The sequence below is a fragment of the Rhodoferax sp. genome (genome assembly GCF_037143375.1).
Classification (GTDB): Bacteria; Pseudomonadota; Gammaproteobacteria; order Burkholderiales; family Burkholderiaceae_C; genus Rhodoferax.
In genome coordinates this window covers 1-54,690 of sequence record NZ_JBAWYV010000006.1, presented here as the reverse complement: position 1 = coordinate 54,690, position 54,690 = coordinate 1, and the positions used below count along the sequence as shown (strand labels likewise).

Annotated in this window: 62 protein-coding genes (1 of these 62 only partly in view); 26 read left to right on the top strand and 36 right to left on the bottom strand. The window is 58.2% G+C overall.

Annotation, left to right across the window (positions count from 1 at the left end; genetic code table 11):
* A protein-coding gene (gene waaC / locus WCG50_RS02130) for a lipopolysaccharide heptosyltransferase I (RefSeq protein WP_336897911.1) crosses the window boundary here: on the top strand, positions 1-25 show its 3' end. The gene continues 1,010 nt to the left of window position 1, outside the view; the window shows 25 of its 1,035 coding nt (coding positions 1,011-1,035); the start codon falls outside the window, past its left edge; it ends in the stop codon at positions 23-25.
* Complete coding sequence (locus WCG50_RS02125; protein WP_336897910.1) at positions 22-1,404, top strand: 3-deoxy-D-manno-octulosonic acid transferase; 1,383 nt, start codon at positions 22-24, stop codon at positions 1,402-1,404. The genes waaC and WCG50_RS02125 overlap by 4 nt, the downstream gene beginning before the upstream one ends.
* A 5-nt stretch (positions 1,405-1,409) precedes the next feature.
* On the opposite strand, the gene WCG50_RS02120 is transcribed toward WCG50_RS02125, so the two are convergent.
* From WCG50_RS02120 to WCG50_RS02105, 4 genes are all read right to left on the bottom strand, one after another.
* Positions 1,410-2,732: a TolC family outer membrane protein gene (locus WCG50_RS02120; protein ID WP_336897909.1), complete on the bottom strand. Its 1,323-nt coding sequence runs from the start codon at positions 2,730-2,732 to the stop codon at positions 1,410-1,412.
* Positions 2,733-2,798: 66 nt separating this feature from the next.
* On the bottom strand, positions 2,799-3,140 hold the full coding sequence (locus WCG50_RS02115; protein WP_336897908.1) for a rhodanese-like domain-containing protein: 342 nt from the start codon (positions 3,138-3,140) through the stop codon (positions 2,799-2,801).
* A gap of 5 nt (positions 3,141-3,145) precedes the next feature.
* Positions 3,146-3,799 (bottom strand): protein-L-isoaspartate O-methyltransferase, encoded by a 654-nt coding sequence (locus tag WCG50_RS02110; protein WP_336897907.1) that lies wholly within the window; start codon positions 3,797-3,799, stop codon positions 3,146-3,148.
* 41 nt (positions 3,800-3,840) lie between these two features.
* On the bottom strand, positions 3,841-4,530 hold the full coding sequence (locus WCG50_RS02105) for a TetR/AcrR family transcriptional regulator (protein WP_336897906.1): 690 nt from the start codon (positions 4,528-4,530) through the stop codon (positions 3,841-3,843).
* Positions 4,531-4,730: 200 nt separating this feature from the next.
* On the opposite strand from WCG50_RS02105, the gene msrA reads away from it, so the two are divergent.
* On the top strand, positions 4,731-5,273 hold the full coding sequence (msrA, locus tag WCG50_RS02100) for a peptide-methionine (S)-S-oxide reductase MsrA (RefSeq protein WP_336897905.1): 543 nt from the start codon (positions 4,731-4,733) through the stop codon (positions 5,271-5,273).
* An 11-nt stretch (positions 5,274-5,284) separates the two neighbouring features.
* Here msrA and WCG50_RS02095 read toward each other — a convergent pair whose 3' ends face one another.
* Positions 5,285-5,923, bottom strand: a complete 639-nt coding sequence (locus WCG50_RS02095; protein WP_336897904.1) for an ATP-binding cassette domain-containing protein — start codon at positions 5,921-5,923, stop codon at positions 5,285-5,287.
* Positions 5,924-5,969: 46 nt separating this feature from the next.
* Positions 5,970-6,857 carry an EamA family transporter gene (locus WCG50_RS02090; protein WP_336897923.1) on the bottom strand — a complete coding sequence of 296 codons (888 nt, stop codon included), beginning with the start codon at positions 6,855-6,857 and terminating at the stop codon, positions 5,970-5,972.
* A gap of 141 nt (positions 6,858-6,998) precedes the next feature.
* Between WCG50_RS02090 and WCG50_RS02085 the strand changes: the two genes are divergently transcribed.
* The gene (locus WCG50_RS02085; protein ID WP_336897903.1) at positions 6,999-7,454 is read left to right on the top strand and encodes a cytochrome c; all 456 of its coding nucleotides are present in this window, start codon (positions 6,999-7,001) and stop codon (positions 7,452-7,454) included.
* An 18-nt stretch (positions 7,455-7,472) separates the two neighbouring features.
* Positions 7,473-8,174 carry a cytochrome b/b6 domain-containing protein gene (locus WCG50_RS02080; protein WP_336897902.1) on the top strand — a complete coding sequence of 234 codons (702 nt, stop codon included), beginning with the start codon at positions 7,473-7,475 and terminating at the stop codon, positions 8,172-8,174.
* Positions 8,175-8,303: 129 nt separating this feature from the next.
* Here WCG50_RS02080 and WCG50_RS02075 read toward each other — a convergent pair whose 3' ends face one another.
* Genes WCG50_RS02075 through WCG50_RS02060 form a run of 4 tightly spaced genes read right to left on the bottom strand, consistent with a single transcriptional unit; the run spans position 8,304 to position 11,063 of the window.
* Positions 8,304-9,179 carry a zinc ABC transporter substrate-binding protein gene (locus WCG50_RS02075; protein WP_336897901.1) on the bottom strand — a complete coding sequence of 292 codons (876 nt, stop codon included), beginning with the start codon at positions 9,177-9,179 and terminating at the stop codon, positions 8,304-8,306.
* A gap of 45 nt (positions 9,180-9,224) precedes the next feature.
* Positions 9,225-10,118 (bottom strand): metal ABC transporter permease, encoded by an 894-nt coding sequence (locus WCG50_RS02070; RefSeq protein ID WP_336897900.1) that lies wholly within the window; start codon positions 10,116-10,118, stop codon positions 9,225-9,227.
* Positions 10,119-10,128: 10 nt separating this feature from the next.
* Positions 10,129-10,920, bottom strand: coding sequence for a metal ABC transporter ATP-binding protein (locus tag WCG50_RS02065; protein ID WP_336897899.1), 792 nt, complete (start codon positions 10,918-10,920; stop codon positions 10,129-10,131).
* On the bottom strand, positions 10,917-11,063 hold the full coding sequence (locus WCG50_RS02060; protein ID WP_336897898.1) for a hypothetical protein: 147 nt from the start codon (positions 11,061-11,063) through the stop codon (positions 10,917-10,919). Before WCG50_RS02060 ends, WCG50_RS02065 begins: the two co-directional genes overlap by 4 nt.
* A gap of 134 nt (positions 11,064-11,197) precedes the next feature.
* Between WCG50_RS02060 and WCG50_RS02055 the strand changes: the two genes are divergently transcribed.
* The 6 genes from WCG50_RS02055 (at position 11,198) to WCG50_RS02030 (ending at position 14,720) form a co-directional block, all read left to right on the top strand.
* Complete coding sequence (locus tag WCG50_RS02055) at positions 11,198-11,737, top strand: Fur family transcriptional regulator (protein ID WP_336897897.1); 540 nt, start codon at positions 11,198-11,200, stop codon at positions 11,735-11,737.
* Entirely contained in the window at positions 11,734-12,417 is a 684-nt protein-coding gene (locus WCG50_RS02050; RefSeq protein ID WP_336897896.1) for an ATP-binding cassette domain-containing protein, read from the top strand. Before WCG50_RS02055 ends, WCG50_RS02050 begins: the two co-directional genes overlap by 4 nt.
* A complete protein-coding gene (locus WCG50_RS02045; RefSeq protein WP_336897895.1) occupies positions 12,414-13,616 on the top strand; it encodes an FtsX-like permease family protein in 1,203 nt (400 codons plus the stop codon). The genes WCG50_RS02050 and WCG50_RS02045 overlap by 4 nt, the downstream gene beginning before the upstream one ends.
* Before the next feature lie 4 nt (positions 13,617-13,620).
* Positions 13,621-13,848 carry a hypothetical protein gene (locus WCG50_RS02040; protein WP_336897894.1) on the top strand — a complete coding sequence of 76 codons (228 nt, stop codon included), beginning with the start codon at positions 13,621-13,623 and terminating at the stop codon, positions 13,846-13,848.
* Positions 13,849-13,893: 45 nt separating this feature from the next.
* Positions 13,894-14,418 (top strand): DUF3299 domain-containing protein, encoded by a 525-nt coding sequence (locus tag WCG50_RS02035; protein ID WP_336897893.1) that lies wholly within the window; start codon positions 13,894-13,896, stop codon positions 14,416-14,418.
* 155 nt (positions 14,419-14,573) lie between these two features.
* Positions 14,574-14,720, top strand: coding sequence for a DUF3149 domain-containing protein (locus tag WCG50_RS02030; protein ID WP_336897892.1), 147 nt, complete (start codon positions 14,574-14,576; stop codon positions 14,718-14,720).
* An 85-nt stretch (positions 14,721-14,805) separates the two neighbouring features.
* Here WCG50_RS02030 and pdxH read toward each other — a convergent pair whose 3' ends face one another.
* Both pdxH and WCG50_RS02020 read right to left on the bottom strand, forming a co-directional pair.
* Positions 14,806-15,468, bottom strand: a complete 663-nt coding sequence (gene pdxH / locus WCG50_RS02025; RefSeq protein ID WP_336897891.1) for a pyridoxamine 5'-phosphate oxidase — start codon at positions 15,466-15,468, stop codon at positions 14,806-14,808.
* Between the two features lie 52 nt (positions 15,469-15,520).
* Complete coding sequence (locus WCG50_RS02020) at positions 15,521-16,036, bottom strand: superoxide dismutase family protein (RefSeq protein ID WP_336897890.1); 516 nt, start codon at positions 16,034-16,036, stop codon at positions 15,521-15,523.
* Positions 16,037-16,226: 190 nt separating this feature from the next.
* Between WCG50_RS02020 and edd the strand changes: the two genes are divergently transcribed.
* Both edd and eda read left to right on the top strand, forming a co-directional pair.
* Positions 16,227-18,050 carry a phosphogluconate dehydratase gene (gene edd / locus WCG50_RS02015; RefSeq protein WP_336897889.1) on the top strand — a complete coding sequence of 608 codons (1,824 nt, stop codon included), beginning with the start codon at positions 16,227-16,229 and terminating at the stop codon, positions 18,048-18,050.
* A 28-nt stretch (positions 18,051-18,078) separates the two neighbouring features.
* On the top strand, positions 18,079-18,729 hold the full coding sequence (eda, locus tag WCG50_RS02010; RefSeq protein WP_336897888.1) for a bifunctional 4-hydroxy-2-oxoglutarate aldolase/2-dehydro-3-deoxy-phosphogluconate aldolase: 651 nt from the start codon (positions 18,079-18,081) through the stop codon (positions 18,727-18,729).
* 57 nt (positions 18,730-18,786) lie between these two features.
* On the opposite strand, the gene gloA is transcribed toward eda, so the two are convergent.
* From gloA to WCG50_RS01980, 6 genes are all read right to left on the bottom strand, one after another.
* The gene (gene gloA / locus WCG50_RS02005) at positions 18,787-19,197 is read right to left on the bottom strand and encodes a lactoylglutathione lyase (RefSeq protein WP_336897887.1); all 411 of its coding nucleotides are present in this window, start codon (positions 19,195-19,197) and stop codon (positions 18,787-18,789) included.
* Between the two features lie 154 nt (positions 19,198-19,351).
* Positions 19,352-19,534, bottom strand: a complete 183-nt coding sequence (locus WCG50_RS02000) for a hypothetical protein (RefSeq protein WP_336897886.1) — start codon at positions 19,532-19,534, stop codon at positions 19,352-19,354.
* Between the two features lie 65 nt (positions 19,535-19,599).
* Positions 19,600-20,526 (bottom strand): lytic murein transglycosylase B, encoded by a 927-nt coding sequence (gene mltB / locus WCG50_RS01995; protein WP_336897922.1) that lies wholly within the window; start codon positions 20,524-20,526, stop codon positions 19,600-19,602.
* 185 nt (positions 20,527-20,711) lie between these two features.
* Positions 20,712-22,736 carry a DUF3488 and transglutaminase-like domain-containing protein gene (locus tag WCG50_RS01990; RefSeq protein WP_336897921.1) on the bottom strand — a complete coding sequence of 675 codons (2,025 nt, stop codon included), beginning with the start codon at positions 22,734-22,736 and terminating at the stop codon, positions 20,712-20,714.
* A 16-nt stretch (positions 22,737-22,752) separates the two neighbouring features.
* Entirely contained in the window at positions 22,753-23,703 is a 951-nt protein-coding gene (locus tag WCG50_RS01985) for a DUF58 domain-containing protein (protein ID WP_336897885.1), read from the bottom strand.
* Positions 23,700-24,620: a MoxR family ATPase gene (locus WCG50_RS01980; protein ID WP_336897884.1), complete on the bottom strand. Its 921-nt coding sequence runs from the start codon at positions 24,618-24,620 to the stop codon at positions 23,700-23,702. The genes WCG50_RS01985 and WCG50_RS01980 overlap by 4 nt, the downstream gene beginning before the upstream one ends.
* 42 nt (positions 24,621-24,662) lie before the next feature.
* On the opposite strand from WCG50_RS01980, the gene WCG50_RS01975 reads away from it, so the two are divergent.
* The 5 genes from WCG50_RS01975 to WCG50_RS01955 all read left to right on the top strand — a co-directional run bounded on the left by WCG50_RS01975 (position 24,663) and on the right by WCG50_RS01955 (position 30,711).
* On the top strand, positions 24,663-25,616 hold the full coding sequence (locus WCG50_RS01975; RefSeq protein WP_336897883.1) for a histone deacetylase family protein: 954 nt from the start codon (positions 24,663-24,665) through the stop codon (positions 25,614-25,616).
* Entirely contained in the window at positions 25,609-26,880 is a 1,272-nt protein-coding gene (locus WCG50_RS01970) for a mechanosensitive ion channel domain-containing protein (protein ID WP_336897882.1), read from the top strand. Before WCG50_RS01975 ends, WCG50_RS01970 begins: the two co-directional genes overlap by 8 nt.
* A gap of 185 nt (positions 26,881-27,065) precedes the next feature.
* A complete protein-coding gene (locus WCG50_RS01965) occupies positions 27,066-27,815 on the top strand; it encodes an electron transfer flavoprotein subunit beta/FixA family protein (RefSeq protein WP_336897881.1) in 750 nt (249 codons plus the stop codon).
* Between the two features lie 82 nt (positions 27,816-27,897).
* A complete protein-coding gene (locus WCG50_RS01960; protein WP_336897880.1) occupies positions 27,898-28,830 on the top strand; it encodes an electron transfer flavoprotein subunit alpha/FixB family protein in 933 nt (310 codons plus the stop codon).
* A 90-nt stretch (positions 28,831-28,920) separates the two neighbouring features.
* On the top strand, positions 28,921-30,711 hold the full coding sequence (locus tag WCG50_RS01955) for an acyl-CoA dehydrogenase (protein ID WP_336897879.1): 1,791 nt from the start codon (positions 28,921-28,923) through the stop codon (positions 30,709-30,711).
* A 110-nt stretch (positions 30,712-30,821) separates the two neighbouring features.
* Here WCG50_RS01955 and WCG50_RS01950 read toward each other — a convergent pair whose 3' ends face one another.
* From WCG50_RS01950 to WCG50_RS01915, 8 genes are all read right to left on the bottom strand, one after another.
* The gene (locus tag WCG50_RS01950) at positions 30,822-31,511 is read right to left on the bottom strand and encodes a glutathione S-transferase (protein ID WP_336897878.1); all 690 of its coding nucleotides are present in this window, start codon (positions 31,509-31,511) and stop codon (positions 30,822-30,824) included.
* 16 nt (positions 31,512-31,527) lie between these two features.
* Positions 31,528-32,472, bottom strand: a complete 945-nt coding sequence (locus WCG50_RS01945) for a rhodanese-related sulfurtransferase (RefSeq protein WP_336897877.1) — start codon at positions 32,470-32,472, stop codon at positions 31,528-31,530.
* A 16-nt stretch (positions 32,473-32,488) separates the two neighbouring features.
* Positions 32,489-33,853 (bottom strand): MBL fold metallo-hydrolase, encoded by a 1,365-nt coding sequence (locus WCG50_RS01940; RefSeq protein WP_336897876.1) that lies wholly within the window; start codon positions 33,851-33,853, stop codon positions 32,489-32,491.
* 118 nt (positions 33,854-33,971) lie between these two features.
* Positions 33,972-35,114, bottom strand: a complete 1,143-nt coding sequence (dnaJ, locus tag WCG50_RS01935) for a molecular chaperone DnaJ (RefSeq protein ID WP_336897875.1) — start codon at positions 35,112-35,114, stop codon at positions 33,972-33,974.
* Positions 35,115-35,217: 103 nt separating this feature from the next.
* Positions 35,218-37,179 carry a molecular chaperone DnaK gene (gene dnaK / locus WCG50_RS01930; protein ID WP_336897874.1) on the bottom strand — a complete coding sequence of 654 codons (1,962 nt, stop codon included), beginning with the start codon at positions 37,177-37,179 and terminating at the stop codon, positions 35,218-35,220.
* A gap of 130 nt (positions 37,180-37,309) precedes the next feature.
* Positions 37,310-37,870, bottom strand: a complete 561-nt coding sequence (gene grpE, locus WCG50_RS01925) for a nucleotide exchange factor GrpE (protein WP_336897873.1) — start codon at positions 37,868-37,870, stop codon at positions 37,310-37,312.
* A gap of 131 nt (positions 37,871-38,001) precedes the next feature.
* Complete coding sequence (locus WCG50_RS01920) at positions 38,002-38,355, bottom strand: FKBP-type peptidyl-prolyl cis-trans isomerase (protein ID WP_336897872.1); 354 nt, start codon at positions 38,353-38,355, stop codon at positions 38,002-38,004.
* A 204-nt stretch (positions 38,356-38,559) separates the two neighbouring features.
* Positions 38,560-38,871, bottom strand: coding sequence for a winged helix-turn-helix transcriptional regulator (locus WCG50_RS01915; RefSeq protein WP_336897871.1), 312 nt, complete (start codon positions 38,869-38,871; stop codon positions 38,560-38,562).
* A 251-nt stretch (positions 38,872-39,122) separates the two neighbouring features.
* Here WCG50_RS01915 and WCG50_RS01910 point away from each other — a divergent pair, with 251 nt between their 5' ends.
* A complete protein-coding gene (locus WCG50_RS01910) occupies positions 39,123-39,410 on the top strand; it encodes a late competence development ComFB family protein (protein ID WP_336897870.1) in 288 nt (95 codons plus the stop codon).
* Positions 39,411-39,486: 76 nt separating this feature from the next.
* On the opposite strand, the gene WCG50_RS01905 is transcribed toward WCG50_RS01910, so the two are convergent.
* A complete protein-coding gene (locus WCG50_RS01905; protein ID WP_336897869.1) occupies positions 39,487-40,764 on the bottom strand; it encodes an aminotransferase class I/II-fold pyridoxal phosphate-dependent enzyme in 1,278 nt (425 codons plus the stop codon).
* Positions 40,765-40,932: 168 nt separating this feature from the next.
* Between WCG50_RS01905 and WCG50_RS01900 the strand changes: the two genes are divergently transcribed.
* Positions 40,933-42,303, top strand: a complete 1,371-nt coding sequence (locus tag WCG50_RS01900; protein WP_336897868.1) for a TrpB-like pyridoxal phosphate-dependent enzyme — start codon at positions 40,933-40,935, stop codon at positions 42,301-42,303.
* 14 nt (positions 42,304-42,317) lie between these two features.
* Here the strand turns inward: WCG50_RS01900 and WCG50_RS01895 are convergent, their stop codons facing one another.
* The 6 genes from WCG50_RS01895 to mfd all read right to left on the bottom strand — a co-directional run bounded on the left by WCG50_RS01895 (position 42,318) and on the right by mfd (position 48,673).
* Positions 42,318-43,358 carry an EamA family transporter gene (locus WCG50_RS01895; protein WP_336897867.1) on the bottom strand — a complete coding sequence of 347 codons (1,041 nt, stop codon included), beginning with the start codon at positions 43,356-43,358 and terminating at the stop codon, positions 42,318-42,320.
* Positions 43,359-43,366: 8 nt separating this feature from the next.
* A complete protein-coding gene (gene serB, locus WCG50_RS01890; RefSeq protein ID WP_336897866.1) occupies positions 43,367-44,083 on the bottom strand; it encodes a phosphoserine phosphatase SerB in 717 nt (238 codons plus the stop codon).
* 73 nt (positions 44,084-44,156) lie between these two features.
* Entirely contained in the window at positions 44,157-44,294 is a 138-nt protein-coding gene (locus WCG50_RS01885) for a hypothetical protein (protein ID WP_336897865.1), read from the bottom strand.
* A 51-nt stretch (positions 44,295-44,345) separates the two neighbouring features.
* Entirely contained in the window at positions 44,346-44,792 is a 447-nt protein-coding gene (locus WCG50_RS01880) for a type II toxin-antitoxin system VapC family toxin (RefSeq protein WP_336897864.1), read from the bottom strand.
* Positions 44,789-45,088: a virulence-associated protein VapB gene (locus tag WCG50_RS01875; protein ID WP_336897863.1), complete on the bottom strand. Its 300-nt coding sequence runs from the start codon at positions 45,086-45,088 to the stop codon at positions 44,789-44,791. Before WCG50_RS01875 ends, WCG50_RS01880 begins: the two co-directional genes overlap by 4 nt.
* 66 nt (positions 45,089-45,154) lie before the next feature.
* Positions 45,155-48,673 carry a transcription-repair coupling factor gene (gene mfd / locus WCG50_RS01870; protein ID WP_336897862.1) on the bottom strand — a complete coding sequence of 1,173 codons (3,519 nt, stop codon included), beginning with the start codon at positions 48,671-48,673 and terminating at the stop codon, positions 45,155-45,157.
* 98 nt (positions 48,674-48,771) lie between these two features.
* Between mfd and ispD the strand changes: the two genes are divergently transcribed.
* From ispD to WCG50_RS01845, 5 genes are all read left to right on the top strand, one after another.
* Positions 48,772-49,497: a 2-C-methyl-D-erythritol 4-phosphate cytidylyltransferase gene (gene ispD, locus WCG50_RS01865; protein ID WP_336897861.1), complete on the top strand. Its 726-nt coding sequence runs from the start codon at positions 48,772-48,774 to the stop codon at positions 49,495-49,497.
* Positions 49,498-49,500: 3 nt separating this feature from the next.
* The gene (ispF, locus tag WCG50_RS01860) at positions 49,501-49,998 is read left to right on the top strand and encodes a 2-C-methyl-D-erythritol 2,4-cyclodiphosphate synthase (protein ID WP_336897860.1); all 498 of its coding nucleotides are present in this window, start codon (positions 49,501-49,503) and stop codon (positions 49,996-49,998) included.
* A gap of 48 nt (positions 49,999-50,046) precedes the next feature.
* Positions 50,047-50,766 carry a class I SAM-dependent methyltransferase gene (locus WCG50_RS01855; protein ID WP_336897859.1) on the top strand — a complete coding sequence of 240 codons (720 nt, stop codon included), beginning with the start codon at positions 50,047-50,049 and terminating at the stop codon, positions 50,764-50,766.
* Between the two features lie 85 nt (positions 50,767-50,851).
* Positions 50,852-51,511 (top strand): GNAT family N-acetyltransferase, encoded by a 660-nt coding sequence (locus WCG50_RS01850; protein ID WP_336897858.1) that lies wholly within the window; start codon positions 50,852-50,854, stop codon positions 51,509-51,511.
* Between the two features lie 11 nt (positions 51,512-51,522).
* Positions 51,523-52,443: a carbon-nitrogen hydrolase family protein gene (locus tag WCG50_RS01845; RefSeq protein WP_336897857.1), complete on the top strand. Its 921-nt coding sequence runs from the start codon at positions 51,523-51,525 to the stop codon at positions 52,441-52,443.
* Positions 52,444-52,466: 23 nt separating this feature from the next.
* Here the strand turns inward: WCG50_RS01845 and WCG50_RS01840 are convergent, their stop codons facing one another.
* From WCG50_RS01840 to WCG50_RS01830, 3 genes are read right to left on the bottom strand one after another with little or no spacing between them, the layout of a single operon-like run.
* Positions 52,467-53,006 carry a lipocalin family protein gene (locus WCG50_RS01840; RefSeq protein ID WP_336897920.1) on the bottom strand — a complete coding sequence of 180 codons (540 nt, stop codon included), beginning with the start codon at positions 53,004-53,006 and terminating at the stop codon, positions 52,467-52,469.
* Positions 53,007-53,021: 15 nt separating this feature from the next.
* Positions 53,022-53,444 (bottom strand): high-potential iron-sulfur protein, encoded by a 423-nt coding sequence (locus WCG50_RS01835; protein WP_336897856.1) that lies wholly within the window; start codon positions 53,442-53,444, stop codon positions 53,022-53,024.
* 59 nt (positions 53,445-53,503) lie between these two features.
* Positions 53,504-53,896: a cupin domain-containing protein gene (locus WCG50_RS01830; RefSeq protein WP_336897855.1), complete on the bottom strand. Its 393-nt coding sequence runs from the start codon at positions 53,894-53,896 to the stop codon at positions 53,504-53,506.
* Between the two features lie 190 nt (positions 53,897-54,086).
* On the opposite strand from WCG50_RS01830, the gene WCG50_RS01825 reads away from it, so the two are divergent.
* Positions 54,087-54,671 carry a class I SAM-dependent methyltransferase gene (locus tag WCG50_RS01825; protein WP_336897854.1) on the top strand — a complete coding sequence of 195 codons (585 nt, stop codon included), beginning with the start codon at positions 54,087-54,089 and terminating at the stop codon, positions 54,669-54,671.
* Positions 54,672-54,690: the final 19 nt, after the last annotated feature.

Below are 54,690 nucleotides of genomic sequence, written 5' to 3'. Positions count from 1 at the left end.
TGCGACCGCGTACCAGCCCTCATGATGCGACTGCTTTATTCGCTGGTGGTCTGGCTGGCACAGCCTTTCTTGCGCCGCAAATTGCTTAAACGCGGCCAGCATGAGCCGGGTTATCTGGCAGCGATCGACGAACGCTTCGGGCATTACCAGGGCGCGCCCCTTCAAACGAGCGAAGGACTGATTTGGGTTCACGCCGTGTCACTCGGCGAAACCCGAACCGCGGCGGTGCTGCTGATGCGCCTGCGCGAACGCCTGCCGGGGATGCGACTTTTGTTAACCCATGGTACCGCCACAGGGCGGGCCGAAGGCGCCAAACTCTTGCGCGAAGGCGACCTGCAAAGCTGGCAACCGTGGGACACGCCGGGTGCGGTGGACCGGTTCTTGACCCATTTCAAACCCCGCATTGGCCTGCTGATGGAAACCGAAGTCTGGCCTAATCTGGTGGCGGCTTGCCAGCGCCACGGAGTGCCGCTGGTGCTGACGAATGCCCGCATGAGCGACAAGTCCATGCGACAAGCCCAGCGATTGGCGGGCTTGTCGCGTCCGGCCTTTGGCGCTTTGAGTGCGGTGTGGGCGCAAACTGAAGCCGATGCCCAGCGCTTGAAGCAACTCGGCGCCACGGTGCAAGGTGTTTTTGGCAACCTCAAGTTTGATGCGGCCCCCAATGCGGCGCAGGTGGCTACGGGACGGGCGTGGCGTCAAAAGGCGGCTCGGCCGGTGATCATGTTCGCCAGTTCCCGCGAAGGCGAAGAGGCAGCATTGCTTCAGATTTTTAAGGAAAATAAGCCTCTAGTCCCCGTATCTATTGCGCAAGCAGCTATAAAATCAATAGCAAATGGCGTCCAATGGCTGATCGTGCCCCGGCATCCGCAGCGCTTTGGCGAGGTGGCCGCATTGATCGAGCGCCATGGTTTTGCCGTCTCGCGGCGCAGTACTTGGGCGGAGGGGCCGCCTGCAGTTGGTCATTCCAGCACCGGTAGCGACCTTGATCCCCGTATGGCCAAGGCGGCGGTTTTGCTCCCCGTGACGGACGCTCGACCCGTGATCTGGCTGGGTGATTCGCTGGGCGACATGGCGCTGTACTACGGTCTGGCTGACGTGGCGCTGCTGGGCGGCAGCTTTGAGCCGCTGGGCGGGCAAAACCTGATTGAAGCCGCTGCCTGTGCCTGCCCGGTGGTGATGGGGCCGCACACCTTTAACTTTGCCGAGGCGGCTGAATTGGCTGAGGTGGCGGGGGCGGCGCAGCGGGTGCCTGATCTGGCGCAGGCCGTTGCGGTGGCGCAAAGTGTGGTCAGCGACCCGGCAGCGCACACCGCCATGGTCAGCGCCGCCACCGAATTTTCAAACGCCCATTGCGGCGCGGTGGATAAAACGGCTAACGCGGTGGTGGAGTTGTTGCGGTAACGGAATTACTTGACCAGCAGGGCGTTGACGCCTTGTAAGTCATCGGCCTTGAGCGTGCCGTTGGCCTGGCGCAAACGCAAGCCACCCACCAACACGTCGTAGCGGGCTTTGGCCAGATCGCGCTTGGTCTGGAATAACTGGCTTTGCGAGTTGAGCACGTCGATGTTGATGCGCACGCCCACTTGGTAGCCCAGCTTGTTGGCGTCCAAGGCACTTTGGCTGGAGGCTTCAGCGGCTTCCAGCGCCTTGACTTGGCCTTGGCCCGATTGAACGCCAAAGAAGGCGGTGCGGGTGGATTGCGCGACGGCACGTTTGGCGCCTTCGAGGTCGTTGCGCGCCTTGTCTTCTAAAGCGATGGTTTCCTTGATGCGGTTCTGAATCGAAAAACCGGCAAACAAGGGCAGGTTAAAGGCCAGACCGATGCTGGCAGAGTTGGTGCGGTAGTCATTTGCCAAGGACGCTGAGCCGTTGTTTTGCGTGATGTTGTAACCAGCCGTCAAATCCAGTGTGGGCTTGTGGCCAGCCTGGGCTTTTTGGGTTTCGAGTTGCGCCACATCCAGCCCGACTTGTGCTTGCTGAATGCTGGGGTGACCGGTTTCAGACTGAAGAACCCAGGTGTTGACATCGTTGGGCAACAGGGCTGGCAGGGCCAGCGGTTGGATTAATCCTTTGGGTTGCGTGTCATTTTTACCGACCAGTTGGTCAAGCGCAATTTGTTTGACCCGAACGTCGTTTTCGGCCGCAATTTCTTGCGCAATCACCAAGTCGTACCGGGCTTGCGCTTCGCGCGTGTCGGTGATAGTGGCAGTGCCGACTTCAAAGTTGCGCTTGGCCGAGGCCAGTTGTTCGGCAACCGCTTCTTTTTGCGCCTTGACAAAGGTCAGGCTGTCTTTGGAAGACAGTACGTCGAAGTAAGCCTGGCTGACGCGAACAATCAAATCCTGATCGGCGCTGCTCAGTTGGGCTTGGGCCAGATCAATCAGTTTTTTGCCCTGCTCATAACTCGCCCAGTTGGCGGGACGGTAAAGCGGTTGCATGGCGCTGAGCGTGGCGGTTTGGGTGCCATAAGTCGGTTTAGGCAGTGCCCCCAAAGTGCTATCCAGGTTGGTGACCGTTGCACCTGCTGCCAGCCCCACCGTTGGCAAAATTGCCGCCTTTGCTTGGTCTGACTTGGCCAGTGTGGCGTCATAGAAAGACCTGGCTGACAGATAAGTCGCATCAAAGCCCCGCGCTGACTCGTACAAGTTCACCAAGCTTTGCGCCTGCACGGGCAGGGCGAGTGACGCGCTGATGGCAATTAACAGGGGTATGAGTCGAAGATTTTTCATGGGGGCCTTATTCAAGAAAGCAACAAAACGTTGCGGCATCAGGGGAGCGCGAGGCAAAAGCTGCGCTCAATACCTGGGAACGGTGGGGTCAAGTTCTGACGACCAGGCGTTGATGCCGCCGGAGATATTGGCCACGTGGGCAAATCCCCGGGCTTTCAAAAATGAGGCGACCTGCATGCTGCGGGCGCCGTGGTGGCAAAGGCAGGCAATCGGTTGCTCGGGGTCAAGTTCGTTCAGGCGGGGCGGAATGACGCCCATGGGAATGGTGATCAACTCAAATCCGTCGGCTTTGATACTGGCGACCCGCAATTCAGAGGGTTCACGCACATCGAGCACAACCGGTGCGCCGTGGGTGCGGGCTGTTTCCAGCCATTCAGACAGTTGTGCGGGACGAATTTGAGAAATCATGGTTTTTAAAAAGTAAAGTTAGAGTGTTCAGGGAAATTTAATAGGCGTGGTGCCACGGTGTCCCAAGGCTTGCTGGTGACGAAATTGGCTTCGCCAGTGCGCTTGATCAGCGTGGCGCACATCGTGGGTTCGTCGCCCACAATGGCGATCAAACGGCCACCAACCTTGAGTTGCGCGAGCAGGATGGGCGGCACTTCGGCCACCGAGCCACTCAGCACGATCACATCAAACGGGCCTTCTTTCGGAGCGACCGTTGCGCCATCGGCCACGCGGACTTCAGCGTTGTGAATGCCAGCTTTTTTCAGGTTGGTACGCGCTAGTGCGGCCAGTTCAGGGTTGATTTCAAGTGTGATCACGCTCTGGGCCCGGTGCGCCAACAGCGCTGCCATGTAACCGGAACCGGTACCAATTTCGAGCACTTTTTCGTGTTTGTGCACAGCGACATCTTGCAGCATGCGGGCTTCAAGCCGGGGTGCGAGCATCATTTGGCCGTGTCCCAGGGGAATTTCCATGTCCACAAAAGCCAGTGCCTTGTGCGCCAGCGGCACAAAATCTTCACGTTTCACCACAGACAGCAGGTGAAGCACGTCAGCATCCAAAACGTTCCAAGGACGAATTTGCTGTTCGATCATGTTGAAGCGGGCTTGTTCAATATTCATTCGGGTACTCCAGGGGGTATGTTAACTGATTATGTAAAATTTTACTCGGCCGCGCCCTTGTCACCGCTGGATTTCGCGCACAGACCACTGAGTAAGGTTTGAATTTGCAGTGCCAGGTAGTCTTCTGGCACCAGTTGCGCTTTGGGATCACAACAAGCGCCCGGCGAGTGTTTCCACATCGCCAGAAACAGCATGGGTGCCAGCACGGTATAAACCCCATATTTCATGTCCATTGGGCGAAATTCGCCCCGGTCCACACCCAGTTGCAAGACGCGCTGAATCAAAGCATGGCCGGGAATGGTCACTTCCTGTTCATAAAAATTTGCCAGTTCCGGAAAGTTGTGCCCCTCGCACAGCATGAGCTTGGTAATGCCTGCGGCCCGGGTTGATCCGATCCGCTGCCACCAGGAGGTCAGGCAGTAACGCAGCATGTCGGCTGAGCTGCCTTCAAAACTTGCGAACTCGGCATTCCACTCGGCAAAACGACCCGAAATATTCTCGCGCACCACGGCTTTGAACAATTCTTCTTTGCTTGAAAAATACAGAAACAAGGTGCCTTTGGAGACGCCCGCCAGTTTGGCCACTTCTTCGACCCGGGTGGCTGCAAAGCCTTTTTCTACAAACAGATTCAAGGCCGCATCCAACAACTCGGCGGGTCGAGCGTCCTTGCGGCGGGCATGCTTTGCAGGGGCTTTTGGCAGTGGCTTGAAAATCGGTGCGGAAGTAGGCATGAAATTAATGACTGGCTGGTTATTAAATGTAGCTTCTGCGAAATTGACTGTCAATTCAAGCGGTTTCTCATTTGTCCTAATCTGGACTGCAATAGCAATGACAGGTCCATTGACATCACAAGCCCCGAGTCAGTTTTCAAAAGGTGCCGCGTAAGATTAAAAGGTCTTAAACGACTTATAAATTTAAAAGGAGATTTTGAATGACAGATTCTCTGCAAACACTCACCCTTGGGGGTGGTTGTTTTTGGTGCACCGAGGCGGTTTATGTACAGGTGCGTGGCGTGGTCGATGTGGAAAGTGGTTACTGCAACGGCCACACGGTGAACCCGAGTTACGAGCAGGTTTGCACCGGCAGCACGGGACACAACGAGGTGGTCAAACTGGTGTTCGATCCGGCTCAGGTCAGCGTGCGCGAGTTGCTCGAGATTTTCTTCGTCATTCATGATTCCACGACGCTGAACCGCCAAGGCAACGACAGCGGCACGCAATACCGCAGCGGCATTTATGTGTCATCGCCCGAGCAAGCGAGCGTGGCGCATGACCTGATTCAGGAAATGACGCAAAGTGGTGTTTACAACCGTCCGATCGTGACCGAAGTGCTGCCATTGACCAACTACTCGGCTGCGGAGCACTACCACCAGGACTTTTTTGCCAACAACCCGGGGCAGGGTTACTGCATGGCGGTGGCGGCGCCTAAAGTCGCCAAATTCAGAAAGACGTTTGCCCGCTTGCAAAAGGCCTGACCACGGATTTTCTAATCGCGGTCGGGCAGTTCAATGTCCAAGGCCAGCGGCACGTGGCCCGGCGCCTCGTAAGCGGCGATCACCCAGGCGCGAGTCGGGTGGGTGCTGGCGTCTTCCAGCAGTTCCAGTAGAAAACGAATTGAGGACTTGTCCAGCGCGGCAAAAGGCTCGTCCAGTAAAGTGACGGCCGCTCCGCTGGCCAAGGCTGCCGCCAACCACACTTTGCGTTTTGACCCGGTGGAGAGCATGAATAGTGGCTTCTCCAGGAACGGCGCCAGAGACAAACCATCAATGAGGTGGTCCAGCAGCACATCATCAAACCCGGTGTAACGAGGGCGCACCGATTCAAAGTAAGCCAGCGCGCTGATTTGCTCAAACGCCTCGGATCGCGGGTCTGCCCAAAATACCTGTTGCTGGTAGGCGAGGGCGGCGTCGGCCAGACGAATACCGTTGATCTGCAATTGTCCGGTAGCGGCTGGCAACTCGCCGGCCAAAAGGCGCAGCAGCGTGGTCTTGCCACAGCCGTCGCCACCCCTAATCAAGGTGACTCCCGGCGAGATGCAGGCACTGAAATCGCTGAAAAGTGCACATTGCGGGTACGAAAAGCGCAGCCCTTGAACCTGCAATACAGGCGCTGGAGATAGAGTCAAAGGTTCGATGGCAGAGTCCTCAAGTCGGTAAAAAAAGCGCGGGGGCTTAGGCCGCTTCAACCCGTACCAGGGCGGAACGCCAGCGTGGCCACACCACAATCACCACCAAGCCACACAGCACCAGCGCCCCGGCGGCCAGTTTCCACAGAGGCAGCGGTTCGCCCAGTGACAGGGCTGAGGCACCCATGCCAAACACCGGCACCAGCAGCGCCATCGGCGTCACGGTGGCGGCCGGGTGGCGGGCCAGCAACCAGTTCCACGCGCCGTAGCCAAACAAGGTGTTGCCGATCGCCTGCCACACCACGCAGGCCCAAACGCTCATACTGGCTTGCTGCACGCTTTCCGCCATCAGCGCCGGGCCTTCCAGCCACCAGGACAAGGCGAACAAGGGCGGCACGGCAAACAGGCTGGTCCAGACCATGAAACCCAGCATATCGACACGCCCCACGGTTTTGACCACCATGTTGGCGCACGCCCAGAAAAAGGCGGCAGACAGCACCAGCGCCAGACCTTTTAACGTAAGGGTGGCGTCCAGATGCGTGGCGATCACTACCAACCCGGCCACCGCCAGCATCAGCCCGGCCATTTGATAGCCCCGCACCCGCTCACCCAGCGTGATGAGTGCCAGCCCGATGGTGAAAAACACCTGCACTTGAATGACCAGCGAAGCCAGCCCGGGAGAAATATCGGCGCGCATGGCCAGAAACAGCAAGGCAAACTGCCCCACGCCCAGCAGCACGCCAAACGCGGCCAGTTTGTGCCAGGGCACGGCGGGCCGCTTGATGAACAGCAGCCAGGGAAGAGCCGAAAAACTGAAGCGCAGCGTGGCAAATAAAAAAGGCGGCAAGCCATCCAGACCCCAGCGAATCACGACAAAGTTGGTGCCCCAGACAAACACCACAGACAGGGCTAGAAAAAGATGCGAGGTGGACAAAAAAGCGGACTCCGGCAGCACGTAAGGAAAATACAGTTTGAGTTTAGTCGGCAGTTCTTGATGGGTTGGATGTCGCACAGACGAAGACCGGCTAACGTCGCTATAGTGGGCGCTTATTTAACATCTTGAAAGTTGTCCTTCATGAAATCAAAAATTATTCTCGCCCTGCTCGCTGTCACGCTGGTTGGCACTGCTTCGGCACAGGTCAAGCCAGAAGATGCCATCAAATGGCGTCAATCCGGTTACGGCTTCATGGCCTGGAACATGGCCCGCATCAAGGCCAGTGTTGAAGGTACTTACAACAAGGACGAAGTCATCAAGGCGGCCAACGCAATTCAGATGGTGGCCACTTCCGGCATGGGTGCACTTTACTTGCCAGGCACTGACAAAGGCACCGGCTGGGAAAAAACCCGCGCCAAGCCTGAAATCTGGACCGAGAAAGAAAAAATCGGCAAGGCAGCCATGAATTTGACCAAGGAAGCCAACGAAATGGTCACTGTGGCCGCTGCGGGTGATGCCGCTGCCACCAAAGTCCAACTCGGCAAATTGGGCAGTACCTGCAAGGGCTGCCATGACGATTTCAAGAGCAAACTTTAAACCGACGATTCAACCCGTATGAGCCGCCCACGTTTTCGCCTTTGGGATCTGCCGACCCGTTTGTTTCACTGGTTGCTGGCGCTTAGCGTCGCAGTCGCCCTCATCAGTGCTCAGTTGGGGGGCAACCTCATGGACTGGCATGGGCGCATTGGACTGGTTATCGTTGGTCTGGTCGTTTTTCGTTTGGTCTGGGGCGTGATGGGTTCGACTTACGCCAGATTCACCCAGTTTTTACCAACGCCGGCCAAAGTCAAAATGTACCTGCGGGGTGAGTGGAGTGGTGTCGGGCACAACCCATTGGGTGCGTTGTCGGTGTTGGGTTTGCTGGGTTTGCTGTCATTTCAACTGGCCAGCGGTTTGTTCGCTAACGACGATATTTCATTTGTTGGCCCCTTGTTCGAGCTGGTCAGCAAGGACAGGAGCAACCTGCTGACCGGCCTGCATCATTGGGCCTCCAATCTCATTTATCTGCTGATTGCTCTGCACCTGGCGGCGATTGCTTATTACGCCTTCGTCAAAAAAGACAATCTGGTCAAGCCCATGGTGACGGGCTGGAAAGAGACGGATAAGGCGGCTCAAGCGACATCGGCCACCGGTGGCGGTTGGGTGGCGTTGATCGTGTCACTTTGTCTGGCCGGTGTGGCGGTCTATGCCGCCAGCGGCGTCTGGTTGCCCGCGCCACCCCCGACGCCAGCAGCCACTGCAACGCCAGCCTGGTAGACGGCTGGCCACTCATTCAGTCACCCACAGCGACCTGCAACTTGGAAGCTTGGGTTTTTTAAGTAAATAGTGGCTCTAGCCCATGTGATACAAGCGTGAGCAGCTACTTTACTTATAGCAAAAGACGTCTCAGTTCAGCCTCATCCCGGTCGCCAGTTGCGTCACGTTGTGGTGCATCATTTTCAGATAGGTCGCGCCTGGCTGGTCAGCGGTTGACAAGGCATCTGAATACAGACTGGCTCCTACTGTGGCACCCGCATCTTGACTAAGTTGGGCCATTAGCTTGGGGTTTTGCATGTTTTCAATGAACACCGCCCTGATTTTTTCGGTCTTGATTTGTCGGATGAGTTGAGCCACCTGCTTGGCGCTGGGCTCGGCCTCGGTGTTCACGCCTTGAGGCGCTAAAAATTTGATTTTGTAGTGCGCTGCGAAGTAGCCAAACGCGTCATGCGAGGTAATCACCTTGCGTTTGTTCAGCGGGATGGCTGCAAACTGCTCGATGGCCCAAGCGTCCATTGATTGCAGTTCTTTCACATAGGCATCGGCGTTGGCCTGGTAAGTAACAGCGCCGCTGGCATCGAGTTGGGTCAGGCTGGCGGCGATGTTGCGCACATAAATCACCACGTTATTCGGGTTTTGCCAGGCATGGGGATCTGAGGCACGCGCTTTCACGCCCTTGGACGTCAGGACGGACGCGCCCTTGTAGCTTGCTGATTTAGCCAGTTTGTCGGCCCATGGTTCGAACCCCAGGCCATTGGTGACCCATAGTTTGGTGTGAAGGATCACCTTGGCATCGGCGGGCTTGGGCTCGAAAGCGTGGGCGTCTTCGTCCGGGCCGACCAGCGTGGTCAACGTCACACGGTCGCCCCCAACCACGCGCACCAGGTCGCCCAAAATGCTGAAGCTGGCGGTGACCGGAATTTTGTCGGCGGCGCAAACGTTGCCATTGGCTAAAAACGCCAGGACGATGCTGCTTGCCAGAATGAGGCGGAGAGTCGGGTGCATGGTGAGACCTTGGTATGTTTAATCGTTAAAAACGTGCGAAGTGACTCAAGCCACCCGGTGCGGGGTACTCCACCATCGCGGTAGCCAGCCTCCGGGTGCGACCAGAAGTGACGTCATGTAAAGCGCACCCGCGCAGCCGATGATGGTGGGGCCCGAGGGGGTATCAAAGTGGTAAGACAGCAGCAGCCCACTCGCGCCAGCGATGGCGGCCTGCCCACTGGCGTTGAGCAATTGCGCGGGCAGCGTGTCGTGCCACAAGCGGGCCGATACGGCGGGGATCATCATCAGTCCTACCGCCATGAGCGTGCCCAGGGTTTGAAAGCCCGCCACTAGGTTCACCACCACCAGCATCAAAAAACCTTGCTGCCACACCCAACTGCCCCAACCGGTGCGGCGGTTGGCGTTCAGAAAAATGGGGTCAAAGGTTTCCAGCACCAGCCCGCGGTACAACAGCGCCAGCAACAGGACGCTGACGGTGGCCACCCCGGTCACCAACAGCAGGCCCGCCTCGTCCACGCCCAAGGCGCTGCCAAACAAAATATGCAGCAAGTCCAACTGGGTGCCGTGGCCGGAAATGAGCGTCACCCCCAGTGCCAGCGCCACCAAATAGATGGCGGCCAGGCTGGCATCTTCCTTGAGCGTGGTGAACTTGCTCACCAAGCCAGCGAGGCCAGCCACCAGCAGACCCGCCATGACACCCCCCAACGCCATGGCCGGTAGCGACAGACCCGCCAACATATAGCCAATGGCGACACCTGGTAGCACCGCATGGCTGAGCGCATCGCCCAGCAAACTCATGCGCCGCAGCGTTAAAAACACGCCCAGCGGTGCCGCGCTGATCGATAACGCCAGGGTCGCCACCAGCGCTCGGCGCATGAAGGCAAACTCGGCAAACGGGCCGACTACCCAGTCCCACCCGGCATAAAAAAGTGCTTCCATCGCTTTGCTTTCAGTGTGCCGAATGGGGCAGATGTGCTGCGTGGGCTGTTACGTTCTGTTGGGACAGGTCGGCGTCGATCTCGCATACCTGTGCCGATTCATCCCAAGCTTCGGCCATGTCGCGGGCGCGTTGCAAGTTGGCCTCGGTCAAGACTTCGGCGGTCAGCCCCCAGCCCACCCGTTCGCGTGCCAGCAGCAGCGTTTGCGGAAAGTATTGGCGCACCTGCGCGTCGTCGTGCAGCACGGCAATCACGGTGCGGCCCTCAAGGTGCCATTGCTGTACCAGCGTCAGCAGGCTCGCGGTGGTTTTGGCGTCCACCGCATTAAAGGGCTCGTCCAGCAAAATGAGTTCTGCATCCTGCACCATGAGACGGGCAAACATCACCCGTTGCAGCTGCCCGGCGGACAGTGTGCCCAAAGCGCGACCCTCAAAACCCTGCAGCCCTACGGCGTGCAGGGCGGCGTCCACGCGCTTCACGAGGGTGTCGCTGACACGGCCAAACGCGCCGGTGCTGTGCCATAAACCAAAAAGTACGCAGTCTCGTACATCAATCGGAAAGCCCCGATCAATCTCGCTGAGCTGCGGCAGGTAAGCCATGCGTTGGGTGTTGACGGTCAGCGCCCCGCTGGTGTGGCCGCCGTCGATGGCCAGAAGTCCGGCGATGCTTTTTAGCAAGGTGCTTTTGCCTGAGCCATTGGCACCCATCACAGCGGTTAACGATCCCGACACAAACTGCCCGCTAATGTGGTGCAGGGCAGGGTGGTGACGGTAGCTCACAGTCAGGTTCTGCAGCTTAATCACAGTGGCGCGCCCTCCACACTCGCCCACCACACTGCCAGCCATAACAGCACCAATACCGGCATCACCACCAGCACGCGCAGCCAAGCTGGCCAGGCCAGCACACTGCGGGCATAAATGGGGGTGTTGGTGGTGTGTCGGCTCATAGGATTTATTGTGTAAAGCGTGTGTGGTCGCGTTTTTTCAAGGTAATAATGCAACTTGATTGCGGTATAGTCTATCGCAACTCGATTGCGTTTCACTTCTAATGCAACTAAATTGCAGTAAATAATAGATTCTTATGGCGTCCTTCAAACCTACAACCCAAGCCACCCACCCGCGGCACGAAGACACCCATGCGGACCCAATTGATGCGCTGCTGTCCGCCCACGGTCTTCGCCGCACCAGTGCCGCTCGGTTGGTGCTGGGCTGGCTGCTGGCCCACCCCGAGACCAGTTACACCCATGCGCAGTTGCAGGCGGCCCTGAGTGGCGACAGCGCCGAAGCGCTTGACCGTGTGACGCTGTACCGCCTGATTGACCGGCTCACGCAAGTTGGCCTTTTGCTGTGCCGGGTGGATGCCAACCGGGTGCGCCGCTACCAGGCCATGCCCGCCAGCGTGCAAGCCATGCCGCACTTTGAATGCCAGAGTTGCCACCGTGACAGCCCATTGAGCAGCGCGCTCAAGGCCAATGCGGTGGACCTTGAGCGCGCCGCGCAAAACGCCATCGAGGCGTTGAAATCCTTGGGCTACCAGGGTATGAGTCTGGACTTCGCCGTGCGTGGGGTGTGCGTGGATTGCGCCAACGGTGCCAGCGCGTCGACGGGTGCCCCAGCGTGATTCGCACCCGCCAACTTAGCTACCACTACCCCAATGGACCAGCCTTAAGTTTTCCGGATGTGGACGTGACCCAAGGTGCTGTGCTGTTACTCAGTGGACCCTCGGGCTGCGGAAAATCGACCTGGCTGGCGCTGATTGCTGGCTTGGTGCTTCCCTCGACAGGTGACTTGACGGTGGCGAATCAAGCGCTTGGTGCTCTGAATAATGTAGCTGCTGACGCATGGCGCGCGGGGGCTATAGGATTTTTACCTCAAAAACTTCACCTGAGCGCCGCACTTACCGTGCAACAGAACCTGGCATTGAGTTTTTGGGCCAGTGGCCAGCCTGAAGACCCGGCACGCATCAAGGCAGCCCTGCAAGCGCTCGGGGTACACGACCTGGCGCTGCGCAAACCGGCGCAGCTATCAGGCGGTCAGGCGCAGCGGGTGGCACTGGCGCGGGCTGTGTTGTTGGCGCCGCGCGTGATTCTGGCGGATGAGCCCACCGCCAGTCTGGACGACGAAGCCGCAGCTGATGCAGTGGGTTTGCTCCTGCGCACGGCAAAGCAACATGGCGCCACCTTGGTCATCGCCACACACGATGCTCGGGTGGCGAAATTAATACCAACAGATGAACAGGGCCAAGCCCGCTTTCATTCCCTGAAACTGGTGCGTCCATCCAACCCATTGAGCGCTTTATGAAGACGATGTCACTTGCCTGGCGCTACCTGTGGTCGCGGCCCTTGGGTGCTGCTTTAAACTTATTGCTGCTGAGCCTGGGTCTGGCCTCCATCACTTTTTTGCTGTTGGTCAGCCATCAACTCAACAAGGCGTTTGAGCGCGACCTGGCGGGTATTGATGTGGTGGTAGGCGCCAAAGGCAGCCCCATGCAACTGATCATGTCGGGCGTGTTTCATATTGATGTGCCACCGGGCAATGTGCCGCTCAAAGCCGTGCGAGAGCTTGAAAAGCACCCGATGGTGGCGAGCGTGATTCCTATCAGCCTAGGGGATAACTTCCGTGGTTTTCGCATCGTCGGCACCTCGCATGACTACCTCACGCACTACCAGGCCACCTTGGCGCAGGGACGTGTGTGGGATGCGCCGATGCAGGTGGTGCTGGGTGCCACGGCCGCCAAAAAACTGGGGCTGGCGCTGGGCAACACGTTTGTGGGTTCGCACGGTCTGGGCGCGGGAGGACATGCGCATGGCGACAGCGTGTACGCAGTCACCGGCATTCTGGCGCCCGGTGGCAGCGTGCTCGACCGACTGATATTGACGGACACCGCCTCGGTCTGGAAGGTGCACGAGGACTACACGGCGCAAGACGCCGAAGACCGTCAGATCATGGAAGACGAGCGCGAGGTCACGATGGCGCTGATCCGCTACAAAACGCCGCTGGCGGCGATGAGTTTTCCGCGCTTCATCAATACCAGCACCGAGTTGCAGGCCGCTGCCCCGGCGCTGGAAATCACCCGGCTCCTGAGCATGCTGGGCATCGGCACTGACGTGCTGCGCGCCTTCGCCGGGGTGTTGTTGTTGACGGCAGGTCTGAGTGTTTTTATTGCGCTTTTGAGTGCGGTGAGGGAACGCCGCGCCGATCTGGCGCTCCTACGCATGCTGGGCGCGCCGCCTTCACGGGTGGCGACCCTGTTGCTGGCCGAAGCGCTGTGGCTGGGCGTTTTGGCAACCCTGTTGGGCTTGGCCGGTGGTCAGGCACTGGCCGCGCTGATCGGCTGGTTGCTGCAACTCGATAACTCCCTGCTGATCGGCGGTGTGGTCTGGCCTGTTGAGTTGTGGGTGGTGCCGTGCCTGGCGCTGGGCGTGTCCCTGGCGGCGGCGGGTTTGCCGACGCTGGGGGCTTACCGAATCTCTGTTTTAGAACTTCTTCAATCAAGGTAAATTTATGAAAAATAGTCTTCTAGCCCTCGTGTCTATTGTGCTGATAGCTACTTTTTCAATAGCATCCGGAGCCCCGCTCGACAAGGCCGCCAATGATGACATCGCCCGCCACCGGGCCATGGCATCGGCCCACGAAGCCGCTGCCAAATGTCTGGAGGCCGGTAAAAAAGACGAGGTTTGCGAGAAAGAATTGCAGCAGTCCTGCAAAGGCTTGGCCATTGGCAAGTTTTGAGGCATGAAACACGAACATTAACAATCACGTTATCAAGGCAATGCTATGAACAGAATTTCTTTTAAATCGCTGGCACTCGGGCTGGCACTGGCCGCTGCTTTGCTGCCCCTGGCTGTATTTGCGCAGTCGGCAGCACCGCTGGGCGGCATTCCGGCGGGTACCGGTGCCGGTGTGCACAGCCCCAACAGCCCGTTCGCCCCTCTGCCTGAGCGCGCCGATGTGCTGCCTTGGTCGATGCTGAGTGATGTCAAGACCAAAGCGGTCAAAAACCGTCTGCTGCCCGCGTTTCCACCGGCGATTCTGGCCTTGAACGACAAGACCCAGCGCATTCAGGGCTTCATGATGCCGCTTGAGCCCGGTGAAAAGCAAAAACACTTCTTGCTTAGTTCTGTGCCTTTGACGTGCTCTTTTTGCACCCCCGGCGGCCCGGAAAGCATGGTGGAGGTCAAGTCAAAAACGCCTGTCAAATACTCCCTGGAGCCGGTGACGGTCGAGGGAAAGTTTGCGGTGCTCAATGACGATTCCTACGGTTTGTACTACCGAATCACCGACGCGGTCAGCGTTAAGTAGCCTCTCAAAAAGTGACGGGGCGATGGTTTCCAACTCAAAAAGTGGTCTTAATTTTAAAATAGTTGATCCATGTCAGTGTAAAAAACTAGCCGATAAGTACATTTGCGCCAAGGGTGGCAGCCAGCCTTCCCGTTAACTTATATAAGGAATTCAACATGAAGGCACTCAGCGATCTTTTTTCTACCGACTACGGCCTGATGAGCGTTGCCGGCATTGTATTTATGATCGGTATGGGTTGGTGGTTTCTGGCATTCTTCAAACGCAAAATTGCAGAAGACGCCAAGGCCGCTGGACTTGAATAAAGTAACGGGCCTGAACGGCCCGTTTGATTTCTAGGCTGAAGGCGCGGTAAGCGCCTTTTTTTTCGTCCCAAAATAGCTTTGAGATTCAGGGCGCCAGGCGCTCTCGAACCCACGCCGATTCGCCGACTGGCGTTGAACTGTCGGTCAAACACAAGGTGTAGCGCAGACGATCATGCAGGCGACTTTTACGGCCTTGCCAAAACTGCCAGTGGTCTGGCTTGAGCCGGTAACCCCCCCAGTGTGGTGGCCGTGGTGGGTTCAGTAAAAACTGCGCACCGTATTTGACAGCATTGGCGACCAGCACGCCGCGCCCGGAAATCACCTGGCTTTGGGGTGAAGCCCAGGCACCAATGCGTGAATCCAGCGGGCGGCTGTGAAAGTAATCGTCGCTTTCCTGCTCACTGACTTTTTCAACCAAACCTTCGATGCGAACGACGCGCTCCAGTTCAACCCAGTGGAATTGCAGCGCCGCATAGGGGTTGCCCGCCAACTCTTGACCCTTGCGACTGTCATAGTTGGTAAACCAGGTGATGCCTTGGGCGTCATAACCTTTGATCAACACCACCCGGGTGCTGGGACGCAAGTTGCTGGCCACCGTGGCGAGTGTCATGGCGTTGGGTTCAGGAACCTCCGCGCTGATGGCTTCTTTCAGCCATTTTTCAAATTGGAGCAGGGGGTTGGCATGCGAAGCATCTTCATTGAGTTCAGCGCGTTCGTAGCTTTTTCGGAGGTCGGCAATAGAGGTCATAAAGTCAGTATAGGCAAGCCAGGGTCATGGCTTGCGGTGGCACAGATAAAAATCAGGATTTGGTGATGACGGCGCAAGCCAAACGTGGGCCAGCGTTGCCTGTGGGCTGGGTCTTGAAGTCGTCTGGATCGCGGTGCACGATCAGGCCGCGTCCACCAATATCGGTGACGCCGCTTCCCACAGAAATTGTGCTGGACTCGAAGCTAAAACTCGCAACACCACTGGTATCGGCTTTCAGGCTAGGCAGGTCGCCTGCATGGTGTTCGCCCAGATCATGCGAGCCATGGGCTTTGCCATTGGGGTTGAAATGGCCTCCGGCACTTACACCATCACCACTGGAGCAATCGCCTTTTTCATGCACATGAAAGCCGTGCTCGGTATTGGGTGCAAGCCCGCGGACTTCCCCTGTGACCAGAACGACGCTGCCTTTTTGCGTGAATTTCACCATTCCCGTCACGGTGCTGCCTTTGGTGGCCATTAATTGGGCCGAGGCTGACGGCTCAGTGGGCGTTGAAGCACAGGCGGTGAGGACGAGGGCAATAGTTACCAGTGACAGCGCTTGAATCATAGGAATCTCCATGGGTTGAATCAGTGTGCAAATATAGGGGAATGTTGATACCCGCACAATTGACGTCACTATCGGTTTGCGCGGCGGCATTTGAGTTTGGTAACCAACTTGTAACCCCGAGATCACCCCTTTTTGAGGGTTCCGGAGTACCATTGCGTTTGTAATTTAGTTACCAACTTTTTCAGGCGCTATGAAACTCCATCCTCTTGTTGAAACCGTCACGGCACGCATCCGCGAACGCAGTCAAGTCACACGCAGTGCTTACCTGGAGCGTCTGACAGCCGCCGCCAATCGCAAGCCGGGCGCCGAACGACTGGGTTGCGCCAATGTGGCCCACGCCTTTGCCGCGCTACCCGTTAATGATAAATTTCGGGTGGTGGCAGAGCGAGCACCCAACATCGGCATCGTCACCGCCTACAACGATGTGTTGTCGGCCCACGCGCCTATGCAGCATTACCCCGACATTATCAAGACCGAGGCCCGCAAACTCGGTGCCACGGCCCAAGTGGCCGGCGGCGTGCCCGCCATGTGTGACGGTGTGACCCAAGGCACCGCGGGCATGGAACTGAGCCTGTTTTCACGCGATGTGATTGCGATGTCAACCGCCGTGTCCTTGAGCCACGATGTGTTTGATGGCGCGCTGATGCTAGGGGTCTGCGACAAAATTGTGCCTGGCCTCTTGATCGGCGCCTTGCATTTTGGCCACTTGCCGACCGTTTTTGTGCCCGCAGGGCCGATGTCGACCGGGCTCTCAAACAACGAAAAATCCAAGGTTCGCGAGCAAGCGGCTTTGGGCCTGGTGGGGCGCGCCGAACTTCTTGAGGCTGAATCCAAGGCCTACCACGGCTCGGGTACCTGTACTTTTTACGGCACCGCCAACAGCAACCAGATGCTGCTCGAAGCCATGGGTTTGCATGTGCCCGGCACCGCCTTCATCAATCCCGGCGCGGCTGTGCGTGAAGAACTTACCCGTGAAGCCGTGCGCACCGTATTGGCTGGCATCAAGTCGCGCCAGTTTGCCCCGATTGGCTTGGTGGTGGACGAGCGCTGCATTGTGAATGCGATGGTGGCTTTGCTGGCCACTGGTGGCTCCACCAACCATCTGATTCACTGGGTGGCGGTGGCCCGCGCTGCCGGCATTGTGATTGACTGGGACGATTTTTCCGCCTTGTCCAACGTTGTGCCGTTGTTGACCCGGGTCTATCCCAACGGCAGCGCCGACGTCAACCAGTTTCAGGCGGCGGGTGGTCCGGGCTTTGTGATCCGCGAGCTGCTGGACGCCGGTTTCATGCACACTGACGTTCTGACCGTGCGCTCAGGTGGCTTGCGTGAATTTACCGGTATTCCAGGCGTCAATGCAGACAACGGCGCCTTGCATTGGGTTGATGCGGGTGCCAGTCTGGACGATACCGTGGTGCGCCCGGCCAGTGCGCCTTTCAGTGTCACGGGCGGGCTCAAGTTGCTGCTCGGCAACCTCGGGCGCAGCGTGATCAAGGTCTCGGCGGTGCCATCAAATCTTCATGTGATCGAGGCCCCATGCCGCGTGTTTGATTCGCAGGAATCGTTGCACACCGCCTTCAGCGCGGGTGAACTCGACCGTGATGTGGTGTGCGTGGTGCGCTGGCAGGGGCCGCAAGCCAATGGCATGCCCGAACTGCACAAGCTCACGCCCCCGCTGGCGGTGTTGCAGGGCAAGGGTTTTAAAGTTGCCCTCGTCACCGATGGCCGCATGAGCGGCGCCTCCGGTAAAGTGCCGGCCGCCATCCATGTCTCGCCTGAAGCCGCTGCTGGCGGCGAACTGGCCAAAGTGCGTGACGGCGATGTGATTCGACTGGATGCCGTTGCAGGCAGTCTGACGGTGCTGGTTCCGGCAGAAGATTGGGCCGCGCGTCCTCTGGAAATAATGCCTGAAGAACTGCGCGCCGCCAATGGCGTCGGCATGGGTCGCGAATTATTTGCGGGCATGCGCCGAAATGCCTTGGCGGCCGAAGACGGCGCCTGCACTTGGCTTTAATCCGAAACTTTTACCGATCTGGAATTCCATGAGCACACCTCAAAAATTTACTGCCCTGCAAGTGATGCAGGACGCCCCGGTGATTCCGGTCATCGTCTTGAACGACATTGCTCACGCCGTGCCGATGGCCCGTGCGCTGGTGGCCGGTGGCATTCGCATGCTCGAAGTCACGCTGCGCACGCCTCAAGCCTTGGCGTGCATCGAAGCCATTGCCCGATCCGTGCCAGAAGCCATCGTCGGTGCGGGCACCGTGCGCACCAAAGCGGACGCCCAAGCGGCTGCCAATGCGGGTGCCCTGTTTGCCGTCAGCCCCGGTTACACCACGGCGGTGGGTCAGGCTTGTCGTGATGTCGGAATGGCTTTGTTGCCCGGTGTCGCCACTGGCAGCGAGATCATGATGGCGCAAGAAGAGGGTTTGACCGAATTGAAGTTTTTTCCAGCCATGCAAGCTGGCGGACCCGCCATGTTGAAGGCTTGGAGCGGCCCATTTTTTGACGTGAAGTTTTGCCCGACGGGTGGCGTAACACTGCAAAACGCACCAGACTTTTTGGCGCTACCCAACGTGGTCTGCGTGGGCGGCTCGTGGCTGGTGCCGGCGGATGCCCTTGAAAAAGGCGACTGGGCACGGGTAACGCAGCTCGCCCGTGATACCCTAAATTTAAGGAAAAATGGGCTCTAGCCCCCGTTCTATATGCGCGAGCAGCTATAAATAAAGTAGCTTTTGAGTGGCTGGACTTCAGCCCAAGCCAACGCCAGCACCTGACTCGGTGCGCTGAATTAATTCAATCTTGTAGCCATCGGGGTCGGTGACAAAAGCAATCACCGTGCTACCGCCCATGACGGGGCCGGCTTCACGCGTGATGTTGCCACCCGCCGCCTTGATCTTTTCGCAGGCTGAATAGGCATCTGGAACCCCCAGCGCGATGTGGCCGAAAGCAGTACCTGGTTCATAGGACTCCACGCCCCAGTTGTAGGTCAGTTCAATCTCGGCCTGTTCAGGATTACTCTCAAAACCGACGAAGGCGAGGGTGTATTTGTACGCCTGGTTTTCGGAGGTGCGCAGCAACTTCATACCCAACACCTGGGTATAAAAATCGATGGAGCGTTGAAGGTTGCCAACGCGCAGCATGGTGTGTAGAAATCTCATGGGCAGATTGTGGCGGATAGACGGGGTGGAAGGTGCAACAACACCCGCCGACCCCTCGCCACGATGTATCAAATACATCACAACTGGGTCTATTTTTGAGGGAATTTCAATGTCTGCTGTTGCGAATTAGCAAACCGTGTGTGAGGGCTGATTTTTACTTTCCAACAGCATCCGGCAACGTGGCTGGGTTATAGGAGCCGGGTGCGTAGAGTCCATCGACAACCATCATGCCGCCAATGGAGGCGACGATAAATAGACCCACAAGCGTCCACCAAATCCAATCCTTGTTGGCTTTTGGCTTTTGCTTTTCTTCAAGCAATTTTTTTTCTTGAGTCAAGATAAATTCCTGTTTTGAAATATGGTTTAAATGCTGCTGATCATGGCCTAAAAGCGAAGAATCCGTCACTTCAAGGCCCGGGCAACTTCCTGCCCCAACTCGATCACCGCCATGGCGTAGTAGCTGCTCCAGTTGTAGCGGGTGATGGCATAAAAATTCTCGGTGCCCGCGACGTAGCTGGGCGGGTTATCGCCGTTTTGCAGTTCTACCAGCGCCAGCGGGCCGGTGTGTCTCAAGGCTTCGCCGTCCAGCACGGCACCTTTGGCCATAAAGCTGGCCACACTGAAGGTGGGCAGGATGTCGGGCGCCATCAGCGCGTCTTTGTCCAGGGTGGCTGCATCAAAACTGACCGGGTAATGCGTGGGCATGCCGGGCTGCCAGTGGAAGGCCTTGAAATAGTTGGCCACCGAGCCAATCACATCGGCCGGGCTGGCAAAGAGGTCAATTTTGCTGTCGCCATCGAAATCAACCGCGTACTTAGACCAGCTGGAGGGCATGAACTGTGGCATGCCCATGGCGCCGGCAAAGCTGCCTTGCAGCGCCATCGGGTCGATGTTGGTGCGGTTCGTCAAACTTAAAAACTGTTCCAGCTCATTCTTGAAAAACTCACTGCGTTCTTTGGCGCGAGGATGGTTTGCCGGAAAATCAAAGGCCAGCGTGGTCAGCGAGTCCATCACCCGAAAGCTGCCCATTTGCTGGCCGTAAATGGTTTCCACGCCAACGATGCCCACGATGATCTCGGCCGGTACGCCGGTTTCCCCTTCAGCACGGGCCAGGGTTTCGCGGTTGTCTTGCCAAAACTTCACGCCCGCCTGGATGCGGATCGGGTCAATAAAGCGGCTGCGGTAAACGCGCCAGTTTTTGGGGGTTCCCACCACGGGCGGTTGAATAAATTTGGCGACCTGTGGCATGTAGTGCGCCTGACCAATAGCCTGGCGCACCCATTCGCGGCTCAGGCCCCGGCGTTCGGCGATGTCGTCGGCGGCTTGCATGGCGTCGGCCCGCAAAGCGTAGGCCGGGCCGGGCAGGGCGGGCTGAACAGTGTGGCGGGACTTCTTGCCGTGCTTTACCTTTTTGACGGCTACTGGTTTCTTCTTTAAGGGTTTTAGGGCGCTAGCCCCCGTAGATAGTGCGCAAGCAGCTATAAAAATAGTAGTAATTAAAAAGGGCTTGTAAATCACTTGGGCCAGACCAGTTGGTTGAGTTCGCGTTGCAGTGTAGCGAGGCGGATGGGTTGCGCATGGGGTGCGGCGTAGCGCTGCGTTTCCAGCCGCAGCAGCCAGTCATACAGGGCTTTAAATTCGGTTTGTTCGGGGTCCATTTGCTGGCGCAATTGCTCGGCCATCTCGCGGGGCGGGCTGGTTGGCGAGAGTTTCACACCGGCTTTTTGCAGCCGGGTTCTGGCCGTATCGAGCAGTCGCAGCCACGGGTCTCGGTGGTGGCGTTCCCACAATGTCCAGGCGGCACCCGTCAAACTCACGGCGACCAAAATGCCGCACAACAGGTAAATCAGGTCTTCCCAACTTGGTGACGCAAAGCCCAGATTTTTGAGCAGGTTGAGCTGCTTGCCTTGGGTGTAATTCAGCACCCGCTGGTTCCAGCTGTTGTTGACTGCATCCCACACGGCACGAAGATTCAGGGCTAATGCCGGAGGGATCGTGCCCAGCAAGGCACCGGCAATCGCGCCCTGGGGTGCTGCCAGACGTTGCAGTGTGCCGATACGCCCCGGCGCCACGGCCGACGTCGGGTCGACCCGCACCCAGCCGCGCCCGGCAAGCCAGACTTCGGCCCAGGCATGGGCATCGCGTTGGCGCACGATCCAGAAACCATCCACCACGTTGCTTTCGCCGCCCTGGTAGCCGGTGACGATGCGGGCCGGCACATTCAGGGCGCGCATCAGGATCACAAAGCTGGAGGCGATGTGTTCGCAGAAACCTTCCCTGCGGTCAAACCAGAATTCGTCGGCACTGTCTCGCCCGAATACGCCGGGGTCCAGTGTGTAGCTGTAGCCGCCAGTACGTAGTCGCTCCATGGCGATGGCAATCCATTGAGCCCCGTCAGCTTTGGCATAGCGCGGGTCGCGCCTCATTTCGGCGGCCAGTAGCAGTGTGCGGGGGTTGAAACCGGCGGGCAGGTCCAGGTAGTCTTGCAGGCTCGCAATGGGACGCACGGGGCCATGAGAAAAATCGGGGTAGCTTTGGGCCGAGTAGCGCACCAGGTCGGCAATCGGGCGGTCGGTCAGCCATTGCAGTTCGCTCGTCATGCGGACATCGAACCCGACCAGTGAGGGCTTGTTGGGGGTGGCGTCCAGCAGCAGCAACCAGGGGCGGTTATTGGGTTCCAGGGTGATCTGGTAGTTAACCGCCGCGCCCTGCACCTGCAGATTGGCCGGGGCTTGCATCCGCGGCGGAAAAGCCGAGCGCAAGGGCAGCCACTCCCGCCCGTCAAAGGTAGACAGCACCGGCCCCCTGAAGTACAGCGCCGACTGCTGTGGCGCCGCGCCCTCAAAGCGCACGCGCAGGGCAATGCTGTCGTCCAGCGCCAGACTGGCGACACTGCCCACTTGCATCGTCGCCGACAAACCGCTGCGACCGCTCATGGCATCGCCCGGGACGCCCCAGAGCGGCGCCATGCGCGGGAACAGCACAAACAACACCACCATGATCGGCGCGCCCAGCAGCGCCATCCAGCCTGCGGTTTTGGCGGCTTGCCACAAAGGTGGTCGGCCAACCGGCATGTGGGCATTCACGAGCGCCGTCAGCAAGCCCATCAGCGCGACCAGCATGGCGGCGGCCGTGAGCAGGGATTGGGAAAAGAAGAAGTTGGTCAGCATCGTGAAGAAGCTGAGGAAAAACACCACGAAGGCATCCCGTTTGGCGCGCAGCTCCAGCGTTTTCAGGGCCAGCAGCACCACGATCAGGGTGACCCCGGCGTCGCGACCAAGTAGGGTTTTATGGGTGGTGTACGTGGCGGCCACCGTCACAATTAGCAGCCCCAGCAACCACCAGCGCGAAGGCAGTGGCTGCACCGTGACAGCCAGCCAACCGCGCCACAACAACACTGTGGCCGCCAAGCCGCTGCACCACAGCGGCAGATTCGCCACCTGCGGCAGCAGCACCCAGGCGATCACTACCAGCATGAACAAGGTGTCGCGGCTGTCCCGCGGCAAGGTGCGAAGGTGATGGAGCGCGGTCTTCAGCATGGCGGTGAGTATCCAGTCAATGCAGCGCCAGCGCTTGCAGGCATCGCTTTTTGTGGCTGTCGCCACAGCCCGGTTCAATCTCCAGGCCGCTCAGGCGCAAGCCGTAATCCAGACCCCGTTTTTCGGCCAGTAACACCCAGGCGCACAAGCGCGACAGTTGTTGTTCGAGATGGGAGGTGCCGCAGTGGATTTGGTCCAGCCACAGTTCATGGCGCTGAACCTGCTGCGCGTCGCGGCTCACCAGTTCGTCGGACTTGGCAGCTTTTTTCCAGACGACGAGTTTCATCGGGTCACCCCGGCGGTAAGCGCGCACGCTGTCGTAGTCGCCACTGGCCCGGGGGTGGGTCGTCATGGCGCCGCCAGACCGCGGCTCACCCGGTGGCAGCGGCGGTGCCATCGGCTCGGGCGCCGGATAGACCAGCATCTGCGCGGCGGGGCGCCACACGGTCCAGACCCGGAAGGTGCCCAGCGGAAAGCGCGTTTCAGCCGTGAGCGTGGGCACCCGGTGAAGACCCCGGCGCTCGGGCTTGAAGGCGACTTGCACGGTAGCGCTGCCTTGGGCAGGTACATCGGTCCAGACCCACTGGCCAGAGCCCAGAACCGCCAGCCCGATGCCGTGCCGAATGCTGCGCCGCTGGCTTTGAATATTTATACCAAATACGGCGCTATCCCCCGCGTAGTGTGCGTCAGGCGCTATTAAATGCATAGTTAATCCGCGCAGCGTGCCGTGGCACACATGCATGCCAACCACCGCACTGCCGGCCAGCAAAAAGGTCAGCAGGTAACCCAGATTAAGCTGGTAGTTAATGGACGCCACCAGCAGCACCAAAATCGTCGCACCCAGCATGAAGCCGGGGCGGGTGGGCAAGATGTAGACGTTGCGCTGCGTGAGCGTGATGACGTCGCTCAGCGGCAAGCGCGCTTCAAACCAGCGCTGAAAACGTTTGCGAAGTCCGAGAGTGCTCACGGCAGCGGCACAGCGTCCAGCATGGCGCGCACCTGTTCGACCGCGCCGCGTCCGGCGTCACTGACCGGCATCATCCGGTGGGCCACGGTTTGCGGCAGGATCGCCTGTACGTCATCCGGGGCGACGTAATCGCGGCCACTGATCAGGGCGTGGGCTTTGGCGGCGCGCACCACCGCAATACCGGCGCGCGGGCTCAGGCCCATCAAGAACCACTGGCCGGAGCGGGTGGCTGCAATCAGGTCCTGCACATAGTCCAGCAGCGGGGGCGCGACGTGAACGGCCAGCACTTGTTGCTGTAAAGCCTTAAGTTCAGCCGGGGTCAGCAGGCTGGGCAGGGTCTCGACCAGGTCCCGCCGGTCGGTCCCGATCAGCAGGTCGCGCTCGGCGGCACGGTCCGGGTAACCCAGCGAGATGCGCATCAGGAAGCGGTCCAGTTGTGACTCCGGCAGGGCATAGGTGCCGACCTGGTCAAACGGGTTTTGCGTGGCAATGACAAAAAAGGGTGAGGGCAGGGGACGGGTTTCGCCGTCGACCGTGACTTGTTTTTCTTCCATGGCTTCCAGCAATGCGCTTTGGGTTTTGGGGCTGGCGCGGTTGATCTCGTCGGCCAGCAACACTTGTGCAAACAAGGGGCCGGGGTGAAAAACAAACGATTCCTTGGCGCGCTCATAGACCGACACGCCCGACAGGTCGCTGGGCATCAGGTCGGCCGTGAACTGTACGCGCGAGAACTGGAGACCAAAGGTACGGGCCAGTGCGTGCGCCAATGTGGTCTTGCCCACGCCGGGCACGTCTTCAATCAGCAGGTGGCCGCCGGCCAATAAACAGGCTACACAATCTTGTGTTTGGTCAGTTTTTCCAAATATCACCGTGTTAAGCTGATTAATGAGTGATCTAATTTTTAGTTGTGCATTCATGGCACGACCTTACCAAAAAAATGTAAAAGGAGCGTTAGCACTATGACTATGACGGGATACTTTACCCACCGTGATTGCTGGAAACATGAAATGGGGCCGGGCCACCCTGAATGTGGCGAACGGCTTGATGCCATCGAAGACCGCCTGTTGACCTCGGGTCTCGGTGTGGCTTTGGACCGGCAAGAGGCCCCCATTGCCTCTTTGACCGATATTGAACTCGCCCATGGACGTATCCACATCGCGTCAATGCGGGGTTTGAGCGATTGGTTGAAGGAAGAGATCGAGGCCGGTGGCCCTTCTCATACCCAGATCGACCCGGACACTTCTATCAACATCCACACCTGGGCGGCTTCATTGCGCGCGGCAGGTGCCGCGATTGCCGCCACCGATGCCGTGATTGCAGGCGAGATGCCCAATGCTTTTTGTGCGATTCGCCCGCCCGGTCACCATGCCAGTCGCCACAAGGCCAGCGGTTTTTGCTTCTTCAACAACGTCGCGATTGCCGCCAAATATGCGCTCGAGCGCCACGGCTTGCAACGCGTGGCCATCATCGACTTTGACGTGCACCATGGCAACGGCACCGAAGACATCGTGGCCGGCGACGACCGCATTCTGATGGCCAGCTTTTACCAGCACCCGTTTTACCCGCTGGATTACGTTCACTCCACCGCCAGTAATCTGGTCAATGTGCCGGTGCCTGCCTATATCAAAGGGACAGAGGTGCGGGACATCATTGAGCGCACCTGGATGCCGCGTCTGGAGGCCTTTCAGCCCGAGATGATTTTTATCAGCGCCGGTTTTGACTCCCACCGCGAAGACGACATGGGTCAGATGGGCCTGGTTGAAAACGACTTTGCGTGGATTACGCAGCGTCTGATGGATGTGGCCAAACGCCACTCTAAAGGTCGCATCGTGTCTTGCCTGGAGGGCGGCTACACGCTGAGTTCATTGGCCCGTAGCGTGGAGGCGCATATTCGGGTTCTGGCGGATGTCTGACTCCCGGATAACCGACCTTGATGGCTGGATAGCGGCACTCACCAAGCCCGCTGCGCTCATGGAGTTGGGCGCGCTGGTGGCGTGTGGCCTGTTGGCTTGGCTCCTGGCCTCGTTGATTGCACGTGCCGTGGGCACACGCGACAGTTCCTCCATCACGTTTGGCCGCCGCATTGTGGATGGCGTGCTGTTTCCGGCGCTGCTGTTGTGTCTGGCCTATCTGGCGCGGGCGCTGATGGTGGATTGGGTACAGCTGGCCGTGTTCAAGATTGCGATGCCGGTGTTGCTGTCCTTGCTGGTCATTCGCTTTGGCGTCAAGATCTTGCAGGCTGCTTTCGCCGAGGCGCCGCTGGTGCGCTTGCTGGAGCGAAGCATTTCCTGGGTGGCGTGGCTGGCCATGGTGCTGTGGGTCAGTGGCTTGCTTCCGGTCATTCTGGAGGAGTTGGACCAAATTACCTGGAAGGTATCGGGCACCACCTTGTCCGTGCGCAATATGCTGGAAGGGGCTTTGACGGCTGGTGCCGTGCTGCTCTTCACCCTGTGGATTTCATCGGGCATTGAAGCGCGCTTGTTGCGCCATGCCACCGGTGGTGAATTGTCCTTGCGCAAGGCCGTGAGCAACGCCACGCGGGCGCTGCTGATGTTTGTGGGCTTGCTGGTGGCGTTATCGGTGGTCGGCATCAACCTGTCGGCACTCTCGGTGCTGGGCGGTGCCATCGGTGTCGGTGTCGGTTTTGGTCTGCAAAAACTGGCCGCCAATTACGTCAGCGGTTTTGTCATTCTGGCCGAACGCAGCATGCGCATTGGTGACAACGTGCGGGTGGATGGGTTCGAGGGGCTTATCACCCAAATCAACGCCCGCTACACCGTCATTCGCTCGCTCGCCGGTCGCGAGTCCATCGTGCCCAATGAGATGCTGATCACCAGTCGGGTTGAAAACCTGTCGCTGGCCGATACGCAGGTTTGGCAGTCTTCCATGGTGTCAGTCGGCTATGACAGCGACGTGGAATTGGTGATGCGTTTGCTGAACCAGGCCATGTTGAACCATGAACGGGTGTTGAGAACACCTGAGCCCTCCGTGGCCTTGTCCAATTTTGGAGCGGATGGTTTGGAGTTCACCGTGGGCTATTGGATTGCTGACCCCGAGAATGGCAGTCTCAACCTTAAATCCCTGATTAACCAAGATATCTTGAAATCACTGCGCGAGAATCAAATTGACATTCCTTACCCGCAACGCGTGGTGCATACACCTGCTGTGGGAAGATGACGAGAATATGACGCTACAATTTAAAAAGCACGGTCGTTCTATTTAAATTTAGTTGTGGATTGTCGTGGAGACGACCAAGCTGACAAGAGACACCGCATAGAATCTTTAGTTGACGTGCACGTCAACTAAAATTGACGCAAGCACCGAGTTAATCGCCTTACCTATAACTATCTGGAGTTGAATCAATGAAAGTCCTGGTCGCAGTGAAACGCGTGGTGGACTACAACGTCAAGGTCCGCGTCAAATCGGACAACACGGGTGTAGATACCGCCAACGTCAAAATGAGCATGAACCCCTTTGACGAGATTGCCGTTGAAGAAGCGGTGCGCCTTAAAGAAAAGGGCGTGGTCACTGAGATCATCGCCGTTTCTTGTGGCGTGACGCAATGCCAGGAAACCCTGCGCACAGCCATGGCGATTGGGGCTGACCGCGCCATTCTGGTCGAAACGACTGAAGAACTGCAGCCGCTGGCGGTTGCCAAACTGCTCAAAGCCCTGATGGACAAAGAGCAACCCGGTCTCGTTATTTTGGGCAAACAAGCGATTGACGACGATTGCAACCAGACCGGTCAGATGCTCGCTGCGTTGGCTGACCTGCCGCAAGCCACCTTTGCCAGCAAAGTCGAAGCGGCTGACGGCAAACTGCTGGTCACGCGTGAAGTTGATGGTGGCCTCGAAACGATTTCCGTTAGCCTGCCTGCCGTCATCACCGCCGACTTGCGCCTGAACGAGCCCCGTTATGTCACCTTGCCCAACATCATGAAGGCCAAGAAAAAACAACTCGAAATCTTCAAGCCTGAAGACCTCGGTGTTGACGTGACCTCACGCATCAAGACCTTGAAGGTCAGCGAGCCTCCCAAGCGCAGCGCCGGCATCATGGTGCCCGACGTGGCCGCCCTGGTCGACAAACTCAAGAATGAAGCTAAGGTTATCTGAAGCTTTGCGGGACAGACCGCAGCCACACGCAGTGGGCTAGCTCTGTCCTCAACAGATTAATCAATTTTTTTGGAACAAAAAAATGTCCGCATTAGTAATTGCTGAACACGACAACGCGACGATCAAGGTCGCCACCCTCAATACCGTAACCGCCGCCCTCGCTTGCGGTGGTGAGGTGCATGTGCTGGTGGCCGGTGCCAATGCCGGTGCCGCTGCTGCGGCGGCCGCGCAAATCGCCGGCGTAACCAAAGTCTTGCACGCTGACAGCGCAGCTTTCGCTCACGGCCTGGCCGAAAATGTGACTGCGCAAATTCTGGCCGTGGCGTCCAGCTACAGCCACCTTTTGTTTCCCGCTACCGCTTCCGGCAAGAACATTGCCCCCCGCGTAGCGGCCAAGTTGGATGTCGCCCAAATCTCGGACGTGACCAAGGTCGACAGCCCGGACACCTTCGAGCGCCCGATCTACGCCGGCAACGCCATCGCCATCGTGCAAAGCCTGGACGCGACCAAGGTTCTGACCGTGCGCACCACCGGCTTTGACGCAGCTGCGGCCACTGGTGGCTCGGCCTTCGTTGAAGTGGTGGCCGCCGTGGCTGCCAGTGAAAAAACCACCTTCGTTGGCAGCGAAATCGCCAAAAACGACCGCCCTGAACTGACCGCCGCCAAGATCATTGTCTCGGGTGGCCGGGCTTTGGGTTCGAGCGAGAAGTTCATGGAAGTCATGACGCCGCTGGCTGACAAACTCGGCGCCGCCATGGGTGCTTCGCGCGCGGCGGTGGACGCCGGTTACGCACCGAACGACTGGCAAGTGGGGCAGACCGGCAAGATCGTCGCACCTCAGTTGTATGTGGCCTGCGGCATCAGCGGCGCCATCCAGCATCTGGCCGGTATGAAGGACTCCAAGGTGATCGTGGCGATCAACAAAGACCCGGAAGCCCCAATCTTCTCGGTGGCCGACTACGGTCTGGCGGCTGACTTGTTCGCGGCGGTACCGGAACTGGTCGCAGCGCTCTAAGCTGAACACAAAAAGGGCATCGCTTGCGGTGCCCTTTTTTTTCGCATCAACACACTGGCGCCCTTCATTATTCTTATTAGGAGACTCGACATGAACTACGTTGCCCCCCTTAAAGACATGCTTTTCAACATCAAGTACCTAGCCGACATAGAGCAAGTCGCTCAGTTGCCCGGTTTTGAAGATGCCGGTTTTGATACCGCGCAGGCGGTTCTGGAAGAGGCGGCCAAGTTCTGTGAGGGCGTGTTGAGTCCGCTGAACTGGGAAGGCGACAAGAACCCGTCCAGTTTGAAAGACGGCGTGGTGACCGCCACCCCCGGTTTCAAGGACGCGTTTCAGCAATTTGCCCAAGCCGGCTGGCAAGGGCTGCAACACCCGGTCGATTTTGGCGGCCAGGGCTTACCCAAAACCATTGGCGCCTCGATTGGCGAAATGCAGAATTCGGCCAATATGAGCTTTGCACTGTGCCCGCTGCTGACCGACGGTGCAATTGAAGCGCTGCTGACTGCTGGCTCCGACGAACTCAAAGCCACCTACCTCAACAATCTGGTGAGCGGCCAATGGACTGGCACCATGAACCTGACCGAGCCGCAAGCTGGTTCTGATTTGGCCGCCGTGCGCAGCCGTGCCGAGCCACAAGCCGATGGCGCTTACAAAGTCTTTGGCACCAAAATTTTCATCACCTGGGGTGAGCATGAGATGGCCGAGAACATCGTCCACCTGGTGTTGGCCCGTGTGACGGGCGCGCCTGAAGGCGTCAAAGGCATCAGTTTGTTTGTTGTGCCGAAATTTATGGTCAACCAAGACGGCTCACTCGGTGCTCGCAATGACGTGCACTGCGTCAGCATCGAACACAAGATGGGCATCAAAGCCAGCCCGACCTGCGTACTGCAGTTTGGCGACCATGGCGGCGCCATCGGTTACTTGGTGGGGCAGGAAAACCGGGGCCTGGAATACATGTTCATCATGATGAACGCCGCCCGCTTTGGGGTCGGCGTGCAAGGCATTGCGATTGCCCAGCGTGCCTACCAAAAAGCCGTCACTTTCGCCAAGGACCGCGTGCAAAGTCGCCCGGTTGATGGCTCACTGCCCACCAGCGGTCCCATCATTCACCATCCTGACGTGAAACGCATGCTCATGACCATGCGTGCCTACACCGAGGGTTGCCGCGCCATGGCGACGGTGGCGGCAGCGGCCTATGACGCCTCGCACCACCACACCAACGAAGGCGTGCGCCAGCAAAACCTGGCGTTTTATGAATTTCTGGTGCCCTTGATCAAGGGCTACAGCACCGAGATGAGCCTGGAAGTCACCTCGCTGGGTGTTCAAGTGCACGGTGGCATGGGCTTCATCGAGGAAACCGGCGCCGCCCAGTATTACCGCGATGCCAAGATTTTGACGATCTACGAAGGCACCACGGCGATCCAGGCCAATGATCTGGTCGGGCGCAAGACGGCGCGTGATGGCGGCCAAGTCGCCAAGGGCATTGCGGCACAAATTGAAATCACCGAAGCGCAGTTGAACACCAGCGGCAGCGCCGATGCGGTGGCGGTCGCCAATCGACTCAAAGCAGCGCGTGAAGCGTTTCTCGACGTCGTCAGCTTTGTGGCTGCCAACACCCGCAGCCAACCCAACGCTGTGTTTTCGGGCAGCGTGCCTTACCTGATGTTGGCTGGTAACCTGATGGCTGGTTGGCAATTGGCCCGAGCCTTGTTGGTGGCGCAAGATGAAATCGCGCAGGGTGTGGACGTGGCTTTCATGCAAGCCAAGATCGTCACGGCGCGCTTTTATGCGGACCATCTGCTGACCAAAGCCCCTGGCATCCGGGACTCAATCGTGGAAGGCGCCGAGTGCGTCACCGCGCTGGCGCTGGATGCTTTTTGATTTTCGTCGCCCAACTCAAGCGTGAATACCAGCAGGCGTGAGATCTCTTGCTGGTTAAAAATTATGCCTGATTGGGCTGTAGCCCCCGTTCATAAAGCGTAAGGCGCTATTTAAATAATAGCGTTCAAGGTTTGCATGGGAGGTGTCATCGGAAACAACGCAGGCGTTTGTCCGGGTTGCCACGGTGCGAATTTGGTCATCGCAAGTTGGAAGAGACGGGATGCCTCAAACGCACCTAACCAAGCCTGCAAGGCGGGCCAGGCTTGCGCTGCAAACCACGTGGCGTCGGTGTGGGCAAACTGGCGCACGAAAGGGGCGATCGCCACATCAGCCAGACTCTCCGATTTGCCGAGCAGATGCGGGTTGGCGGTCAATCGCGCATTGAGATCACTCAAAAATACCGAGCCTTGCTCCCTCGCGAGGGTCGAGTCGGTCAGGCCAAATCGACCGGGGTACTTGTAGAGGTCTAGCTGAACCTTGAAATCGCCATCGCACTGCGCCACCAGTTGCAGCATCTGTTCTGCCAAGTCGCCTTCTGTGGGCAACCATTGCCAGGGATCATGGCAGCCCAAGGCCCATAGCATGATGTCCAGACTTTGGTCCAGCACCGCGCCATCGGTCAGCACCAACACGGGTACCGTCGCTTTAGTGGATGCATCCATCAAGGCTTGTGGCTTGTTGGTCAGAACGACTTCCCTCAACTCACAGACCTGACCACTCGCGAGCAGAGCCAAGCGCGCCCGCATCGCATAGGGGCATCGGCGAAAGGAATACAGGACCGGGTGGGGCAATGGCGTCATGTTGAAAGCGACGGGATCAAGCTTCCTTGGGCAGCGGCAGGCGCGCACCAATGTGGTCCTGGTTACGTGACTTGGCCAGTTCCCACTGGCGCTGGCGTTCGCGGGCGCTGTTTTTTTGCGTCTCCAGCGTGGTGGCGTGGCATTTGGGGCAACTCACGCCTGCCTCGAACAGCACGGAGGCCAGGTCAGCGTCATCCAGCGGTTGGCGGCAAGCCCGACACAGTCCGTGCTGACCCGGTACCAGACCATGGCCCACCGAGACCCGTTCATCAAACACAAAGCACTGGCCTTGCCACTGACTTTGTGTCTCCGGAATGGTTTCAAGGTATTTAAGGATGCCGCCTTCCAGGTGGTAAACCTCGTCATAACCTTGTGAGCGCATGAAAGCGGTGGACTTTTCGCAGCGAATACCGCCGGTGCAAAACATCGCGACCTTGGGTTTCTTGCCATCGACGGCTTGCAAGGATGGAGCCGATTTAACCCAGTCGGGCAGCATGGCAAAGCTTTTGATGTCGGGATTGATGGCGCCGCTGAACGTGCCAATCCCGACCTCGTAGTCGTTGCGGGTATCGATCACCACCACTTCAGGGTCGGCGATGAGGGCATTCCAATCTTCCGGTTTGACGTAGGTTCCGGCCATCAAGGTGGGGCTGATACCCGGCACGCCCAAGGTGACGATCTCGCGCTTGAGGCGCACTTTCATCCGGTAAAACGGCGACTTGGTTGACCACGCCTCTTTGTGTTGCAGGTCAGCCAGCCGTGGGTCGCCTCTCAGGAATGCCAACACGGCGTGCACGCCGTCCGCTGGACCGGCGATGGTGCTGTTGATCCCTTCATGGGCCAGCAAAATAATGCCTTTGACATGGTGGGCTTCGCAACAAGCGAGCAGCGGTGTTTTGAGTTCTGCGTAATCGGGTAACTCGACGAATTTGTAAAAAGCAGCGGTCAGGTAGTCAGTCATGGTCAGATTTCAGGGTTCAAGTAGGCCAGGTGGAGCCATGTTCGGGCACCATCGCGCGCCAGCCCAGTTCGTGGTTGATGCGCTTGCGCAGTTCGTCCGAGGCGCCCATTTCACCATGCACCACGTAGATTTGGTCAGGCGCATGGGGCAGGGTGCGCAGCCATGCCAAAAGCTGAGGGGCATCAGCATGGGCGGAGGCGGACTGGAGCTGCACGACCTCGGCGTTGACCTCCACCTCGCGCCCGTGGATGCGCACCGACTTGCCACCCCGGACCAAGGTGTCGCCACGCGTACCGGGAGCTTGAAAACCCGTCAGCAAGATCATGTTGCGGTGATTGCCCGCGTAGTGGGCGATGTGGTGCAGCACGCGGCCCCCGGTGGCCATGCCACTGGCCGACAAAATGACCATCGGCCCGTGGCGACTGGCCAAGGCGCGTGACTCATCGGTGCTGTTGACCATTGTGGCCGAGTGGGTCAAAGCGCGGGTTTCCTGGGCGGTGAGTCGGTGTTCGCCCGGATGGTGTTCAAACAAATGGGTGGTGTGAACCGCCATCGGGCTGTCCAGAAAAACTGGCAAGGAGGTGGGTAATTCACCGCGCAACTTGAGTTGGTGAATGGCGTGAAGCAGCGCCTGCGCCCGCCCCACGGCAAAGACAGGAATGACAGCGACGCCGCCGCGTTTCGCCAATCTTTGCAAGATCGGACTCAGTTCGGCCATCACATCTTCATGGGGGTGCACGCGGTCGCCGTAGGTTGACTCGATCAAGACGGTGTCGGCAGCGGGTGCTTTTTCGGGCGAATTCATGATCAGGTCATCGGGCCGGCCCAGATCACCCGAAAATAAAATCCGGCGCCCGGCGACTTCCAGCAGCACACTGGACGCACCCAAAATATGCCCCGCCGATGAAAACGTAGCGCGCCAGCCTGGTATCGGCTGAAACGTTTTTCCAAGATCAATGGTCTTCAATAAGGGCAGGCAATCCAGCGCATCCTGGCGGGTGTAAAGCGGCAACGCCGGCGCGTGTTTTGAAAATCCGTGGCGGTTGGCAAACTCTGCATCCTCTTCTTGTATGTGACCACTGTCGGGCAGCAAAATGCGGCATAAATCCCGTGTGCCAGTTGTGCAAAATACATGACCGGTAAAACCTTCTTTGGCCAGCAAGGGCAGGTAGCCGCTGTGGTCCAGATGAGCGTGGGTCAGCAGCACGGCGTGAATCTGGTCCGGGGCGATGGGCAACGGCGTTCGGTTGCGCTGGCGAAGCAATTTGTAGCCCTGAAACAATCCGCAATCTACGAGCAGAGTCTCATCGCCGTGGCGCACCAGGTATTTGGATCCGGTGACGGTCCCGGTTCCACCCAGAAAGCTGATGTTGACGCTCATGCTTGCTCCAGGATTTTTTTACTTTAAAAGCTGCACTATGCCGAAAAAAATGCCGCGAAGATATCTAAATCTTTGCGGCATCTCGGATGCGTCAACAAGATAACGCCATTGGGTTCAATTAACTGAAAAAGCTCTTCAAACGATTGGTCCAGCTGTCGCCGCTGGGCGAATGCTTGCTGCCGCCTTTGTTGAGGGAGTCGTCAAGCTCACGCAACAACTTGCGCTGATGTTCGCTCAGCTTCACGGGTGTTTCCACCACAATATGGCAGTACAAGTCGCCTGGGTAACTTGAGCGCACGCCCTTGATACCTTTGCCGCGCAGGCGGAATTGCTTGCCGGTTTGCGTGCCTTCAGGGATGTCGATCGCCGCCTTGCCCGCAAGGGTCGGCACATCAATTTCACCGCCCAAAGAAGCCGTCACGATGCTGATCGGCACCGAGCAATGGATGTCATCGCCATCACGTTCGAAAATATCGTGTTTTTTAAGACGAATTTCAATGTAGAGATCACCGGCTGGACCGCCATTGGTGCCAGGCTCGCCGTTGCCCGCACTGCGAATGCGCATGCCACCATCGATGCCACCTGGGATTTTGACTTCCAGAGTTTTTTGCTTCTTGATCTTGCCTTGCCCTTGGCAAGCTGCACAAGGTTCAGGTACCACTTTGCCGGCACCGCGACACGTCGGGCAGGTTTGTTGAACGCTGAAAAACCCTTGGCGCATCTGCACTGAGCCTGAGCCTGAGCAGGTTCCGCAAGTTTTAACTGAGGTGCCCGGCTTGGCGCCGCTGCCTTTGCAGATGTCACAAGCGTCCCAACTCGGAATACGGATCTGGGCGTCTTTGCCTTTGGCCGCTTCTTCCAGTGTGACTTCCATGGCGTAGCTCAAATCGCTACCGCGGAAAACCTGCCGCCCGGCGCCCGCACCCGGGCGACCACGTTGCTGACCAAACATGTCACCAAAAATATCACCAAAGGCTTCGGCAAATCCGCCATAGCCTTCGCCGCCTGGCGCGCCACCGCGCATGTTGGGATCGACACCCGCATGGCCATGCTGATCGTAGGCCGCGCGTTTTTGCGGGTCTGACAGCATTTCGTAGGCTTCCTTGGATTCCTTGAATTTTTCCTCAGCCGCTTTGGAGGCGTCGCCTTGATTGCGGTCAGGATGATGCTTCATCGCATGCTTGCGATAGGCTTTTTTTATTTCTTCGTCGGAGGCATTCTTGGGGACGCCCAGAACTTCGTAGTAATCTCTTTTAGCCATGGTCTTTCAGTGCCTGGGTTCAACACAAACGCCGCGTTGAACAATTTTCTTGTTCAACGCGGCGCGTGGGGACATTTATCGGATCAACGTTCAGCGCAAGCGCTTAGCCCTTTTTGACTTCTTTGACTTCTGCGTCAACGATGTTGTCGTCAGCCGCGTGAGCCGAAGCGCCTTGCGCGCCAGCACCACCTGCAGCGGCGCCAGCATCAGCACCCGGGGCTGCTTCAGCGGCTTGCTTGGCTTGCATGTCAGCGTACATTTTCTCGCCCAACTTCTGGCTGACGGTCATCAAAGCTGTGCTCTTTTCTTCAATGGCGGCTTTGTCGTCGCCTTTGAGGACATCTTCAAGTTCCTTGATAGCAGCTTCGATTTTTGATTTTTCATCCGCATCGAGCTTGTCGCCATATTCGGTCAGGCTCTTCTTGACGCTGTGAATGCTGGCATCAGCCTGGTTCTTGACCTGCACCAGTTCAACTTTTTTCTTGTCGTCTGCGGCATTCAGTTCAGCGTCTTTCACCATTTGCTGGATTTCAGCTTCTGACAAGCCGGTGTTAGCCTTAATGGTGATCTTGTTTTCTTTGCCGGTGCCTTTGTCTTTGGCGCCAACATGCAAGATGCCATTGGCGTCAATGTCAAACGACACTTCAATCTGGGGTGTGCCGCGTGACGAAGGAGGAATGCCTTCGAGGTTGAATTCGCCGAGCATTTTGTTGCCGGCAGCAATCTCGCGCTCACCCTGGAACACCTTGATGGTCACGGCCGGCTGGTTGTCTTCAGCCGTCGAGAAAGTTTGTGCAAACTTGGTTGGGATCGTGGTGTTCTTGGTGATCATTTTGGTCATGACACCGCCCATGGTCTCGATGCCCAGGCTCAGGGGTGTCACATCCAGCAGCAACACGTCTTTGCGGTCGCCGGACAACACTTGACCTTGAATGGCGGCGCCCACGGCCACCGCTTCATCGGGGTTCACGTCCTTGCGTGGCTCTTTGCCGAACAATTCCTTGACCTTGTCCTGCACCTTGGGCATGCGGGTCATACCACCGACCATGATCACGTCATGGATGTCGGCGGCAGTAACGCCTGCGTCTTTGAGCGCGGTGCGGATTGGTGCCATCGTGCGCTCGATCAGGTCTTCGACCAGAGATTCGAGCTTGGCGCGGGTGAGTTTGATGCTCAGGTGTTTAGGGCCCGATGCATCAGCTGTCACGTAAGGCAGGTTGATGTCGGTTTGTGCGCTGCTGGAGAGTTCAATCTTGGCCTTTTCAGCGGCTTCTTTCAAGCGTTGCAGGGCGAGCACGTCTTTGCCCAAATCAACGCCCTGGTCTTTCTTGAACTCGGAAATGATGAAGTCGATGATGCGCTGGTCAAAATCTTCGCCACCCAGGAAGGTGTCGCCATTGGTGGACAGCACTTCAAATTGTTTTTCGCCATCAACATCGGCGATTTCGATGATGGACACGTCAAACGTGCCGCCACCCAAGTCATACACAGCAATCTTGCGGTCACCCTTTTCGGTTTTGTCCAGGCCAAAGGCCAGGGCCGCAGCGGTAGGCTCATTGATGATGCGCTTGACATCCAGACCAGCAATGCGGCCCGCGTCTTTAGTCGCTTGGCGCTGGGCATCGTTGAAGTAAGCGGGCACCGTGATGACGGCTTCAGTCACTTCTTCACCGAGATAATCTTCGGCGGTTTTCTTCATCTTGCGCAGCACGTCAGCGCTGATTTGTTGCGGTGCCATGCGGTTGCCGCGCACTTCAACCCATGCATCGCCGTTGTCAGCCGCTGCAATTTTGTAAGGCATCAGATCGATGTCTTTTTGGACTTCTTTTTCGGCGAACTTGCGACCGATCAGGCGCTTGACCGCGTACAGGGTGTTCTTGGGGTTGGTGACGGCCTGGCGCTTGGCCGAGGCTCCGACCAATACTTCGCCATCTTCCTGGTAGGCAATGATCGACGGTGTAGTGCGTGCGCCTTCAGAGTTCTCTATAACCTTGGGCGTGTTGCCTTCCATGATGGCTACGCAGCTGTTGGTCGTTCCCAGATCGATGCCGATGATTCTTCCCATGATTTTTCCTTAGATTTTTGGGGACAGCGTGTGACTGGTTAGCAGTCTGAGGTCTGTCCCGCGAGGGTTTTTGAAATTTAGATGCTGTTAACTTGCGGATGACTCGAACTGTTTCAAGTCACAGCAATAATTATTTTGGTGCCGACACTGTCACCAGGGCGGGACGCAGTGTGCGATCCGCAATGGAGTAGCCTTTTTGCAGCACGGTGACAACGGTGTTGGCTTCCAGTTCCGATGGCACCACGCTGATGGCCTGATGCAGATGCGGATCAAACTTGCTGCCCGCTGCCGGGTTAATGGGCGCCACCTTGTTACGCTCCAGGGCCGCCAACAATTGGCGCAAGGTGGCTTGGGCACCTTCGCGAATCTGATCTGCCGTGGCTTCCTTGAGGATCAGCCCAGCTTCGAGGCTGTCTGCCACCGGGAGCAGGCTTTCAGCAAAGCTTTCGACCGCAAATTTGCGGGCTTTCGAGATTTCTTCATCCGCGCGACGGCGAGCGTTGTCGGCATCAGCTTTGGCGCGCAGATACTGGTCTGCCAGGTCGGCGCTCTTGGCTTGAAGTTCGGCCAAATCTGCTTGCGACTTGGACAGGGCATCCGTTTCGTGGTTCGACATGGCATTCACCATGTCTTCGGTGCTTTGAAAGCTCGAAGTCGTTGTGTCGGTTTGGGTTTGATTGGTTTCAGACATGCGTTAAGCCAAATTTCTAATACGAAGCCATGCACATGGGGTCACAGCAAGGCAATTCAAGTGTGCCGGTTGTGCAAGGAATGCGCCCGGGCATGATGCCGGGCGACAGTTTTTTGCCAGAAGTAGCGGATTTAGTTGGAAACGGCCAACAGTTCAACATCAAATTTCAACGTTGCGTTGGGGGGAATCACGCCGCCAGCACCGCGTGCGCCATAGCCGAGAGCGGCTGGAATGATGAGCGTGCGTGCACCGCCAATCAGCATACCTGCCACGCCTTCGTCCCAACCCCGAATCACCATGCCAGCACCCAGTGAAAACACAAACGGATCGCCACGGTCTTTGCTGGAATCAAATTTAGCGCCTTGAACGCCATCGTTGTAAAGCCAGCCGGTGTAGTGCACCGTCACGCTTTTTCCTTTGGTGGCTTCAGTGCCGGTGCCGATAACGGTGTCTTCGTATTGCAAGCCTGTGGTGGTCGTGGTCATATTAAATTCCTTGAGTGCTATGAAATAAATAGCTGGGTGCGCTTATTCGATAAGGGCAATACCCAGAAAAGCTTTAAATTATGCCAGTAGTCGTTCGCCACCTGGCTTAGCCGGTGAGCAGCGATTGATGGCAGTTGTTAGGTGAGTTGTCAAAAAAAAGACAGGTCACCCCTGTCTTTCGGACGTCAAGCGATGGCGTCTTCGTCAGACCGGTTTTTTGGCCAAATTAGCTGACCATTTGGTGGCAAAAGCAGTGAGGTCGCCCAAGCGCTTGAGCAAGTCGGCGCCTGAAGAAGTCACGATATAGCCATCACTGCCATGGGTGATCAGACCCGCTTCACGCATTTCCTTGATCCGCGTGTTCAAGGTGTTGGGGGTGATCGTTCCAACACTGTCCTGCAACAGGCGAAAGGTCTGGGGATGCCCATCTTTCAAAGCCCACAACACCCTGATGGCGTAGCGTGACTCCAGCAGATCTAACAGTTGACCAATGGCGGAATTTTCTTTGGAACTCATAAAGCAGCTCTCCTCAAAGCGTTGATTGATGGCCGGGGCTTTTTAACTTTTGGTGGATACTGGCTTTTGGTGCCCACAGTTTTCCGGCGCGACCCGAAACTATAGCCTAGATTTAGGTGTGCTACAAGTTTCATAGCTAATTAAGCACTGAAACTGATCACTTTTGCGTTCATTATTTCTTGTCAGGGGGCGTTGGAACTGCTAACGTGGTCTCTGAACAAGTTTGTCAATGGCGTTTGTTGAAAGAATTTATGGTTATCAATTTCGAGCAAGTACACAACTATTACGAACGTTTGGTGTTTGATGATGTGGCACGATTATCAGAGGCGCATCAGGATTTCACGTCCGACATGCTGGCCGATGTGGCTTGTGTGGCCTTAAACCGTTTGCCGGCCCGTTATGTCCGACATGATGTCGACATGATGTTTTACTTGACGGAGCATGAGCGTCATGCCATTGAGCAATCCCTCGCGGAGTGTCTGACGTTTGCGTTTGCTTTTGTCAGTGAGCGGGTCGCCAAACGCAATGCGCAGGGCTGATTGAATTTCGCCAAAACCCTCTCCCTCTAAATGAGGCGAGAGGGTTTTGTTCGTCAGATTCGTCTGTCGATTAACTTCAAACCGCAGCCAGCGCCTGCTCCAAGTCTTCCAGCAGGTCGTCAATATGCTCAATGCCTACTGACAAGCGCACCATGTCGGGCTTGACCCCAGCTTTGGCCAGTTCCGCCGGGTTGAGTTGGCGGTGCGTGGTGCTGGCAGGGTGGCACGCCAGTGATTTGGCATCGCCAATATTGACCAGGCGCGTAAACAGCTTGAGCGCGTCCTGAAACCGGGCACCGGCTTCCAGACTGTCGCTGGCTTTGAGACCGAAACTGATGATGCCTGAAGCACGACCACCCATTTGTTTTTTAACCAGGGCGTGATCCGCATGGTCTGGCAGTCCGGCGTAGTTGACCCAGCCCACTTTGGCGTGGGATTGCAAACGTTGAGCCACTTTGAGCGCGTTGTCGCAAATGCGGTCCATGCGCAATGCCAGGGTTTCAATGCCCTGCAGAATCTGGAACGCGGCGAGGGCGCTCAAAGCAGCGCCCATGTTGCGCAAGGGCACCACGCGGGCGCGGCCAATGTAGGCGGCGGCACCGAGGGCTTCGGTGTAGACCACGCCGTGGTAGCTCACGTCGGGTTCGTTCAGGCGCTTGAAGCGTGCTTTGTGCTCTGCCCACGGGAATTTGCCGGAATCCACAATGACGCCGCCAATGGTGGTGCCGTGTCCACCCAAGTATTTGGTCAGCGAGTGCACCACGATGTCGGCACCGTGCTCAAACGGACGGCACAGGTAAGGGCTGGCCACCGTGTTGTCCACAATCAGTGGCACGCCATGGGCATGGGCAACAGCCGCCAACGCAGCCAGGTCGGTCACATTGCCCAGCGGGTTGCCGATGGACTCGCAAAACACCGCCTTGGTGCGGGCATCAATCAGCTTGGCAAACGAGGCCGGGTCGCGGGGGTCGGCAAAGCGCACCTCAATGCCCATTTGCGGGAAGGTGTGGGCAAACAGGTTGTAGGTGCCGCCATACAGCGTGGAGGCCGACACGATGTTGTCGCCTGCTTCAGTGATCGTTTGAATGGCGTAGGCAATGGCTGACATGCCAGAGGCCACTGCCAGTGCGCCAATGCCGCCCTCGAGCGCCGCCACGCGGGCTTCAAGCACGGCGTTGGTTGGGTTCATGATGCGGCTGTAAATGTTCCCCGCGACCTTGAGGTCGAACAAGTCAGCGCCATGCTGGGTGTCATCGAAAGCAAAAGCCACGGTTTGGTAGATTGGCACCGCCACCGCTTTGGTGGTGGGGTCTGGCGTGTAGCCTGCGTGCACGGCAAGGGTTTCGATTCTCATGGGTGTTGTCTCTCGTTGTAAAAAAGAGCCATCTTAGACGGACATTTCACTCAACTCATAGACAGAATTTTCATATCTTCATATCGACCAGTGGCAGTCGCGGTGCATACTTACGGCGCCACCACTTTGGCATCACCGCGTGTATTTCATAACAAATAAGGACCCACTATGAGCAAGCAGACAAAGTTTCTTTTGGACGAAAACCAGATGCCAAAGTCTTGGTACAACATCCAGGCTGACCTTCCCAAAGCAGCTCCTGCTGTGTTGCACCCGGGCACCCTGCAACCGATTGGTCCGGATGACCTGGCCCCGCTTTTCCCCATGGCCTTGATCATGCAGGAGGTGAGTCAGGAGCGCGAGATTGAAATCCCCGAACCGGTGCAGGATATTTACCGCATGTGGCGTCCGGCGCCGCTGTACCGGGCGCACCGTCTTGAAAAAGCGCTCGGTACCCCCGCCAAGATTTACTACAAGTACGAAGGCGTCAGCCCGGCGGGTAGCCACAAGCCCAACACTGCGGTGCCGCAGGCTTTTTACAACAAAGAGCAAGGCGTCAAGCGCCTGGTGACCGAGACCGGCGCTGGTCAGTGGGGCACCTCGCTGGCCTTTGCCGGTTCCCTGTTTGGCATCGACGTTGAAGTGTTCCAGGTGCGTGTGTCTTATGACCAAAAACCTTATCGCCGGGCTGTGATGGAAACCTTTGGCGCCCGCTGCGTGGCCTCGCCTTCGATGGAGACCGCTTACGGTCGCTCGGTACTGGCCAAGAATCCGAACCACACCGGCAGCTTGGGCATTGCCATCTCTGAGGCGGTTGAATTGGCCCTGCAGCGCGACGACACCAAATACGCGCTGGGCTCGGTGCTGAACCATGTGTTGCTGCACCAGACCGTCATCGGGCAAGAAGCCATGACGCAAATGGAAATGGCCGACACCTGGCCGGATGTGGTGATTGGCTGCGCCGGTGGCGGCTCCAACTTTGCCGGCATTGCCTTTCCCTTCATCGGACACGCCTTGCGCGGTGGCCAAAAGTCGCGCATCGTGGCGGTAGAACCCGCCGCCTGTCCGTCACTCACGCGCGGCACCTACGCCTATGACTTTGGCGACACCGCCGGCATGACACCGCTGACCAAAATGCACACCCTGGGCAGCCAGTTCACGCCACCGGGTTTTCATGCGGGTGGCCTTCGCTACCACGGCATGTCGGCGCTGGTGTCGCATTGCAAGGAATTGGGCTTGCTGGAGGCTGTGGCCTACAACCAGGTGGAATGTTTTGAAGCCGGTGTGCTGTTTGCCCGCAACGAAGGCATCGTGCCAGCGCCAGAGGCCAACCACGCCGTCAAAGGCGCGATCGAGGAAGCTCTGCGCTGCAAGCGCGAAGGTAAGGCCGAAACCATTCTGTTTTGCCTGTCCGGCCACGGACACTTCGACATGACGTCATACCAAAAATACTTTGCCGGTGAATTGACCGACGAACGCTGTGACGAGGCTGAAATGGCCATGGCCCTGGCCAGTCTGCCCAGCGTGCCTGAAACGGTTTAGTTTTCAGCCCTGATTCAGTGCTCGTGGCGGTGGTGGATGTCAGGGAAATGAGCGTGCCGATGACTTAAGCCACCATGCCCGTGTGAATGCTCATGCGGGCTTTTTTCATCCCAGTCAAAGTCGTGAGGATGCTGATGGTGCGCATCGTGCTCATGCGGGTGTGAGTGTTCCTGGATCGCATGGCTGTGGTCATGCGAGTGGCTTTCACTGAAGTGCAACCAGACGCCAAGCCCCATCAGCACAGCCGCCAACCCAAAGGTTGCGGACATGGATTCGCCAAAAACCACGATGGCGACTGCGGCGCCCAAGAACGGCGCGATCGAGAAATAAGCCCCCGTGCGCGCTGTTCCCAACCCCCGCAGCGCCAGCACAAACAACACCAGACTGATGCCGTAACCCAAAAAACCTAGCAGCAGGGTGGCGAGGGTGGTGACAAGCGCGGGCATCTGCGCCCCCAAGCTCAAGGCCAACACCGTATTCACAAGGCCTGCGATAAGGCCTTTGGTGCCCGCAATAAACACCGCATCGGAGGCCGACACCTTGCGAGTGAGGTTGTTGTCAATCGCCCAAAAGAGACAGGCGACGCCCACCAGCAAGGGCCCGGTCCAATCCGACACTGAACTGGAAGGGTTAGCGTCCGTGAGCACGACCCCGCCAGCCACGATCGCCGCCATGCCCAGCACGATGCGCCGATCGGTGTTTTCCTTGAAAACCAACCAGGCAATGACGGCCGTCAGGACCGACTCCAGATTCAGTAACAGCGAGGCCGTTGAACCCGAGGTCGTTGTCAAACCCCTCATCAAGGCCACGGGCCCCAGCACACCGCCAAAAAAAACAGCGCCCAGCAGCCAAGGCCATTCCGCCTTGGTCAAACCCGAGGGTTTGAGGCCGACGTCACGCACGACGCGCCAAAGGGCAAGCCCCAATCCGCTCCCCAAATACAGCAAACCCGCCAGCAGAATGGGTGACACATCACCGGTCAGCCATTTGGCAAACGGCGTGCTGGCCCCAAAGAGCGCCGCCGCACCCAGCGCGAATAAAACGGGGCGGTTCATGGCTTGCCTTATAAATCTCGAAAGTGGGTCAGCAAGCGGTCCAGGCCACCCGAATTGATGCAAACCTTGGCGGCATCGCGCACGGTGGGCTTGGCGTGATAAGCCACCGACAAACCGGCAGCGCCCATCATGGGCAGGTCGTTGGCGCCGTCGCCCATGGCAATGGCTTGCATTGGGCTGATGCCCAATTGGGCGCAGGTTTCCAGCAAAGTTTTGCGTTTTTCTTCGCCATCGCAAATGTCGCCCCAGTCCTGGTCCACCATGCGGCCGGTGAGCACGCCGTCCACCACGTCAAGCACGTTGGCGCGGGCGTAGTCGATGCGGAGCAGGTCGCGCACCCGGTCGGAAAAAAACGTGAAGCCGCCAGACACCAGCAGCACTTTCAGGCCCGCTTTTTTGCAGGCCGCCACCAGATTGGCCGCGCCGGGGTTGAGTTGCAGGCGCTCCAGGTACACCTGTTCCATGTCGGCCAGGGTCACGCCCTGGAGCAGGGCCACACGCTGGCGCAGGCTTTCTTTGAAGTCGGTAATCTCGCCGCGCATGCTGGCCTCGGTGATGGCCGCCACCTCGGCTTTGCGGCCGACCGCATCTGCGATTTCGTCCACGCACTCGATGTTGATGAGGGTGGAATCCATGTCAAACGCGATGAGCTTGAAGTCGCTCAGCGTGAGCGGCGGGGTGACGCCTTGAATGACGAGGCCGGGGGAGATTTCAGTCGTTTGCATGTTGAAATGAAGTTACTATTATTTTGATAGCTGCTTACGCAAGTAGGACGAGGGCTGGAGGCTTATTTTGTGCTCATGTATCTTGAGCCTTGGCAAACGTTCGCTCAAACGCTTCCGGGTTGAAATCTGTGTCGCCTTCATTGTTTTCAGTTTCTAGGGCCGTAAGCGTCTTGGTTATTTCTGTCAGTGTTTGGCTTTCGTCGGCCTGCACAGGCCATTCATTCGTCGGATAGTCCAAATCTAACAGGATGCAGTTTTGTGTTCATACGGCTATCCCCGCCAGCCAGTTCTCCACCCGCAAGCCCGGCACGCGGCGGAATTCGGTTTCGTTGTCGGTCACCAGCGTGCAATCAAGTGCCAGGGCGTGGGCGGCGATCAGTGTGTCGTTGGGGCCGATGGGCGTGCCCGCTTTTTCCAAATGGGCTCGAATGGTGGCGTAGTGTTGCACCACGGCGGTATCCATAGCCATGATGGCGATGGAGGCTATGGCTACTTCATAGGCATGGGTGTAGCGAGAGTTTGGATTCTTTTGCAAACCAAAGCGCAATTCACAATCCACAATCAAACTGGTACAAATTTGTGCATCTTTGATTTTGCTCAGCGTATGCACCATGCGCCGGGCTACTTCGCCGCCGGGTTGGCGCATTAGGGCAGAGATGATGTTGGTGTCGAGCATCCAAAGTTGCTTTTCAGAGGTCGCGCCTCTCATAAAGTGATGTCGTCCAAGGGCAACAATCCTTCATCGACGTCCGGGAATGGTTCGTCAATCGGCTCCAGTGTGGCCAGTGCAGCCATCAGGCAGCCTAGAGAACCTTTGGGGTGTTGTTGCAATAGGGGTTCGATGACCAAGGTGTTGCCGACGCGCCGTAAGGTGGCTTCTTGAGTCGGCAATTCGAACTCCTTGGGGATGCGTAATGCCTGATTGGCCCCGTTGCGAAACAGGCGAACGTGGCGGACAGGGGCATCTGTCTGATAGTCAGCGGTTTTTTCTGAGGCGAAGGGCATGGTGATTCTCCTGACCAAGTTGAATGCCAAGTTTAGCCTATGCCTAAGCCTATGCCAAGTTGCAAATCACACCATAGCCACCGGCTGCCCCAGGTTTTTCAGAATATCTCGCACCATTTGCGCCCGGTCTTTGACCTCGGGCAACTCGCGCTCAATGCGCAGTTTCTCACTGCCTGCCAGCTTGATGTGTTTGTTTTTCTGGATCATGGCGATGATTTTCATCGGGTCGATCGGCGGGTTCTTCTTGAAGGTGATGGTGATCACGCCCGGCGCGGCATCGACCTTGACCACGCCATAGGGCTTGGCGATGACGCGCAGGCGGTGCACGTCGATCAGCGTTTGCGCTTGTGGTGGCAGTTTGCCAAAGCGGTCCACAATCTCTTCGAGCAGGTTGTCGATCTGGTCGGTATTTTTGGCCGTCGCCAGCTTTTTGTAGAACGACAGGCGCAAATGCACATCGCCACAGTAGTCGTCGGGCAACAGCGCCGGGGAGTGCAGGTTGATGTCGGTGGTCACATTAAGCGGGCTGAGCAAATCGGGCTCAATGCCTGCTTTCAGGCAACGCACGGCCTCGCTCAGCATCTCGTTGTAAAGCTGAAAGCCCACTTCGAGCATGTTGCCGCTCTGGTTTTCGCCCAGTACTTCGCCCGCACCGCGAATCTCCAGATCGTGCATCGCGAGGTAAAAGCCGGAGCCCAGTTCTTCCATTTGCTGAATCGCATCGAGCCGCTGGGTGGCCTGTTTGGTCAGACCTTCAAGGTCGGGCACCATCAAATAGGCATAGGCCTGGTGGTGGCTGCGGCCGACCCGACCGCGCAACTGGTGCAATTGCGCCAGACCGAATTTGTCAGCGCGACTCATGACGATGGTGTTGGCGGTCGGCACGTCAATGCCGGTCTCAATAATGGTGGAGCACAGCAGCAGGTTAAAGCGCTGGGCCACAAAGTCGCGCATCACGCTTTCCAACTGGCGCTCGGGCATTTGGCCGTGGGCCACGGCAATGCGGGCTTCGGGCAGCAGTTCTTCTAATTTTGCGCGCCGGTTTTCGATCGTGTCGACTTCGTTGTGCAAAAAGTAAACCTGCCCGCCACGCTTGAGTTCGCGCAGCACAGCTTCCCGAATCACGCCATTGCTCTCGGAGCGCACAAAGGTTTTGATGGCGAGGCGGCGTTGTGGCGCAGTGGCAATCACACTCAAATCGCGCAGGCCCTCCAGCGCCATGCCCAGCGTGCGGGGAATCGGCGTGGCGGTGAGGGTCAGCACATCGACCTCGGCCCGCAGCGCCTTCATCTGCTCTTTGTGGCGCACGCCAAAACGGTGCTCTTCGTCGATGATGAGCAGACCCAAATCCTTGAATTTGGTCGATTCGCTGAGCAGTTTGTGGGTGCCCACGACGATGTCGATGGTGCCGTCAGCCAGCCCTTTCATGGCGGCGGTTATTTCCTTGGCAGAGCGGAAGCGGCTCATCTCCGCCACCTTGACCGGCCATTTGGCGAAGCGGTCCACCAGCGTCTGGTAATGCTGCTCGGCCAGCAGCGTGGTGGGCGCCAACAGGGCGACTTGTTTGCCGCCGGTGATGCCGATGAAGGCGGCACGCAAAGCGACTTCGGTCTTGCCAAAGCCGACATCGCCACAAATCAGCCGGTCCATCGGGCGCGGGCTGATCATGTCCTGAATGACAGCGTGAATGGCGGCGCTCTGGTCCGGTGTTTCTTCAAAGCCAAAGTCGTTGGCAAAGGTTTCGTAATCGCTCGGTGAGTAGCGAAAGGCAAAGCCTTCGCGGGCAGCACGGCGGGCGTAGATGTTGAGCAACTCGGCGGCCGAGTCGCGTACCTGTTCGGCGGCTTTGCGCTTGGCTTTGTCCCACACGCCCGAACCCAAGCGGTGCAGCGGGGCTTCATCGGCACTGACGCCGGTGTAGCGGCTGATGAGCTGCAACTGGCTGACCGGCACATACAGCGTGGCTTTGTCGGCGTATTCGAGGTGCAGGAATTCCTGCATTTCGGGATCGCCATTGGGTAGTTTGTTGCCCAGGTCGAGGTTGATCAAGCCGTGGTAACGGCCAATGCCGTGCGCCGAATGGACGACCGGGTCGCCCACTTTGAGTTCGCTCAGGTCTTTGATCAGCGCTTCAACATCGCTGACCTGCTCCTGTTTTTTGCGGCGGCGCGTGGTCGGGCCGGCGGCAAACAACTCGGTCTCGGTCACAAAATCGATGCCCGCTTCCAGCCAGGCAAATCCGATGTTCAGGCTGGAGGTGGCAATGCCGACTTTCTCTTTGCTGCGCTCGAACTCGGCCAGCGAGTCGAACGAGGGCGGCGATAAATGGCTGGCATGCAAAAAGTCGAGCAAGCTGGTCTTGCGGCCTTCACTCTCGGCCAGCACCAGCACGCGCTGCTGGCTGCGGCGAATGTGCTCTTTCAGGCGCGATAACGGGTCTTCCGCACCGCGCACCACGGTCAGCGAAGGCAGGCTGCCGAGTTCCGCAAAGTCGGTGGGGCCTGAAACGGCGGGCACCTCGGCCGCCCCTGCTTCGTGCTTGACGACCGCGTTGGGTGCCTTGATCGCCAGTTGCGCATGCTGATTGACCCGCGCATAAAACTGCTCAATGCCCAAAAACAGCGACTCTGGTGGCAATGCCGGGCGATCCGGATCGGTGCGAACCAGCCGGTAACGGTCTTTGGTGTCCTGCCAAAAATGTTGAAACGCGGGTTCCAGGTCGCCATGCAGCACCACCGTGGCTTCGGCCCCGAGGTAGTCAAACACGGTGGCGGTTTCCTCAAAAAACAGCGGCAGGTAGTACTCAATACCGGCGGTGGCCACGCCATTGCCGATGTCTTTGTAAATACGGCTCTTGGTCGGGTCGCCTTCCATCAGCTCGCGCCAGCGGCTGCGAAACTTGGCGCGGGCCTCGTCGTCCATCGGAAATTCGCGGCCCGGTAACAGCCGCACTTCGGGCACCGGGTACAGGCTGCGCTGGCTGTCGGGGTCGAAGGTGCGGATGCTGTCGATCTCGTCGTCAAACAAATCCACCCGGTAAGGCACGGCGCTGCCCATCGGAAACAGGTCAATAAGACCGCCGCGCACGGCATATTCGCCGGGGCTCACGACCTGTGTCACATGGCTGTAGCCGGCCAGCGTCAGCTGCGCCTTGAAGCGGGATTCATCGAGCTTTTGCTTGACCTTGAATTGAAACGTGTAGGCCGCCAGAAAACTGGGCGGCGCCAGCCGGTACAGCGCGGTGGTGGCGGGCACGATGACCACATCGGCGCCAGCATCCTTGTCGCGCTGGCTGATACGCCACAGGGTCGCGAGGCGTTCGCTGATCAAGTCCTGGTGCGGCGAGAACGTGTCGTAGGGCAGGGTTTCCCAATCCGGGAACAGCACGCAGCGCAAGTCGGGCGCAAAGAACGCCATCTCGTCGATCAGGCGCTGGGCGTCGGTGGCGTTGGCGGTGACGATGGCCGTGATCTTGCCCTGGGACTTTTCGCGCAAACCCAGTTGGGCCAGCAGCAAGGCGTCGGCTGAACCGATGGGGCGGGGCAGCGTGAAGCGCTTGCCGGGGTGCAGTTTGGGTAAGTCCATGAATCGCCTGATCAAAAACACAAATACAAAACACCCCACGCGGTGAGGCGGGGGGTGTTTAAAAGCGGATGCCGTCATTTTAGAATGCCGCTACAACCATGACTGAACTCTCCCAAAATTCCCCCTCAACACTTCCCTCTGACGCCCGCTTTTGGGCGGTGATTCCTAGTGCGGGCAGCGGCTCGCGCTCGGGTGCAGACGGCCCTAAACAGTACCAGCCGCTGGCCGGTCAACCGCTGGTAATTCACACGCTGTCGGCCTTTGCCAAGGTCAGGCGCATCGACCAGATTGCCGTGGTGGTGGCCGCCGATGATGATTTTCTGGATTCCAGTTCTGCTACTGTTTTAATAGCTGCTTGTGGAGGTGATACAAGGGCTGCAAGCGTTTTTAATGGCTTAATCTATTTGCTGGAATGTGGCGCCGCGCCCGACGACTGGGTGCTGGTGCACGACGCCGCCCGCTGCCTGATCACGCCTGAGCAGATCAACGCCCTGATCGACGCCTGCGCGGTGGATGCGGTCGGCGGCTTGCTGGCGCTGAAATTGCCCGACACCCTGAAAAGCGAAGTCGGCGGCCGGGTCGCCAGCACGCTGGACCGCGCAGACAAATGGCTGGCCCAGACGCCGCAGATGTTTCGCATTGGCGCCCTGGTGGACGCCTTGCAGCAGGCGGGCGACCAGGTCACCGACGAATCCAGTGCGATGGAGTTCATGGGTTTAAAACCTTTGCTGGTGCCGGGCAGCGCACAAAACTTCAAGGTGACTTATCCTGAAGACTTTGCGTTGGCCGAAGCCGTGCTCAACGCTCGTCAGACAAGGAGCTAGACCATGAATTTCAGAATTGGCGAAGGCTGGGATATCCATGCGCTGGTCGCAGGACGGAAACTCATTTTGGGCGGGGTCGAGATTCCATTTCACCTGGGCTTGCTGGGCCACTCGGATGCCGATGTGCTGCTGCATGCCATCACCGATGCGCTGCTGGGCGCGGCCGCTCTCGGTGATATTGGCACGCATTTCCCCGACACCGACGCGCGCTTCAAGGGGGCAGACTCTGCTGTGCTGCTGACCGAGGCGATGCGCCGGGTGCGTGACAAAGGCTTTGAGCTTGGCAATGTGGACTGCACCGTGATTGCGCAGGCGCCCAAACTGATGCCGTTCATGCCCAGCATGCGCGCCCAAATTGCGCTGGCGCTGGACGTGGTGATCGACCATGTCAACGTCAAAGCCAAGACTTCGGAAAAAATGGGACCGGTCGGCTTGGGCGAGGCGATGGAAGCGCGGGCCGTGGTGCTGCTTTACAAAAATTTAAAGCAAAATAGCCTGTAGCCCCGTGCAATAAGCGCAAGCAGCTATTATTACTATAGCGTTCAAAAAATGAAAAAAATGATACCTCTGGATCAACTACCCCTAGTCACCGATGAATTGACGGTGTTGGCCGGACTGGTGCCGCTGATCAACAGCCAGATCGTGGAGCTCGGTTGCGGCAACGCCCGGCTGGCGCGCACGCTGTTGCAGCAGTTTCCGGGTTGCCATGTCACCGGGTTGGAGGTCGATGTGCGCCAGCATGCCAAAAACCTGGCCGAGCCAGCCCAGCCTGACCTGACTTTTTTGGCCGCCGGAGCACAGGCTATTCCTTTGACCGATGCCTCGTGCGATTTGGCGCTGATGCTCAAGTCGCTGCACCATGTGCCGCTCGCCGTCATGGCGACGGCCTTGGGCGAAGTGGCGCGTGTGCTGCGTCCGGGCGGCTATTTGTACGTGTCAGAGCCCATTTTTGACGGCGCCATGAACGAGGTGATTCGCCTCTACAACGACGAAGAACTGGTGCGCAGCGCAGCGCAGGCGGCTGTGGACGCGGCGCTGACCACCGGCTTGTGGGAACAGGTGGCTGAGAGCTGCTTTGCCACGCCAGTGCATTTCAATGACTTTGCCGATTTTGAGCAGCGCATGATGCGTCCGACCTACGCCGATCACCAGTTGGATGACGCCACCATCGCGGCGGTACGCACCGTGTTCGAACCGCACTGCGGCGCGTCCGGGGCCGATTTCACCCGGCCGATGCGGGTGCGCCTGCTGCGCCGCGTCGCCGCTTAAGGCGGGCCGGCCTTGGCTTGGGTGCGCTAGCGCACCGACGGCGAAGGGCGCTGGTTTTAAAGTGGGATGGCAACCCACTTTCACCATGTCCAAGCTCACCATTCGCAACACCCGGCCGGAAGATATTGACGCCTTGGTGCGCCTCCAGCGACTGGTGTACCCGAACATTGCGGCTTGGCACCGCGACCGGGTCGTGCACCAAATCGAGCTATTTCCCCAGGGGCAGTTGGTGGCTTACGACGGCAATGTGCTGGTGGGCTGCGCCAGCGCCCTGGTGATTCTCTGGGATGAGTGGGCCGAAGAGCACACTTGGGACCAAATCACGGCGGCGGGCACGTTTGACACCCACAATACAGCCGGTTTCACGCTCTATGGTGCCGAGGTATTTGTGTCGCCCAAGCTGCGCGGCAAACGCGTCGGTCATGCGTTGTACGAAGCCCGACGGCGTGTCTGCAAAGCCTTGAACCTGCGGCGCATCATTGCCTGTGGCCGACTGCCGGGCTACCACCTGCAGGCACACAAGATGACGGTTGACCTCTATGCGCGCAAGGTGCTGTGGGGCGACCTGACCGACCCGGTGCTGAGTTTTCAGTTGCGCGAAGGCTTCAGGTACTGCGGCATCATGAAAAACTACATCCCCGATGACCATGAATCGCACGGCAACGCCTCGCTGATCGTCTGGCTCAACCCCGATTTCGACACGTTAAAGCCCTCTGCGCTTCAGTTGGCGCCCCCCGCCCATTAGAGCCTGCCCGCATGAAAACAAAACCACCCCCTCAGATTCCGGTCCATATCCCCAAACCAATCAACGTGCGCATCGCCGCGGTGCAATACCTGCTGCGCTCCATTCACGACTGGAGCGGCTTCGAGAATCAGGTGCGCTTTGTGATGAAAGCCGCCGGTGATTACAAGCCCCAGTTCGTTTTGTTGCCCGAAATATTCACCACCCAGTTGCTGTCTTTTATGGACACCAGCGACCTGCGCCAGGCTGTGCGCAACATGAACGACTACACGGCGCGCTACATCGAACTGTTCAAGGAACTCGCAGCGCAGTGGAAGGTTCATGTCATTGGGGGCAGCCACCCCACCATCACTGACGGCAAACTCGTGAACACCGCCTACCTGTTTACCCCCGAGGGCAAGGTGTTTACCCAGGACAAAATCCACCTGACACGTTGGGAAAAAGAAAAATGGAAGAGTGATGCCGGCAACCAGTTGCGGGTGTTCGACACGCCCCATGGCCGCATCGCGATTCTGGTTTGCTACGACATCGAGTTTCCGGAACTGAGCCGCAAGGTCTGCGAAATGGGCGCTGACATCATTTTTGTGCCCTCGTGCACGGATGACCGTCAGGGGTTTTTACGGGTGCGTTATTGCTGCCACGCCCGGGCCATTGAAAACCAGGTGTACGTGGCGGTGACCGGCACGGTGGGTAACCTGCCGGTCGAGGGGCTGGCCCTGCACTATGGCCAGGCCGCCATCATCACCCCCTCGGATTTTCCCTTTGCCCGCGACGGCATCGCGGCCGAAGGCGTGCCGAACATGGAGCAGATCGTGATTGCGGATGTGGACCTGGGCAAGTTGGTCATGAACCGCGTCATGGGCACCACCATCCCCCTGTATGACCAGCGGGTGGATGTGTACGACAACCATGTGGAGCTGGTGCCCACCGCTTAAACCCGGCGGGCCGCCGGTCAGGCTCACTGAGCGGGTTCGGTCGCTGCGGTTTGCACGGTGTAACGCAGTTGGGTGAGGTCAAAGCTCTGCGCTTGTGCGCTGGCCAGCGCCGCCGTCAACAACGGGGCCGGCAGTTGTGGCGTGCGTGATAGCACCCACAGGTACTTGCGATTGGGGCTGCCCACCACCGCCCAGCGGTAATCAGGGTCCAGTCCCAGCACCCAATAGTCGCCCTTGAACGGCCAGAAGAACGACACCTTGAGTCGGCTGTTGCCAAACCCCTCAACCACCGTGGCGCTGCCGTTGGCTTCGTCAAAGCCTGAGTCGGTGCGGCACCGGTTCAGCACCGTGACGGCGCCGTTGGGTCCCGGGCCATAGTCGGCGGTGGCATCAGCAATGCATTTGCGCTGGAAAAACATGGGGAAACTGGCTATCTCGAACCACTTGCCGCTGTAGCGGGCCAGGTCGACCATCGGCACGCTGACCACTGGCGTTTGCGCCAGCACCAGAGCCGGCACGATGCCCGCCAAAATTGCCGTAATAAGTGTTGATGTTTTCATGATTTGGTTTTTTCTGGCTCAGGCCCGTTTGACCCAGGAACCGCACCAGCCCTTGGCCATCACTTTTTTGCCAGTGAAAAGCGGGCACGGACCGGTTGCGTCGCCCACCTTGCCCAGGTACAGGGCGCAATTGCTGCATTGGCTGCCCGGTGCGTAGGTCTTGAATTTGGTTTTATCAGCGCGGCTTGCGTCTTCGACATAACCCAGCGCGACGGCCAGGGCGTCTTTCTCGCTCACCGGCACCAGGACGGTCGGGGCTGCAGGCGTGGGAGTTGGCGTCGCATCTGGCATCGGTAGCGGTGCTGGCGGGACGGCCACCGGTTCGGCGGGGCTGGACACCGGTGACGCTGGCTCGGGTTTGGGCGAGCAGGCGGCGAGCACCGCTGCTCCCGCGATTGGCAGAATCTCAATAAAACGTCGGCGTGTTGCGAGTGGGTTCATGGTGATTTACTTGGGTTTTTTGTGTTTTTAGACTTGATACGGGGCATCGGGTGCAGGGCTTATTCCGTGGTTCTGCCGTCAAAGTGTTCATCGTCAGCCTCGGCTTCGGCGCGGGTGTGGTGAACCACCCCCATCAGGTGGTTGGCCGGGGCATAAAGCGTATAAAGCTTGAGCGAGGCACCACCGGTGTTGATGATGTTGTGCCGCGCACCGGCCGGGACGACGATGGCAAAGCCTTCGCGGATGGCCGTGGTAACGCCATCGATCACGACTTGACCGACACCACGCTCCACCCGAAAAAATTGGTCAAGTTGATGAATTTCCTCGCCAATTTCCTCTTTGACTTTCAGTGACATGACCACCAGTTGGCAGTGCTTGGCGGTATAAAGCACTTGCCGAAAATCATTGTTTTTGACGGTGATACCTTCGATGTTGTTGACGTAACCTTTCATGGCGTTTCCGATCCTGAGTTGGGCTCGCCCACGCGAGCTGAAGTGTTGCAGCAGTCTTGAACTGTTCCCAAGAATTTGGGGCTGTCAAAGTTCACTTTAAAAGACGAGCGGTAAAAAGTCAGTGCGATGGCGCACAAAGCGGCGGGTCAGGATCAGGCCAAAAAAGTAAGTCGGTGAAAAATGGTGGCGTGTGCAGCAGTTCCCGGGCTGCCATGTCACTGGTCTGGAGTTCGATGTGCGCCAGCACGCCAAAAATTTGGCCGAGCCACCCCAACCGGACCTGGTATTTTGGGCTGCTGGAGCGCAGGCTATTCCGTTGACCGATGCCTCGTGCGACTTGGCGCTGATGCTCAAGTCGCTGCACCATTTGCCGCTCGCCGCCATGGCGACGGCCTTGGGCGAAGTGGCGCGTGTGCTGCGTCCGGGCAGCTATTTGTATGTGTCAGAGCCCATTTTTGACGGCGCCATGAATGAGGTCGTTCGCCACTACAACGACGAAGAGGTGGTGCGCACAGCGGCGCAGGCGGCTGTGGACGCAGCGCTCACCACTGGCTTTTGGGAACAGGTGGCAGAGCGTTGTTTTGCCACGCCGGTGCATTTCGAGGACTTTGCCGATTTTGAGCAGCGCATGATGCGCCCGATCTACGCTGATCACCAGTTGGACGACGCCACCATTGCGGCGGTGCGCAGCGTTTTCGAGCCGTACTGCGGCGCGTCCGGTGCCGATTTCACCCGGCCGATGCGGGTGCGCCTGCTGCGCCGCGTCACCGCTTAAGTCAGGTCCACCTTGGACT

Bases quoted from the DNA above. Each gene is read 5' to 3' on its own strand.
- ispF (WP_336897860.1), top strand. From the start codon at position 49,501: ATGAATTTCAGAATTGGCGAAGGCTGGGATATCCATGCGCTGGTCGCA.
- pdxH (WP_336897891.1), bottom strand. From the start codon at position 15,468: ATGACCTCTATTGCCGACCTCCGAAAAAGCTACGAACGCGCTGAACTC.
- WCG50_RS02070 (WP_336897900.1), bottom strand. From the start codon at position 10,118: ATGGAAGCACTTTTTTATGCCGGGTGGGACTGGGTAGTCGGCCCGTTT.
- WCG50_RS01960 (WP_336897880.1), top strand. From the start codon at position 27,898: ATGTCCGCATTAGTAATTGCTGAACACGACAACGCGACGATCAAGGTC.
- dnaJ (WP_336897875.1), bottom strand. From the start codon at position 35,114: ATGGCTAAAAGAGATTACTACGAAGTTCTGGGCGTCCCCAAGAATGCC.
- WCG50_RS02105 (WP_336897906.1), bottom strand. From the start codon at position 4,530: ATGCCTACTTCCGCACCGATTTTCAAGCCACTGCCAAAAGCCCCTGCA.
- WCG50_RS01990 (WP_336897921.1), bottom strand. From the start codon at position 22,736: ATGCTGAAGACCGCGCTCCATCACCTTCGCACCTTGCCGCGGGACAGC.
- WCG50_RS02035 (WP_336897893.1), top strand. From the start codon at position 13,894: ATGAACAGAATTTCTTTTAAATCGCTGGCACTCGGGCTGGCACTGGCC.
- WCG50_RS01970 (WP_336897882.1), top strand. From the start codon at position 25,609: ATGTCTGACTCCCGGATAACCGACCTTGATGGCTGGATAGCGGCACTC.
- WCG50_RS01905 (WP_336897869.1), bottom strand. From the start codon at position 40,764: ATGAGAATCGAAACCCTTGCCGTGCACGCAGGCTACACGCCAGACCCC.
- WCG50_RS02075 (WP_336897901.1), bottom strand. From the start codon at position 9,179: ATGCACCCGACTCTCCGCCTCATTCTGGCAAGCAGCATCGTCCTGGCG.
- WCG50_RS01830 (WP_336897855.1), bottom strand. From the start codon at position 53,896: ATGAAAGGTTACGTCAACAACATCGAAGGTATCACCGTCAAAAACAAT.
- WCG50_RS01940 (WP_336897876.1), bottom strand. From the start codon at position 33,853: ATGAGCGTCAACATCAGCTTTCTGGGTGGAACCGGGACCGTCACCGGA.
- WCG50_RS02080 (WP_336897902.1), top strand. From the start codon at position 7,473: ATGAGCCGCCCACGTTTTCGCCTTTGGGATCTGCCGACCCGTTTGTTT.
- WCG50_RS01950 (WP_336897878.1), bottom strand. From the start codon at position 31,511: ATGACGCCATTGCCCCACCCGGTCCTGTATTCCTTTCGCCGATGCCCC.
- WCG50_RS01875 (WP_336897863.1), bottom strand. From the start codon at position 45,088: ATGCCCTTCGCCTCAGAAAAAACCGCTGACTATCAGACAGATGCCCCT.
- WCG50_RS01835 (WP_336897856.1), bottom strand. From the start codon at position 53,444: ATGAACCCACTCGCAACACGCCGACGTTTTATTGAGATTCTGCCAATC.
- WCG50_RS01945 (WP_336897877.1), bottom strand. From the start codon at position 32,472: ATGACTGACTACCTGACCGCTGCTTTTTACAAATTCGTCGAGTTACCC.
- WCG50_RS02030 (WP_336897892.1), top strand. From the start codon at position 14,574: ATGAAGGCACTCAGCGATCTTTTTTCTACCGACTACGGCCTGATGAGC.
- WCG50_RS02115 (WP_336897908.1), bottom strand. From the start codon at position 3,140: ATGATTTCTCAAATTCGTCCCGCACAACTGTCTGAATGGCTGGAAACA.
- WCG50_RS01910 (WP_336897870.1), top strand. From the start codon at position 39,123: ATGGTTATCAATTTCGAGCAAGTACACAACTATTACGAACGTTTGGTG.
- WCG50_RS01880 (WP_336897864.1), bottom strand. From the start codon at position 44,792: ATGAGAGGCGCGACCTCTGAAAAGCAACTTTGGATGCTCGACACCAAC.
- edd (WP_336897889.1), top strand. From the start codon at position 16,227: ATGAAACTCCATCCTCTTGTTGAAACCGTCACGGCACGCATCCGCGAA.
- WCG50_RS01895 (WP_336897867.1), bottom strand. From the start codon at position 43,358: ATGAACCGCCCCGTTTTATTCGCGCTGGGTGCGGCGGCGCTCTTTGGG.
- WCG50_RS02060 (WP_336897898.1), bottom strand. From the start codon at position 11,063: ATGAGCCGACACACCACCAACACCCCCATTTATGCCCGCAGTGTGCTG.
- WCG50_RS01915 (WP_336897871.1), bottom strand. From the start codon at position 38,871: ATGAGTTCCAAAGAAAATTCCGCCATTGGTCAACTGTTAGATCTGCTG.
- WCG50_RS02085 (WP_336897903.1), top strand. From the start codon at position 6,999: ATGAAATCAAAAATTATTCTCGCCCTGCTCGCTGTCACGCTGGTTGGC.
- WCG50_RS02045 (WP_336897895.1), top strand. From the start codon at position 12,414: ATGAAGACGATGTCACTTGCCTGGCGCTACCTGTGGTCGCGGCCCTTG.
- WCG50_RS01965 (WP_336897881.1), top strand. From the start codon at position 27,066: ATGAAAGTCCTGGTCGCAGTGAAACGCGTGGTGGACTACAACGTCAAG.
- ispD (WP_336897861.1), top strand. From the start codon at position 48,772: ATGACTGAACTCTCCCAAAATTCCCCCTCAACACTTCCCTCTGACGCC.
- WCG50_RS01845 (WP_336897857.1), top strand. From the start codon at position 51,523: ATGAAAACAAAACCACCCCCTCAGATTCCGGTCCATATCCCCAAACCA.
- WCG50_RS01855 (WP_336897859.1), top strand. From the start codon at position 50,047: ATGAAAAAAATGATACCTCTGGATCAACTACCCCTAGTCACCGATGAA.
- WCG50_RS01900 (WP_336897868.1), top strand. From the start codon at position 40,933: ATGAGCAAGCAGACAAAGTTTCTTTTGGACGAAAACCAGATGCCAAAG.
- eda (WP_336897888.1), top strand. From the start codon at position 18,079: ATGAGCACACCTCAAAAATTTACTGCCCTGCAAGTGATGCAGGACGCC.
- WCG50_RS02125 (WP_336897910.1), top strand. From the start codon at position 22: ATGATGCGACTGCTTTATTCGCTGGTGGTCTGGCTGGCACAGCCTTTC.
- WCG50_RS02110 (WP_336897907.1), bottom strand. From the start codon at position 3,799: ATGAATATTGAACAAGCCCGCTTCAACATGATCGAACAGCAAATTCGT.
- WCG50_RS01955 (WP_336897879.1), top strand. From the start codon at position 28,921: ATGAACTACGTTGCCCCCCTTAAAGACATGCTTTTCAACATCAAGTAC.
- WCG50_RS02120 (WP_336897909.1), bottom strand. From the start codon at position 2,732: ATGAAAAATCTTCGACTCATACCCCTGTTAATTGCCATCAGCGCGTCA.
- grpE (WP_336897873.1), bottom strand. From the start codon at position 37,870: ATGTCTGAAACCAATCAAACCCAAACCGACACAACGACTTCGAGCTTT.
- serB (WP_336897866.1), bottom strand. From the start codon at position 44,083: ATGCAAACGACTGAAATCTCCCCCGGCCTCGTCATTCAAGGCGTCACC.
- WCG50_RS02020 (WP_336897890.1), bottom strand. From the start codon at position 16,036: ATGATTCAAGCGCTGTCACTGGTAACTATTGCCCTCGTCCTCACCGCC.
- gloA (WP_336897887.1), bottom strand. From the start codon at position 19,197: ATGAGATTTCTACACACCATGCTGCGCGTTGGCAACCTTCAACGCTCC.
- WCG50_RS02040 (WP_336897894.1), top strand. From the start codon at position 13,621: ATGAAAAATAGTCTTCTAGCCCTCGTGTCTATTGTGCTGATAGCTACT.
- WCG50_RS01850 (WP_336897858.1), top strand. From the start codon at position 50,852: ATGTCCAAGCTCACCATTCGCAACACCCGGCCGGAAGATATTGACGCC.
- WCG50_RS01980 (WP_336897884.1), bottom strand. From the start codon at position 24,620: ATGAATGCACAACTAAAAATTAGATCACTCATTAATCAGCTTAACACG.
- WCG50_RS01920 (WP_336897872.1), bottom strand. From the start codon at position 38,355: ATGACCACGACCACCACAGGCTTGCAATACGAAGACACCGTTATCGGC.
- msrA (WP_336897905.1), top strand. From the start codon at position 4,731: ATGACAGATTCTCTGCAAACACTCACCCTTGGGGGTGGTTGTTTTTGG.
- mfd (WP_336897862.1), bottom strand. From the start codon at position 48,673: ATGGACTTACCCAAACTGCACCCCGGCAAGCGCTTCACGCTGCCCCGC.
- mltB (WP_336897922.1), bottom strand. From the start codon at position 20,526: ATGCAAGCCGCCGACGACATCGCCGAACGCCGGGGCCTGAGCCGCGAA.
- WCG50_RS02055 (WP_336897897.1), top strand. From the start codon at position 11,198: ATGGCGTCCTTCAAACCTACAACCCAAGCCACCCACCCGCGGCACGAA.
- dnaK (WP_336897874.1), bottom strand. From the start codon at position 37,179: ATGGGAAGAATCATCGGCATCGATCTGGGAACGACCAACAGCTGCGTA.
- WCG50_RS01975 (WP_336897883.1), top strand. From the start codon at position 24,663: ATGACTATGACGGGATACTTTACCCACCGTGATTGCTGGAAACATGAA.